The organism is Clostridioides sp. ES-S-0005-03 (genome assembly GCF_020658455.1).
In the GTDB taxonomy this organism is placed as follows: domain Bacteria; phylum Bacillota; class Clostridia; order Peptostreptococcales; family Peptostreptococcaceae; genus Clostridioides.
This window is the reverse complement of record NZ_JACVWI010000009.1, coordinates 1-57,671: the sequence shown is the minus strand read 5'-3', so window position 1 is coordinate 57,671 and position 57,671 is coordinate 1. Positions and strand designations below refer to the sequence as shown.

At 29.1% G+C, this 57,671-nt stretch carries 53 protein-coding genes, 1 rRNA gene, 1 riboswitch and 1 other annotated feature (1 of these 56 running past the window's edge); of the genes, 3 read left to right on the top strand and 51 right to left on the bottom strand.

All coding sequences use genetic code 11. The features are described 5' to 3' along the window. The 21 genes from mazG to purR all read right to left on the bottom strand — a co-directional run. Positions 1-1,254, bottom strand: partial view of a nucleoside triphosphate pyrophosphohydrolase gene (gene mazG, locus IC218_RS19410; RefSeq protein ID WP_227825280.1) — the 5' portion only. 195 nt of this gene lie to the left of the window's left edge; the window shows 1,254 of its 1,449 coding nt (coding positions 1-1,254); its start codon is at positions 1,252-1,254; its stop codon lies beyond the left edge, outside the window. 106 nt (positions 1,255-1,360) lie between these two features. Further along, positions 1,361-2,974: a polysaccharide biosynthesis protein gene (locus tag IC218_RS19405; protein WP_227825279.1), complete on the bottom strand. Its 1,614-nt coding sequence runs from the start codon at positions 2,972-2,974 to the stop codon at positions 1,361-1,363. Positions 2,975-3,093: 119 nt separating this feature from the next. Next, positions 3,094-3,633 carry a stage V sporulation T C-terminal domain-containing protein gene (locus tag IC218_RS19400; protein WP_227436300.1) on the bottom strand — a complete coding sequence of 180 codons (540 nt, stop codon included), beginning with the start codon at positions 3,631-3,633 and terminating at the stop codon, positions 3,094-3,096. Positions 3,634-3,756: 123 nt separating this feature from the next. Then, positions 3,757-4,752 (bottom strand): peptidylprolyl isomerase, encoded by a 996-nt coding sequence (locus IC218_RS19395; RefSeq protein ID WP_227436302.1) that lies wholly within the window; start codon positions 4,750-4,752, stop codon positions 3,757-3,759. 30 nt (positions 4,753-4,782) lie between these two features. Beyond that, positions 4,783-8,169, bottom strand: a complete 3,387-nt coding sequence (gene mfd / locus IC218_RS19390) for a transcription-repair coupling factor (RefSeq protein WP_227436304.1) — start codon at positions 8,167-8,169, stop codon at positions 4,783-4,785. 16 nt (positions 8,170-8,185) lie between these two features. Beyond that, positions 8,186-8,746 (bottom strand): aminoacyl-tRNA hydrolase, encoded by a 561-nt coding sequence (pth, locus tag IC218_RS19385; RefSeq protein WP_227483597.1) that lies wholly within the window; start codon positions 8,744-8,746, stop codon positions 8,186-8,188. 13 nt (positions 8,747-8,759) lie between these two features. Next, on the bottom strand, positions 8,760-9,314 hold the full coding sequence (locus IC218_RS19380) for a prepilin peptidase (protein WP_227436308.1): 555 nt from the start codon (positions 9,312-9,314) through the stop codon (positions 8,760-8,762). Positions 9,315-9,512: 198 nt separating this feature from the next. Beyond that, the gene (locus IC218_RS19375) at positions 9,513-10,295 is read right to left on the bottom strand and encodes a prepilin peptidase (RefSeq protein WP_227825278.1); all 783 of its coding nucleotides are present in this window, start codon (positions 10,293-10,295) and stop codon (positions 9,513-9,515) included. Further along, the gene (locus IC218_RS19370) at positions 10,276-11,358 is read right to left on the bottom strand and encodes a type IV pilus twitching motility protein PilT (RefSeq protein WP_227436312.1); all 1,083 of its coding nucleotides are present in this window, start codon (positions 11,356-11,358) and stop codon (positions 10,276-10,278) included. Before IC218_RS19370 ends, IC218_RS19375 begins: the two co-directional genes overlap by 20 nt. Positions 11,359-11,463: 105 nt before the next feature. Then, on the bottom strand, positions 11,464-13,002 hold the full coding sequence (locus IC218_RS19365; protein ID WP_227825277.1) for a hypothetical protein: 1,539 nt from the start codon (positions 13,000-13,002) through the stop codon (positions 11,464-11,466). A gap of 20 nt (positions 13,003-13,022) precedes the next feature. After that, entirely contained in the window at positions 13,023-13,550 is a 528-nt protein-coding gene (locus tag IC218_RS19360) for a prepilin-type N-terminal cleavage/methylation domain-containing protein (protein ID WP_227436318.1), read from the bottom strand. A gap of 38 nt (positions 13,551-13,588) precedes the next feature. Continuing rightward, on the bottom strand, positions 13,589-14,155 hold the full coding sequence (locus tag IC218_RS19355) for a prepilin-type N-terminal cleavage/methylation domain-containing protein (RefSeq protein WP_227825276.1): 567 nt from the start codon (positions 14,153-14,155) through the stop codon (positions 13,589-13,591). 26 nt (positions 14,156-14,181) lie between these two features. Further along, entirely contained in the window at positions 14,182-15,090 is a 909-nt protein-coding gene (pilO, locus tag IC218_RS19350) for a type 4a pilus biogenesis protein PilO (protein ID WP_227825275.1), read from the bottom strand. Continuing rightward, complete coding sequence (locus tag IC218_RS19345; RefSeq protein WP_227825274.1) at positions 15,083-16,795, bottom strand: PilN domain-containing protein; 1,713 nt, start codon at positions 16,793-16,795, stop codon at positions 15,083-15,085. Before IC218_RS19345 ends, pilO begins: the two co-directional genes overlap by 8 nt. 15 nt (positions 16,796-16,810) lie before the next feature. Beyond that, positions 16,811-18,019 (bottom strand): type II secretion system F family protein, encoded by a 1,209-nt coding sequence (locus IC218_RS19340; protein WP_227436325.1) that lies wholly within the window; start codon positions 18,017-18,019, stop codon positions 16,811-16,813. 11 nt (positions 18,020-18,030) lie between these two features. Then, a complete protein-coding gene (locus IC218_RS19335) occupies positions 18,031-19,707 on the bottom strand; it encodes a GspE/PulE family protein (protein ID WP_227825273.1) in 1,677 nt (558 codons plus the stop codon). A 143-nt stretch (positions 19,708-19,850) separates the two neighbouring features. Next, positions 19,851-20,336, bottom strand: coding sequence for a type II secretion system protein (locus tag IC218_RS19330; protein WP_227825272.1), 486 nt, complete (start codon positions 20,334-20,336; stop codon positions 19,851-19,853). A gap of 157 nt (positions 20,337-20,493) precedes the next feature. Then, positions 20,494-20,579: riboswitch (cyclic di-GMP riboswitch) on the bottom strand. Positions 20,580-21,421: 842 nt separating this feature from the next. Beyond that, the gene (locus tag IC218_RS19325; RefSeq protein ID WP_054271950.1) at positions 21,422-22,372 is read right to left on the bottom strand and encodes a ribose-phosphate diphosphokinase; all 951 of its coding nucleotides are present in this window, start codon (positions 22,370-22,372) and stop codon (positions 21,422-21,424) included. Between the two features lie 94 nt (positions 22,373-22,466). Further along, positions 22,467-23,846 carry a bifunctional UDP-N-acetylglucosamine diphosphorylase/glucosamine-1-phosphate N-acetyltransferase GlmU gene (gene glmU / locus IC218_RS19320; RefSeq protein ID WP_227436330.1) on the bottom strand — a complete coding sequence of 460 codons (1,380 nt, stop codon included), beginning with the start codon at positions 23,844-23,846 and terminating at the stop codon, positions 22,467-22,469. 210 nt (positions 23,847-24,056) lie between these two features. Then, on the bottom strand, positions 24,057-24,335 hold the full coding sequence (spoVG, locus tag IC218_RS19315; RefSeq protein ID WP_003421453.1) for a septation regulator SpoVG: 279 nt from the start codon (positions 24,333-24,335) through the stop codon (positions 24,057-24,059). A gap of 155 nt (positions 24,336-24,490) precedes the next feature. Further along, the gene (gene purR, locus IC218_RS19310) at positions 24,491-25,369 is read right to left on the bottom strand and encodes a pur operon repressor (protein ID WP_227436331.1); all 879 of its coding nucleotides are present in this window, start codon (positions 25,367-25,369) and stop codon (positions 24,491-24,493) included. Between the two features lie 218 nt (positions 25,370-25,587). On the opposite strand from purR, the gene murC reads away from it, so the two are divergent. After that, positions 25,588-26,940 carry a UDP-N-acetylmuramate--L-alanine ligase gene (gene murC / locus IC218_RS19305; protein ID WP_227436333.1) on the top strand — a complete coding sequence of 451 codons (1,353 nt, stop codon included), beginning with the start codon at positions 25,588-25,590 and terminating at the stop codon, positions 26,938-26,940. 77 nt (positions 26,941-27,017) lie between these two features. Here murC and IC218_RS19300 read toward each other — a convergent pair whose 3' ends face one another. The 21 genes from IC218_RS19300 to IC218_RS19200 form a co-directional block, all read right to left on the bottom strand. After that, entirely contained in the window at positions 27,018-27,812 is a 795-nt protein-coding gene (locus IC218_RS19300; RefSeq protein WP_227436335.1) for a hypothetical protein, read from the bottom strand. Between the two features lie 69 nt (positions 27,813-27,881). After that, positions 27,882-28,778, bottom strand: coding sequence for a cation diffusion facilitator family transporter (locus tag IC218_RS19295; RefSeq protein ID WP_227436337.1), 897 nt, complete (start codon positions 28,776-28,778; stop codon positions 27,882-27,884). Positions 28,779-28,963: 185 nt separating this feature from the next. Further along, positions 28,964-30,079 (bottom strand): M20/M25/M40 family metallo-hydrolase, encoded by a 1,116-nt coding sequence (locus IC218_RS19290; RefSeq protein WP_227436340.1) that lies wholly within the window; start codon positions 30,077-30,079, stop codon positions 28,964-28,966. Positions 30,080-30,228: 149 nt separating this feature from the next. Beyond that, complete coding sequence (locus IC218_RS19285; RefSeq protein ID WP_227436342.1) at positions 30,229-31,515, bottom strand: hypothetical protein; 1,287 nt, start codon at positions 31,513-31,515, stop codon at positions 30,229-30,231. A 65-nt stretch (positions 31,516-31,580) separates the two neighbouring features. After that, a complete protein-coding gene (gene rsmA, locus IC218_RS19280) occupies positions 31,581-32,450 on the bottom strand; it encodes a 16S rRNA (adenine(1518)-N(6)/adenine(1519)-N(6))-dimethyltransferase RsmA (RefSeq protein WP_227825271.1) in 870 nt (289 codons plus the stop codon). A 161-nt stretch (positions 32,451-32,611) separates the two neighbouring features. Then, a complete protein-coding gene (rnmV, locus tag IC218_RS19275) occupies positions 32,612-33,142 on the bottom strand; it encodes a ribonuclease M5 (protein ID WP_227436345.1) in 531 nt (176 codons plus the stop codon). Positions 33,143-33,499: 357 nt separating this feature from the next. After that, entirely contained in the window at positions 33,500-34,567 is a 1,068-nt protein-coding gene (locus tag IC218_RS19270; protein ID WP_227436348.1) for a putative 2-aminoethylphosphonate ABC transporter substrate-binding protein, read from the bottom strand. 11 nt (positions 34,568-34,578) lie between these two features. After that, entirely contained in the window at positions 34,579-36,267 is a 1,689-nt protein-coding gene (locus tag IC218_RS19265; protein WP_227825270.1) for a putative 2-aminoethylphosphonate ABC transporter permease subunit, read from the bottom strand. Positions 36,268-36,284: 17 nt separating this feature from the next. Beyond that, complete coding sequence (locus IC218_RS19260) at positions 36,285-37,280, bottom strand: ABC transporter ATP-binding protein (RefSeq protein ID WP_227436351.1); 996 nt, start codon at positions 37,278-37,280, stop codon at positions 36,285-36,287. Further along, on the bottom strand, positions 37,281-38,117 hold the full coding sequence (locus IC218_RS19255) for a PHP domain-containing protein (protein ID WP_227436354.1): 837 nt from the start codon (positions 38,115-38,117) through the stop codon (positions 37,281-37,283). 3 nt (positions 38,118-38,120) lie between these two features. Further along, the gene (locus tag IC218_RS19250; protein WP_227436356.1) at positions 38,121-39,290 is read right to left on the bottom strand and encodes an alpha-D-ribose 1-methylphosphonate 5-triphosphate diphosphatase; all 1,170 of its coding nucleotides are present in this window, start codon (positions 39,288-39,290) and stop codon (positions 38,121-38,123) included. Beyond that, on the bottom strand, positions 39,291-40,004 hold the full coding sequence (locus IC218_RS19245; protein ID WP_227436358.1) for a phosphonate C-P lyase system protein PhnL: 714 nt from the start codon (positions 40,002-40,004) through the stop codon (positions 39,291-39,293). It abuts the gene before it with no gap. A gap of 40 nt (positions 40,005-40,044) precedes the next feature. Continuing rightward, entirely contained in the window at positions 40,045-40,917 is an 873-nt protein-coding gene (locus tag IC218_RS19240; RefSeq protein WP_227483610.1) for an ATP-binding cassette domain-containing protein, read from the bottom strand. Then, positions 40,910-41,779: an alpha-D-ribose 1-methylphosphonate 5-phosphate C-P-lyase PhnJ gene (locus IC218_RS19235; protein WP_227825269.1), complete on the bottom strand. Its 870-nt coding sequence runs from the start codon at positions 41,777-41,779 to the stop codon at positions 40,910-40,912. Before IC218_RS19235 ends, IC218_RS19240 begins: the two co-directional genes overlap by 8 nt. An 18-nt stretch (positions 41,780-41,797) precedes the next feature. After that, entirely contained in the window at positions 41,798-42,883 is a 1,086-nt protein-coding gene (locus IC218_RS19230; protein WP_227436363.1) for a carbon-phosphorus lyase complex subunit PhnI, read from the bottom strand. Between the two features lie 2 nt (positions 42,884-42,885). Then, positions 42,886-43,461 (bottom strand): phosphonate C-P lyase system protein PhnH, encoded by a 576-nt coding sequence (phnH, locus tag IC218_RS19225; RefSeq protein ID WP_227483612.1) that lies wholly within the window; start codon positions 43,459-43,461, stop codon positions 42,886-42,888. Between the two features lie 14 nt (positions 43,462-43,475). Then, positions 43,476-43,907 carry a phosphonate C-P lyase system protein PhnG gene (phnG, locus tag IC218_RS19220; RefSeq protein WP_227436367.1) on the bottom strand — a complete coding sequence of 144 codons (432 nt, stop codon included), beginning with the start codon at positions 43,905-43,907 and terminating at the stop codon, positions 43,476-43,478. Positions 43,908-44,172: 265 nt separating this feature from the next. After that, entirely contained in the window at positions 44,173-44,943 is a 771-nt protein-coding gene (locus IC218_RS19215; RefSeq protein WP_227436369.1) for a TatD family hydrolase, read from the bottom strand. A gap of 29 nt (positions 44,944-44,972) precedes the next feature. Beyond that, complete coding sequence (gene metG, locus IC218_RS19210; RefSeq protein WP_227825268.1) at positions 44,973-46,910, bottom strand: methionine--tRNA ligase; 1,938 nt, start codon at positions 46,908-46,910, stop codon at positions 44,973-44,975. Positions 46,911-46,992: 82 nt separating this feature from the next. Then, positions 46,993-47,241, bottom strand: a binding site (T-box leader). Between the two features lie 65 nt (positions 47,242-47,306). Next, on the bottom strand, positions 47,307-47,828 hold the full coding sequence (locus tag IC218_RS19205) for a spore maturation protein (protein ID WP_227436373.1): 522 nt from the start codon (positions 47,826-47,828) through the stop codon (positions 47,307-47,309). Positions 47,829-47,843: 15 nt separating this feature from the next. Next, positions 47,844-48,428, bottom strand: coding sequence for a nucleoside recognition domain-containing protein (locus tag IC218_RS19200; protein WP_227436375.1), 585 nt, complete (start codon positions 48,426-48,428; stop codon positions 47,844-47,846). Between the two features lie 131 nt (positions 48,429-48,559). On the opposite strand from IC218_RS19200, the gene IC218_RS19195 reads away from it, so the two are divergent. Further along, positions 48,560-49,990: a nicotinate phosphoribosyltransferase gene (locus IC218_RS19195; protein ID WP_227825267.1), complete on the top strand. Its 1,431-nt coding sequence runs from the start codon at positions 48,560-48,562 to the stop codon at positions 49,988-49,990. A 37-nt stretch (positions 49,991-50,027) separates the two neighbouring features. Beyond that, the gene (locus IC218_RS19190; protein ID WP_021386461.1) at positions 50,028-50,456 is read left to right on the top strand and encodes an Lrp/AsnC family transcriptional regulator; all 429 of its coding nucleotides are present in this window, start codon (positions 50,028-50,030) and stop codon (positions 50,454-50,456) included. A gap of 211 nt (positions 50,457-50,667) precedes the next feature. On the opposite strand, the gene IC218_RS19185 is transcribed toward IC218_RS19190, so the two are convergent. From IC218_RS19185 to rrf, 9 genes are all read right to left on the bottom strand, one after another. Further along, positions 50,668-51,372, bottom strand: a complete 705-nt coding sequence (locus tag IC218_RS19185; RefSeq protein ID WP_227436379.1) for an HDIG domain-containing metalloprotein — start codon at positions 51,370-51,372, stop codon at positions 50,668-50,670. Between the two features lie 22 nt (positions 51,373-51,394). Next, positions 51,395-52,228 (bottom strand): 16S rRNA (cytidine(1402)-2'-O)-methyltransferase, encoded by an 834-nt coding sequence (gene rsmI / locus IC218_RS19180; RefSeq protein WP_227436381.1) that lies wholly within the window; start codon positions 52,226-52,228, stop codon positions 51,395-51,397. Next, positions 52,229-52,981 (bottom strand): tRNA1(Val) (adenine(37)-N6)-methyltransferase, encoded by a 753-nt coding sequence (locus tag IC218_RS19175; protein WP_227436384.1) that lies wholly within the window; start codon positions 52,979-52,981, stop codon positions 52,229-52,231. It abuts the gene before it with no gap. Positions 52,982-53,057: 76 nt separating this feature from the next. Then, positions 53,058-53,951: a stage 0 sporulation family protein gene (locus IC218_RS19170; RefSeq protein WP_227436386.1), complete on the bottom strand. Its 894-nt coding sequence runs from the start codon at positions 53,949-53,951 to the stop codon at positions 53,058-53,060. Beyond that, positions 53,948-54,883, bottom strand: a complete 936-nt coding sequence (locus IC218_RS19165) for an ATP-binding protein (RefSeq protein ID WP_227436388.1) — start codon at positions 54,881-54,883, stop codon at positions 53,948-53,950. The genes IC218_RS19170 and IC218_RS19165 overlap by 4 nt, the downstream gene beginning before the upstream one ends. Positions 54,884-54,885: 2 nt before the next feature. Next, positions 54,886-55,575, bottom strand: a complete 690-nt coding sequence (locus tag IC218_RS19160) for a dTMP kinase (protein WP_227436391.1) — start codon at positions 55,573-55,575, stop codon at positions 54,886-54,888. A gap of 97 nt (positions 55,576-55,672) precedes the next feature. Then, complete coding sequence (locus tag IC218_RS19155) at positions 55,673-57,082, bottom strand: aminotransferase class I/II-fold pyridoxal phosphate-dependent enzyme (RefSeq protein ID WP_227436393.1); 1,410 nt, start codon at positions 57,080-57,082, stop codon at positions 55,673-55,675. 159 nt (positions 57,083-57,241) lie between these two features. Further along, positions 57,242-57,433, bottom strand: a complete 192-nt coding sequence (locus IC218_RS19150) for a DUF378 domain-containing protein (protein ID WP_227436395.1) — start codon at positions 57,431-57,433, stop codon at positions 57,242-57,244. A gap of 121 nt (positions 57,434-57,554) precedes the next feature. Continuing rightward, positions 57,555-57,671 (bottom strand): 5S ribosomal RNA (rrf, locus tag IC218_RS19145).

The following is a 57,671-nucleotide window of genomic DNA, read 5'->3' as shown; positions in this document are numbered from 1 at the left end:
GCCTAGTTCTTCCTTTATGTATTTTATATTCCCGACCCTGTGTTCGTCAAGTAATTCCTGATATTCTTCTTCAATTTTTTTAAATACATCTTCTACATTGTCCCAATCAAAGCCAACAAGAGCTGCTTTATGTTGAACTTTACTAGCCTTCATAAGAGCTGGTAAATGTTTTGGTATTCTTCTAAGGCCATCTGTTACAGTGCTTTCGCCTTTTTCTTCTTTCTTTAACTCTTCCCAAGTTTTTTCAAACTTAGACATATCTAATTTTACACCATTAAATATATGAGGATGTCTATGAATTAATTTTTTGCATATACCATTTACCACTTCTTTTAAATCGAAGTAGCCCTCCTCATTACCTATCTGACAATGGAATATAACTTGTAAAAGAACATCTCCTAGCTCTTCTACCATTTCATCTATATCATTATTATCAATTGCATTACAAAGTTCATATGCTTCCTCTATAACAGAATTTTTTAATGATTGATGTGTTTGTTTTTTATCCCATTCACATCCAGATGGGCTTCTTAATGTATTAACTATTATTTCTAAGTCATGTACTGTATTATACATCTTTTTAGAACTTTTGGGTATATATAAGCTAGTTAAATAGTCAAAAAAGTTTTCATTTCTGTCTAATTCACATAATTTTATAAACTTTTTACTTTCTAAATCTTTGACACCTGCTCCATTTACTATACATATTTCTTGATTATAATCATAATATTCCATAAGTTTTAACTTTACATTTGATGCTATAAATTTATCATACACTTGAGTTATTATCATACTTGTATCTAAATCTATATATGAGTTTTCTATCTCAAAAGCATCTATCAATTTAAATCCATCAGATGGGTCTATAGCTAAATAGTTAAACATAGCGTCTACAAAGCTCATAGAAGGTACTATCTCCACTTTTATGTGCTTTTCATTGGCAAGTCTCTCTATTATACTTACAGTCTTTTCTGCGACCCTTGGATGACCAGGAACCGCATATACTAAGTCACCTTTTGTAGATTCTTCTATAATAAATTCAGATATTTTTAAGTAAACACTCTCAAAGTTTTCCTCATTTTCATAAAAGTAATCTAAAGAAGTGTATTGTATAGTTTCTTTAAGCTTATCAATTATCGGATGTTTCTCTGTTCTAAAAAAGACTCTAGAGCTATTTTTTAAAGATTCCAGTACACCTTGACTTATAAGAGAATAGTCTCCTGGTCCAAGCCCTACAATACTTATCTTACCCATAACATCACTCCCATTAGCAAATTTCACTTTATTTTTGTATTGTTATACAAATAAGGAGCTTTACTATTTGTATAGTATTTCCTTTATTTGCATATATATTCCTATATTATCTTATAAGTTTAACTTTTTTTAACAATTTATATAATTTATCACCTTTTGGCATAGTTAGTATCTCTTCTTTTTTAATTCCGCCTATTCCAAGTATAACTACTACATATACAATACCACCAACACCTATTGCGATTATTGTAGATATACTATTACCCAATAATCCAACTAAAGCACCATAACTCAATTTAACCATTATAAACATTGTCATAACTGTTATAAATGGTTTTATTATAAATTCCTTCTTAGGAAATTTTACATTCATATATTTCTTAACATATAATAAGTTAATCATAGCTGCCACAAAGTATGCTGTAACTGTTCCAAAAGCTGAACCTAATACATTAATATCTGGAATACCTGTCAATGTATAACTTATAACAATCTTACATAACATACCCACACATAAAGCAATTACGGGAACTATTGGTTTTCCCATTCCTTGAATTATACCAGTCAATGTTTGTATTAATCCTAAGAACAGTACACATGGAGTAAGAGTAAACAAGATAGTTCCTACAGATGATGGCTCATGTGGAAATAAAAGACCCATTATTGGTATCGCTAATGATGCCATACCAAACGCACAAGGTAATACTATAAGTAAAGTCACCTTAACAGCACTTTTAGTATCTTTTCTAGCCTTTGATTTATTACCTAATGCATATGCTTTAGAAATAGCTGGAACTAAGCTCATACTCATTGCAGTTGTTATAACGGCTGGTAAATTTATTGTTGCCATTGCCATACCTGTCAATTGACCAAACATTGAATTTGCTACTTTATATGTAAAGCCTGCTTCCATAAGTCTTCTTATTACAATAACATTATCTATCATATTTACAAGTGGCATTACTGATGCACCTATTGTTATCGGAATAGCAACTGTTAAAAGCTTTTTAAAGATATAAGAAACTTGTTCATCCTTAAACCTTTGACTCGCATCTATCTCAGCTCTACGTTCTCTTCTTCCTAACATATAAGCAAACATCAGATAAACCATAGATGCTACTGAACCTATTGTAGCTCCTGATATAGCACCCGCTGCTCCTAAAGTTTGCCCAAAGCTTTTCATAAGTAGGTAAGCCAAAGTAAAACCTAATACAACTCTAAAAAATTGCTCTGCAACTTGAGACACAGCAATCTTAGTCATGTCTTGTCTACCTTGGAAATATCCTCTATATGCTGACATTGCTGGAACAAATAATAAAGCTGGAGCAATAGCTTTCATAGAGTACAATGCACCAGGATTTTTCATTATGTTTGTTACTATGTAGTCGGCTCCAAAAAACAATATACAAAATGATATTATACCAGTTATAAATAAAACTGTATGTGATACTTTAAATATCTTATTTGCACCTTTATAATTTCCAAGGGCAACTTTTTCCGAAACCAACTTTGCCACAGCTGTTGGGAATCCAGCAGTAGCTAATGTTAAAAATAGAGTGTACACAGGATAAGCAGCCTGATAGTATCCCATTCCTTCTGAACCAATCATGTTTCCAAGGGGAATTCTAAAAAATCCACCCATTATTTTTACAATTACACCTGCTAGCCCAAGTATAAGGGCTCCTTTTAAAAAGGAGTCTTTGTTTTTGTTATTGTTCATAACATAACCTCCATACTGTTTATATAACAAACTTTAATATACCATATTTTTAATGCTATATTCAATATTTTAAACAAAAACTTCAAAAGACCTTCACGTAAAAGGTCTTTATGATAAAATTATTGAACTTGTTTTCCTAAAAAGTTAGCAGCTATTTTTAAAGATTTTTCTTCACTTTCTGCAATTGTATCTTTATCTTTTGAAACAACTACAATCGAACCTATACAGTCACCAGATGCACTAATTATAGGCATAATAACTTGACTAATATATTCCTTTTGGTCTTCTTTAAATAAAGGTAAAATATTTTTATCTTTTGAGTATTTTACTGTTCTTTCACTTATTATTGCTTCTAACTCATCACTTATACTTTTTTCTTTATAATCTTTTTTAGGAAGTTTAGATACAGCTATTATAGAATCTAAATCTGTTATTAATACACCATATCCTAGTACTTCTGCTAATGTTTCAGCATATTCCTGAGAGAATTCATTTAATTCTCCTATTGGAGAGTATTTTTTAAGTATGACTTCTCCATCTTTTGCTGTGAATATCTCTAAAGGATCTCCTTCTCTAATTCTTAATGTCTTTCTTATCTCCTTTGGGATAACTACCCTTCCAAGATCATCTATTCTTCTAACTATACCTGTTGCTTTCATATTTTTTAATCCCTCCATAAATTACTTTAAGTTTATTTTTACCATTGTTAAGAAAAATATACAAAAAAAGCTATATCTTCTCCAGATATAGCTTTTTTAAGCATATTACTATTTTTTTAGTTTTTATATTGTGATTGTATTTATTACTTTTTCATCTTTTTCTACTTTAGCTTCTTTAGTTAATTTTTCTATTTTCTCTTGATATTTATTTTTTAATAATTGTTCTTTTATAGTTTCTTTAGAATCTTCAAATGGTGTTTGTTCATTTACTTTGTCTGTTACTTTAATTATATGGTATCCATATTGAGTTTCAACTAAGTTAGATATTTCACCCTTTTTCATAGAAAACGCTGCTTCTTCAAATTCAGCTACCATTTGACCTCTTGAGAAGAATCCTAATTTACCACCATCACTTGCTGAAGCATCTTGTGAATATTTCTTTGCAACCTTTGCAAAATCTTCACCTGATTTAACTTCTTTAAGGGCTTCTTCAGCTTTTTTCTTGGCTTCTGCCTTCTTCGCTTCTGAAAGTGGCTTATTGTTATCATCTACTGTTTTTAATAAAATATGAGAAGCTTCTACTTCATCTTTTTTGAATTCATCTTTATGTGTATCATAGTATTTTTTCATTTCTTCATCTGATATTTTAGTTTCTTTAGTAAAATTAGCTTGATAGTTTTGCATAGCTAAATCTTTTTCTTGTTGGTCTTTTAAAAATGTATCATCTATACCTAATTTTTCAAGTTGTTTTTTATAATTTTCATCTTTACTCATAGCGTCTTTTAAATCTTTAAAACTTTTTTCAACATCTTCTTTTTTAGGAAGTAAGTTATCTTTTTTAGCTTGTGAATATATGACTTCTGTAGTTATAAGTTGTTCAAGAATTAAGTCTTTAAACTTGTCCTTATACTTTACTCCTTTTTCAACTTCTTTGTCCCAAATGTCTTTTCCATAAGTTTGTTCCATAGAATCTTTATAAAGAGCTATAGTTTTTTTAAATTCATCTGATGATATTTTTGTACCATTTACTGTTGCTACAGTTCCATCTGTGCTTGCGCTACAAGCTGTTATTGATACTACAACTATCATAGCTATTACTAACGTTATTACTTTTTTCAAATTTAAAACATCCCTTCTTAAATTTACAAGTTATTTGACCTTGCACATTTTTTCTAACAGTTCTTCTAATTCTGTAACTATATTATAACCTATTTTTTGTTTAGTTCTATACTTTGTTATTGGAACTAATAATATTTCATCTTTCACTTGTCTAATTTTTTCTATTTTTAATATCTTACACAATGATTTTATATAAGCTATTGTAAGTAGTGTTTGTACTGGTTTAGGTATATCAGAGAATCTATCTTCAAGTTCTTCTTGTATATCCAACATATCTTCCCTATTTTCAATAGAAGCAATCTTCTTATACATTTCAATCTTAATCAATTCATCCTTAATATAATTGTCTGGAATATATGCATTTACACTTAAATCTATTTCAACATCAATTTCCTCAACAATAGGCTCACCTTTAACCTTTTTAATTGCATCATTAAGCATTTTGACATATAAATCATAACCTATGACTGCCATATGACCATGTTGTTGAGAACCTAAAATATTTCCAGCCCCTCTGATTTCAAGGTCTCTCATAGCTATTTTAAAGCCTGATCCAAATTCTGTAAATTCCCTAATAGCCTTTAATCTTTTTTCTGCTATTTCACTTAAAGTCTTATCTTTTTCATACATGAGATATGCATATCCTTGTCTGGAACTTCTTCCAACCCTACCTCTTAACTGATATAACTGAGCTAATCCCATTTTATCTGCATCGTATATAATCATGGTATTTGCATTGGATATATCCATGCCTGTTTCTATTATTGTAGTACATACTAGCACATCATAGTCTTTATTTAAAAATCCTAAGATTATATTTTCTAGTGATTTAGAAGTCATTCTTCCATGTGCAACAGCTACTCTAGCATCTGGCACAAGCTTTTGAATCATACTTGCCATTTCTTCAATATGTTCAACTCGATTGTATACGAAGAATACCTGTCCACCTCTGCTTAATTCTCTTTCTATTTCATCTTGAATTACGCTTTCCTTACTCTCAGTAACATACGTTATTACAGGATGTCTTTCTTGCGGGGGTTCTTCTATAACACTCATATCTCTTATCCCACTTAAAGACATATGTAGAGTTCTTGGTATAGGAGTTGCTGAAAGTGTAAGAACATCTACTGTAGATTTAATTTTCTTTAAAGCTTCTTTGTGTTTTACACCAAATCTTTGTTCCTCATCAATAACTACAAGACCCAAGTTTGGTAAATTTATATCTTTAGATATTATTCTATGAGTACCAATTAAAATATCTACTAACCCTTTTTTAGCATCTTCAATAATCTGCTTTTGTTGCTTTGGAGTCTTGAATCTACTCAAAACTTCCACTCTCAAAGGATAATTTTCAAACCTTTCTTTAAATGTATTGTAATGCTGTTGAGCCAGTATCGTTGTTGGTACTAATACTGCAACCTGCTTTTGGTCCATACATGCCTTAAAAATACTTCTAATTGCTACTTCTGTTTTTCCATAGCCAACATCTCCACAAACAAGTCTATCCATTACTTTACTTGATTCCATATCATGTTTAGTTTCCTCTATTGCTTTTAATTGGTCTTCTGTTTCTTGATATGGAAACAAGGATTCAAACTCTGCCTGCCAAGGTGTATCTTTTGAAAACTTATACCCTTGTATCTTTTCACGTTTTGCATAGAGTTCAATTAAGTCTTTTGTCATATCTTCAATTTCTTTTTTGACTTTTGCCTTTGCCTTTGTCCACTCATTTGTTCCAAGCTTATTTAACTTAACTTTTTCTACCTCTGCACCAATATATTTTTGTACTTTATCCATCTGATCTATTGGTACATATAAATTATCTCCACCTTGGTAAACTATTTTCATGTAATCTTTTTTGATGGCGTTAACTGTAATCTGTTCAATTCCTGTGTATCTACCTACACCACTATTTTCATGTACTACATAATCTCCAACGCTTAAATCTAAAAATGACTCTATCTTCTTTCCTTTTTTGGCTTTTTTATTACTAGTCTTAGAGGCTCTCTTATAGACCCCTATCATTTCATTATCTGTTATAACAACAAATTTTATGGATTTATACTGAAAACCACTATTTATATGTGCAGGTACAATTACAATTTGAGAAGATTTAATTTCAATATCTCTATCTTTAGAAACAGTTGTTTCTAAGCCTTTATCCAACAAATCTTTTCCTAATTTATTTGCTCTTTCCAATGTATTTGTAGCCAAAATTATTTTATAGCCATTGTATTTCAGCCGATTTAATTCTTCTACAAGTAAGTCTACTTTTCCATTAAATGTAGGTACTTCTCTACTCTCAAAATTTATTATGGATTTTACAGAAAAGTTATTTATAGACTTTGGTAATAGTGAATTTAAGACTACAGACTTGTCTTTTACTAGGTACTCTAAGTCTGTATAGTGGTATAATAGTTTTCCTTGATTTTTAATAGCTAAACCTCTTTCAAGGTTTAATTTGTAATTTTCTCTAAACTCATTTAAGTAATTTTCACATCTTTCCTTAAGTCTTGTTATATCATTGATAAATACTATTGCATCATCTGCTAGATAAGTAAATATACTTTTGTTTTCTTCTGGATAGATATAATCTATATAGTTTTCTACACCTTCAAAATAGGTCTTACTTGATATATATTCTATATTTTGAAAGGTTCCTTCATCAGTATTTTTAGTTGTTTCTTTTTTTAATCTAACTAATGCATCTGTAGTTTTTTCTGGATAAATAAATTCTCTTGAAGGGGTTATAGAGAATTGTTGTAATTTATCAATTGATTTTTGAGAAAATACGTCAAAAGTTCGTATGGAATCTATCTCATCATCAAATAATTCCATACGAATCGGATTTGTATACTCAAGCGAGAATACATCAATAATTCCACCTCTTATACTAAATTGACCAAACCCCTCTATTTTTGAAACTCTTTCATATCCTAAGGAAACTAACTTCTCAGTTAATTTTTCTAAATCTAAACTATCCCCCACTTTGTAATGAGACACACTATCAAGTAAAACTTGTTTTGGTATATATTTTCTTAGAACGGCTTCAATAGAAGTCACTAAAATTATTTTTTCTTTCTTTGCTAGTTTTAACAACACCTTTAATTTTTTTGCTTCTTCGTTTCTGTCCTTTGCATCTAAATGATAAAAGTAAATATCTTGAAACCCTAAATATTCGACCTTATCTCCAACATAAAAATTTAAATCTTCATATACTTTTTTTGCTTCTAAATCACTACTTGTGATAAAAATCATTTGTCGTGACAAATCATTAAACATAGAATATGATATATGAGGTTTTTGTACTGGTAAAAGTCCATTAACCAATAATGAGCCTTTTGTATTTTTTATGCAGTTTATTATATCTTTATACTCTTTTGAGTTCTGCAAAGGATATAAAAAAACATCATTCATTTAAATCTCCCTCTCACTATCCATTGTATTTGTTCATAGACATGTCTATATTTTCTCTTATTATTGAGTCAACAGCACACGCCGCTTTTTCTAGTGCTTCATTTATATTATCAGATTCTTCTTTTCTAAATCTAGAAAGTACAAAATCTGCTAAGTCTTGGCCAACTTCTGGCTTAGATACACCTACTCTTACTCTTGGGAAATCATTTGAACCTAAGCACTTCGTTATAGATTTCATTCCATTATGAGTACCACCACTTCCTTTTTTTCTTATGCGTATCTTTCCAACATCTAAATCTATATCATCATACACTACTACTATATTATTTAAATCTACCTTATAATATTTATATATATCTATTAATGTTTCTCCACTTAAATTCATATAAGTTTGTGGTTTTACTAGTAATACTTTTTCAGCACCTACTCTACCTTCGCCAATTAAAGCTTTGTGTTTTATTTTAGTAACACTAATGTTGTATTCTTTTGCAAGAATATCTATGACATCAAATCCAACGTTATGTCTAGTCTTTTCGTATTTTTTTCCTGGATTTCCTAACCCTACTACTACGTACATTTTTTACCTCCTGTTATAGAAATTTATATAACAAACTATAATAAAAATCAAATATATTATACTCTGTAAATATTATTATAATTGTCGCTAGAGAAATAAATGGTGTAAAAGGAATTTGTTTTTTGATATTTATATTTTTAAAAATTTTAATTACATATAAAATAACAAAAAATAAAAATGCTAAAATAAATGATAAAATTATCACATAAAATCCATAGTTATTTCCCAATGCAAAGCAACATAAGCTATAGAGACCTACATCTCCATAGCCTAATCCTTTTGTAAATTTAGCAATAATATAAGGTATAATAAAACCTATTGCCAGTCCAAATATATGACTTATATAGTCAATTTGCACTATATTGCAAAAGATTAAAAAAATTACACCTTGAACTATTATACCACTAACTATTGTTATATCATATACATATATTGTGTAGTAGTCTATAATAGATATAATTATTAAAAATGGAATCAATACTATATATTGTACACATTCTGTACTAATCCCAAATTTTAGATATATTAATACAGATAAAACTACAGTTACTATGTAAATAAAAAGCATATTATACGAACTTTTCTTTAATCCATCACAAAAAATATATAAGGATTTATTTATCAAATATGCAAAAAATAAGGAAATTATTATTATATACTCCATAGTCTACAGTACTATGTAGTAGGGTTAATAATAATATTGTCCTTATTGATTACTTTAATTCACTTTTATAAAAATTAAAATTACATTAAACTTAACTATCCTCTACATAAGTATAGAAAAGTAAAATTCAAGTAATTGTCTTCCAAATAAAATTGTTATTAATGCTCCAATTGATATAAATGGCCCATAAGGTATAACAGAATTGTATTTCTTTCCCTTTATCTTGCTCAAAACTATCACACAAATTCCATATACTGCTCCTACATAAACACTCAGTAAAGCTGTTAAAAGACCATTTTTAGCACCCATATATAAGCCTAACATTGCGAATAGTTTAATATCTCCTCCACCCATGCATTCTTTTTTTATTATGAATTCAATTAGAACTACTATAAGCCAAACGCTTCCTCCACATACAAAAGCACCTATAATAGAATCTTTAATTGAAACTTCTTTTAGTAGAAGATTAAAAATTATAGCAAATATAGCCCCAAAAACTAGTATCCTATCTGGTATTATAAAGTGGTCAATATCTATAAATGTTATTACAATTAATAAAGATACAAGAACCAAATAATAAATAGTTGATATGGATATTCCATAAACCATAAATACTGTTAAAAATAAAATTCCTGTAATTAACTCTACTATAGCATATCTACTAGAAATTTTCTCACCACAATATCTGCATTTTCTCCCACTCATTAAATAGCTAAAAACTGGTATTAAGTCCATAGGCTTTAATCTAGTATTGCAACTCATACAATGAGATGGTGGACTAGAGATAGATATACCTTCTGGAATCCTAAAAATACAAACATTAAAGAAACTTCCAAATACTAGCCCAACTACAAATACATATAAATTAACGACTATAATTTCCATTATAACTTACTCCACCTATCATTCTAGTCATAAATTCTTGGTCAGTACATCTACTAAGTGCCATATCTTTTGTAATCTTTCCATTTTTATAAAGTTCCATTAAATCTTGATCCATAGTTTTCATACCTGCTTTAACTCCAGTTTGTATCATATTTGGAATTTGATATGTTTTTCCTTCTCTTATTAGGTTTTTTATTGCTGGTGTTGCAAACATCAATTCAATTGCAGCTATCCTACCCTTCCCATCTGATGTAGGAAGTAATTGTTGTGATACTACCCCTTCACACACTGTAGACAATTGAGTTTTTATTTGTTGTTGTTGGGCTGGCTGGAACATGTCCACTATTCTGTCTATTGTCTTAGCAGCACCAACTGTATGTAGTGTTGAAAATACTAGATGTCCTGTTTCTGCGGCTGTTAACGCTATTGACACAGTCTCAGGGTCTCTCATTTCCCCTATTAGTATTACATCTGGGTCTTGACGTAAAATAGCTCTAAGAGCTGAGTGAAAACTTTCTGTATCAGTTCCTACTTCTCTTTGGTTTACTAAACTTTGTTTGTGGTGATGGACATACTCTATTGGGTCTTCTAGTGTAATTATATGTTTTTGTTGCGTTTCATTTATTATATTTATCATACTTGCAAGTGTTGTACTTTTACCACTTCCTGTAGGTCCTGTAACTAAAACCAATCCTTTATGTCTTTCAGTAAAAGATTTTATGTTTTCTGGAAGTCCTAGTTTCTCAAAAGTTGGTATTTCTGCTGTTATAGTTCTTATTGCTATTGCATAATTTCCTTTTTGTCTATAGGAGTTTACCCTAAATCTTTCTCCAGTTTTTAGAGAAGCTGAAAAATCAGCTTCTCCATGTTCTTCTATTACTTTAAACATAGATTCCCCTGCTATGTCTTTTGCCATTTGCATCGTTATCTCTGGTGTCAAGATTTGTTCACTTAGCTTTACAAATCCACCTTTTACTCTAGCTACAGGATTTGTACCAACTGTTATGTGTATATCTGATGCATTTAAACTTATTGCTTGCTCTAATAAATCATAAATATACATAATATTTATTCTCCATATCTTTTATTAATTTACTTACTTTTTTAGTAATAAACATACAAAGTCATTTTATTACTTATTAGTTTATACTAAGTTATAGTTTTGTGTTTAGTTTACTTTTTTGTACGAACTTATGTCATGACTAATTGAAATTTTATCTTTTATGTCATAATTATCTAATATATTTGAATCTACATTTATATTAAATTTAACTTTAGCTTCAACTTCATATTTTGAATTTGAGTTTTCTTCAACACCTAATCCAAGAATATTTTTTTGTCCATCTTTAACTTCTACCTCTTTTATTCCATCTTTATCACCAGTTACTACTAAACTTAACTCTGCCCCTGAGCCATTTTCTTTTAATTCTGGCCAGCTTTCTTTCGTCATGTCGTAGTCAGCTTTATAAAAAGGTATTTTTATAGTAGCATCTTCTGTTTTATCAACTTCTTGAGGTTTTAATTCCTTCAGTCTACATTTTATCTCCGCTAAAAGCTCATTTTGTATATAATCAAAAGTTGTTATCAAAGTCATATTATCATATTTAACAGGTATTTTCTCATAAGACATACTTTTTAACTGATTACATTGGTCTGATATCTCATATAGTAACTCTTTATATTCCAAAAAATCTTCTGCTGTATTTTTATTTCCACTATATATATTCTCACTTAATTTTTCAAATTTCCTTACATTATTTCTCAAGTGAACCCTCAAAGCATTAAATCCTTCAGTTTGATTTGGTAAGAGTTTTAACAAGTTTTCTAATGTATCCCAGTTACTATTCCAACCATATCTCTTCCCATTTATTATAGGATTTTGTATTAAGTCATAATATTGTTGAGAATCTGGAATTCCATCATATATTTCTACTTTTGGTTCATCAATATGAAATGTATGTCTGTATTCAATCATATTTTGCATTGCCAAAGAAATACTATCTAAAGCTTTATAAGTGTATGAAAATGTCCCATTTAAATGTTCATTTTCAACTTTATTTCCTTCTAAAAACATTTTTAAAAGAATATCATTATTTACTAACTTTGCCTGAAGTAATGTAGTTGAATCTATATCTCCAACCAAAATACTTTCATTTATTTTACTGATATCTCCAGAAGTATAAGTCTTACAAATTCTTAATGTAGAATCTCTATGTGAAAGAATAGTTTCAGCTATATCTTCAATATCCCTATCCTCAAATATATTTAAACCCTGTAATTTTTTTAACTCTATACTAGCTTTTTCTAAATCTGGAGCAGCTTTATTTAAATAGAACTTTATATTATTCATATACCCAAGTCTCTCCACTGGAAGATTTTCCTCATCTTGATTATTAAGTTCCAAACTTGATATATTTCTTAATGCTGACCTTGATATTGATTTTTCTTGATTTTCACTTTTAAGTTCATTATCTATTTTTTCAAGTTCATCATACAATTTTTCATATGCTTTATCAACACTATTTTCCACACATGTATCTGCTAGATACTTGGCCTGTATACCCTCATTAGTAGTCTTTGTAGATTTTATTCTATTAGCTATCTGATTTGAAAATGTCAATCCAACAATAGAAAGCAATGCTACTACAACCAAAACTAAAACTAATGCCGCCCCTCTTTCGTTTTTTATCTTATTATACTTCCTCAAAATCTCACCCCCAAGTAAAATTATTTATCTTTAAATATTTCAGTTACAATTTTAACTTCTTTTTTACTTGAATAGTCATTCATGCTTTTTCCCGTTGCAGTTATTTTGTATATTTGACCACTTTTATCATCTACAATAACCTTTACTTTGTTTGTAATACTTTCCTTGTCAATTATATTTCCGTCTTTATCTTCTACTGTTGTAATCTCTTTATATGGAGTATCATATAAACTCACATCATCCTTGTTAAGTACTTTATCATATACGACTTTGTTTGATTTATCTATTAATTTTTCATATTCCACTGTTCCATCTTCTCGCTTATCCAGACTGTCAAAATCAAATGTTCCACTTTTTATTTTCTCTCTTAAGTTCTCTATTTCACTTTGAACATAATTTAAGGAACTTATATCTGCTTCATTTTTAGTGTTGGCCTTTTCATTAGTATTGATAATATTAAAAAATGCAAATAATATAATTCCCATAATCGCCATAGCTACTAATACTTCAATTAAAGAAAATCCTTTTTCATTACTCTTTTTACTCATATTTTATCAACCTACTTATTTTTTAAATAAATTCCCATTTACCCAATTCTTGACATAACATCAAATGTATAAGTCTTGTTATTTAAATCACTGCTTTTCTGGCCTTCTTGAACTGATTCATTATAATATACACTTACTGTATAAATAGATTTATCAGCTTGTTTTTCTATTTTAAATGGCGTTTCCTTCATTTCTTTATTGTTTTGAACTAATGGTTGATTAGAAATTATTTCTTCTCTAAGTGCATCTTCAGTATTAGTGGTATTTTCTTGAATTCTTGTTACAGAGTATACTCCTGTATTGTTTTTGGTATCTATAGATACTTCATACTTTACTGTATTCTCTGGAGTTTCTATATTGTATTCATAGCCACTACCTGAACTGTTCTTTGTTACATCCTTACAGTTTTCTAAGTCTCTATTTAAATATTTATTAATTAAATTAATATTTACTTGAGCATCTGTAATGATTTGTTGTTTTTTTACTGCTGATGTTATACCATTAAATACTTTATAAGAAATACTTAAAACTATAGTCAATATAAATACAGCTACTATTATTTCTAATAAAGTAAGACCTCTTTCATTGTTTTTGTACAAGCTCATCACCTATCTTTAAAACCTATTTGGTTTTATTTTGCACTAGCTTTAAATGGATTATATTTTCCTGGTCTCCATGAAGATGGATTATCTGTATCAAGTATCATTGTAGTATTTTCTTTAGTATACATTATAAATTTAAATGTAGCCTCTACTACACCTTCTGCTTGTGGAGTTACTACTTCTTTTTTTGTTTCTTTTTCTGTTGCAGCTCTAAGTACACAAGTGTTACATAGATAACTTGTTGACCTATCTAAAAGTTTGTCATTCTTAAGAATTTCTCCTTCTTTTATCAATGGACAGTCATTATATAAATGCCATTTATCTTCGCCTTCTACCCAATATATTTTTGTATCTTTATTTATGTTCACATTTTTAATTAAGTCTTTATTACTTGTTGTCTCTTGTTCTTCTTTTTCTGGCTCTATATATGAAGTCATAGTATAGTCTAATATCTGAGTAACATTTTTTTGCTCTTCTAAATAAGCCATCAATTTTTTAACATTTCTATAATCCCCTCTAACACTTATTGTTGTTGATATTCCATAAAAATGTTCATATTCTCTAATATTTCCAACATCATAGCTAGTTAAGTCAATATTATATGTTTTCATTTTCTTGTCTAAACCAATTAGAAACAGACCATCTTGCATATCATATAATAGGTTTTTACTTTTTTCATTTAATTCAGTTTCAATATTTTTAAGTTGTTTTTCATATTTTGGCATAAGAGCTGTTTTCTCTTTATATGTATTTAATTTTTGTGTAGCTTGTTTTACAGAATTTTTTGTAGAAACATATTTCTCATATTGTGGATAAAGTCCAAAATATCCATAGGATAAAATAGCAAGTAAAATTACGACTTTTATAATGATTCCCTTTAGACTAACTTCCATTTTAAATATATCTTTTATATCTTTTTTAAATATGTCCTTATTCATTAGTTAATACACCTTCTTTCAGGTATAATGTCATATTAAATGTATAGTTGGAATTCTCTTCATTGCCTTTTATGCTATGCAGTTTAACATCTTCAAAATAATACAAGCCCTTTAATTTATATAAAAACTGACCTACATAAGAAGAATCTTTAGCATTTCCTTCTATGTTTATAACATTTGGTATCTTATCATATAATGGTGTTTTATCATCTTTATCTGTATCAGCACTATCAGTTCCACTATCTCCAGTTAATGCTTCTGACACATTTGTAGTCCTATCTTCATTTAAATCACTGCTGGCTTTATCTCCATCACTACTACTTTTTGTATTTGATTTTGTTTCATTACTACTTGATTTATTTGTGGTAGTTTTATTGTTATTTGAGTTCTCAGTTTTATTAGTAGTTCCAAGATTTTGATAAGTCGTTGATAAACTCATTAGTTCAACTCTACTTGGAGTATTTTTATCTATATCATCCAATAGATTTTCCCATTTTACCTTTTTCCCAATTAACATATCATATACCTTTATTTCTTCTGTTTTACTTTGTATCATTTTTTCTATATTTCCAATTTGATAGTAAGCAGACTCAATATTTCTTATTTCATCATTTACATTTTCAAGTTCTTTATTAGCTAAACTGTTTGAAAAAATTAAACATAAATATGGAATAGAAATCACTAAAATAACCACAGGTGCCATTTTCATTACACTTTTTATTTGTTTAGCTTTCATTTGTTTTCTAAGTATATCTATTGGTAGAAAATTTATATTTTCAAAATCTTTTTTGTCTTTAGGCTCTATCATACAACCTAAAAGTTCTACAATTGAATTTATATCATCTTCATCTATATCACCAGATACCATATCAGCTATATCCATTATCTCTGTAAGACCTTGAGAAACATAGTTTGAAAATGCAGAACTAAAAGCCTCATAAATTAATTTATTAGAGTACCTTTTCCCCAATATCAATATAGTATCTGTTACCTTACCAAAGTTTCTTGACGAATAGTAATTCATAAGTCCTTTTGACTCTTCGACCACATTTAATAATTGCATTTCCATATCTTTAGCAGTTATTCTTATTGGTATATTATCACTAATAAATAAAGTATCTTTTTTATATATGTTTATAATTGTGCTATTATCGCTTATATTTGTCACCATTATATCATTGTAATCTAAATTCTTGAGAATTCTTAAATAAGCTGTTGATAATGTATCTATTCTATCCAATACCAAATCAAATTCATGTATTATATCTACAATTGCATTTACTTCTTCTTTCTTTATAGCCCCAATAATCAGATTTAAACTAGCCTCTTCACCTTCTGACCTATCAGATATCTCACTAGATACTTCATATGAAAATACATACTCATCTGATTCCAGGGCCATCATTTCATCCATTTCTAGCTTCATAAATCCATCTAAATCTTTTTTATCCATCTTAGGCAACTTTTGAGGTTTTAGAATTACATCTCTCGTATTCAAACAAAACACTATGTGTTTTGATTTTAACTTTACATTTTCTAATGCATATCTCAATAGAGCATACTTTTCTTTAGAAAAATCTTGAGCAATATCCTCTATTGAAAATACATTAAAGTTTTTTATATAAAATTTATCTTTATCATGTTTGTATCTGCCTTCAACTATGGATATAGAATCACCATAATATGATACATAAACCTTATTCATTTGTTGTTTTCCCTCCTACATAGCATCATATATACTAAGCATTGGCATGAATATTGATACAACCAGTACCGCAACTATAATACCAACTGCAATTATTAAAACAGGTTCTATCATTGATGCCATTCTATTTAGATAAATTTCGGATTCATATTCATAGAATTCAGCCATCTGTCTACTTATGTTCTCTAATTCCCCTGTCTGTTCCCCTATAGCTATCATCTGCACTAAAACTGAATCAAAATACGTATATCTTTCTAAGTTTTCTGCTAGACTTTCACCTCTTGTTATTCCATCTTTTGCTGATGTTAAAATCTTTTCTGCCATAGTATTATTTACACTATCTATAATATAATCGAGCCCTTGAACTAATGGATACCCAGTTGATACAAATAGATACAATGCTCTTGAAAATCGTGTAGCCACCATACAGTTTATACCTTTTCCCAATACAGGAATTTTATTTATAACTCTATCCTTTTGAGCTCTACCCACTGGTGTTTTTAGATACTTCTTAAATTGGTAAATAGACAGTATAATAACTAAAAGTACTATTGGCCAAAATGTCTTCATAAATGTACCAAATCCCATAACAATCCTTGTTACAAGTGGAAGAGTGGCACCTACTGTTGTGATTGAATTAATCATCTTAGGTACCATAAATGCTGTAAATATAAAAATCATTATAAATGAAGAAATCAAAACTATTAATGGGTATGTAGCTGCATTTCTAAGCTTTTGCTTAACTCTATGCTCACTGGAATAAAATGAAGCCATACTTTTTAATACTTCATCTAGTTTACCTGTAGCCTCACCTGTAGCCACCATAGCACCAAGTAACTTTGGAAACTTAGACTTTGGTGCAAGCATTGAGTCAGCAATAGTAGAACCTATTTTTATCTCTGCTACTATACGATTTATTTCTTCTCTTAATGTAACATTAGTTGACCTTCCTGCTAATGTTTCTAATCCAGAAATACTATTTATACCAGAAGATACTATAATAGCAAACTGTCTGCAAAAATGGCTTATTTGGTCAGCTCCTAAGTCTTTTTTTCTCTTTCTAGAAGATATATTTATATTTTTACTTTTACTTTCTTTGATTTCAAGAACTCTAAGATTTCTTTTTCTAAGAAGACTTTTAGCTTCATTAAAATCATTAGCTTCAATCACATCAGTTTGCTTTTTCCCATCCTCTTTTATTATTGTATACTTAAAACTTTTCATAATATCATCCTTTAATCAGTCATCAAAATTATTCTAATCATTTCTTCTACTGTTGTCTTTCCACCTAAAACCTTTTTAACTATATCCTCTTTTAGACTAACCATACCTTGTTTTTTAGCTAACTTTAAAATTTCTCTTTGATTTGCAGATGAATCTATTAGCTCTTTTATTTCTGGTGTAATTTCAAGCATTTCAAATATACCTAGACGTCCCTTATATCCAGTATTATTACATCTTTCACATCCCTGTCCTTTATAGATAGTCACTGATTCGTTTACATCAATTCCAAGAGCCTTTTTTTCTCCAGTGTCTGCCTCATATGAAATTCTGCAATGTTCACATATTTTTCGTGTCAGCCTTTGAGATATTACCCCTAAAAGAGATGAAGTTATCAAAAAACTTTCCACATCCATATCTAAAAGACGTGAAATCGCTCCGACTGCTGTATTTGCATGTAATGTACTTAAAACTAAATGTCCTGTAAGAGAAGCTCTAATTGCTATTTCAGCAGTTTCTGTATCTCTTATCTCTCCAACCATTATTATATCTGGGTCTTGACGCATAAAGGCTCTAAGCCCACTGGCAAAAGTAAGTCCTGCCTTCTCATTTATTTGAGATTGATTTACACCAGGTAGTTCATACTCTATAGGGTCTTCTATCGTTAATAAATTTCTATTTTCCGTATTCAATTGATTTAGCATTGAATATAATGTAGTAGTTTTTCCACTTCCAGTAGGTCCAACTACCAATATAAGCCCATAAGGAGTATTTATTAACTCATCATATATTTTAGAGCCATGTTCATCTATTCCTAGTACTTCTTTACTTACCATAAAATTACTCTTATCAAGTACTCTCATTGCTATTTTTTCATCCCTATTAGTAGGCATTGTAGAAACCCTAAAATCTATAGGTTTATTATCTACTTTTAAATATATTCTACCATCTTGTGGAATCCGCTTTTCAGATATATTTATATCTGACATTATTTTTATACGACTTATTACCGCTTTGTATGGAGCAGAGTTCATTCTCATATATTCTCTTAACATTCCATCTATTCTAAATCTAACACGCATGTAATTTTCGCTTTGTTCTATATGTATATCACTGGCCTCCATTCTAACAGCATTTTCTAGTATATTATTTACTAGTCTTACTATTGGAGCAGCATTTACATCCTCTTCAAGGATTACTGTTTCTCTAATTCCACCAGTCTTGTTTTTGTTGTATTCAGTCATTGCTTTATTTATTTCTGAATGTGCATAAGCATGACCGATTGCTTTGTTTATATCTTCTGCACTTGATATAAATATTTCGACATCTTTACCTGACATACGTCTTACATCTTGAACTGCTTCTCTGTCTTGTGGGTCTGACATGGCTAGACATATTTTATTCCCATCGATTTTGAATGGAAATACAGCATATCTTTTGCATATATTTTCTGGAACCATCTTTGTAGCTAATGTATCTATTTCTGTTCCTTCTAAAAATACACTTTCTATATCTAAAAGTTCTTTTAATACACTTATTAATAAGTTACTATCTATAAGACCTTCTTGTACTAGAAATTCTCCTAGTCTTTTTCCACTGTTTTTTTGCTCTGATAATGCCCATTTAAGCTGGTCTTCTGTTATGTATCCTTTTTCGACCAGTTTGTCTCCTATTCTAACTTTTTTAGCCACAGATTTCACTCCTTTACTATCTCAATTATATCATCATTTATGATTGGATATTAAAGAAAATAGTATAAAAGACAGGAAGATTTTCTTCCTGTCTTTTTTATTATTTTATAATTAAACTTAAATACAATCAAACAATAAAAATACTATTTAGTATTAGCTTCTAAATGGTCTATAAGAACCATATATACATTGCCACCATCTACTGCACCACTTAATTCTGTAGTAAGCTCAGCATTTGTATAAACCTTATTAGCACCTATATCAGATACTAATTTGCTTGCTTGCTCCTTTGTTAAAGTTGCACCTGTTATTAATAGAGCCAATTTTTTAGTATCATCTTTAGCTTTAACTAAAGTATATGTGCCACCAACATCAGAATTTGTTATATTAGATTCCATGTATGTTTTCAAATCATCAGTAATATCTTCAGGAAATTCATTCTTATCAGCATAATAAGACAATGCTGCACTCTTAACTGAGCTATAATCAGACTCAACACTTGCTACCTTAGCTTTGTTTATATTACTAAATAAAGCTGGAACTGCCACTACTGCTAATATACCTATAATTGCAATTACTACCAATAATTCCACTAAAGTGAAACCTTTTTTATTCTTTCTTAACTTCATTTTTATTCCCCCTCAATTTTTTTAATTAATACTTAATTATAATATATCTGGTTAAAAATCTAAGTAAAATTATTTACACGTACTAACCAGATTTATTTCTAGCATATAACCATTTTTTTGAACAAAAAAAACTATGAAAATAAAAGTATCATAAATACAATTTCATAGCCGGTTGCACCACTAACTCAATATGTTCCAAGGTGCCCACATCACAGAACATACATCAACGTTTCTATTTTATTAAATTTAGAATGATATATAACTCATAATAGAGATACATATCCACTTATATTATATAATAGTTACCACATTTTAGCAATACACTTTATATTATTTATATATACCAAACTTTAACATATTCAAACATAATTTCCGAAAGTAATTATACTATACAAAAAAGAAACATCTCCCTACAATTACCATATATCGTAAGGAGATATTTATAAATTATCATTTAGTTTTATCATTGTCATTTCCATCCTTTGCTAGTATTCATTTGAAAGCTAAAAGCTATTACAATATAGTATTTTATTAAAAACATCTATATATAAACATTCTATATTATTGCAGTTATGATTCAGCCACAATCACTATATAAATGAAACTCTTCATCTATATATATGCTTATCGTAAAAAATTACTTTCTTTACAGTAACTTTATATAATCCAGAACCCTCTCACAAACACTAAAGATATAGAATAGATACTATTTTCAATTCTTATAAATAAACTTTCAATAGATTTTTATATTTACTTTAGATTGTGGCTGAATCAATTAATTATTAGGGGTTCATCTTCAATCCTTCCCATTGGAAACACCTCTTTCTTTAATTTATATTTACATAATACTACATAATTCAAACTTTTTCAATTCTTTTTCCAAATATTTTTTATATTCGTAATATTCATAATTTTATATTTTTTATTAAATTTAGTTTTTAATTACTTATCCACATGTTTTACAAGAAACATTTACTTTTATATACACACATACAACTCCAATAAATTATACTAATACATAAATTAGATATTAAAAAAGAGTTGCTTAAAAACTTACTTTAAGCAACTCTTATAAATCTAATTAATTAAAATAATTTACTTACTGATTCATTAGAGAATATCATTCTTATAGCATCTCCAAATAAAGGAGCTACTGTTTTTATTTTTATCTTATCTATTCTTTTTTCTTCAGGAAGTTGTATAGTATCAAGAACTATTAACTCACTTATTTCTGAATTAGAAATTCTTTCAATAGCTGGTCCTGATAATACACCATGAGTACAACAAGCATAAACATCTTTTGCTCCAAACTCTTTAAGCGCATTTGCAGCATTAACGATTGTTCCAGCTGTATCTATCATATCATCTAATAGTATAACATTTTTACCTTTAACATCACCTATTAAGTTCATAACTTCACATACATTAGCTTTTGGTCTTCTCTTATCTATTATCGCTATTGGAACTTCTCCATTTAAAGTATTAGCAAACTTTCTTGATCTAGTAACACTTCCTAAATCTGGAGATACTACTACTAAATCTTCTATTTTCTTTTCATTGAAGTAATCTGCTAATATTGTTCCACCTAATAAGTGGTCTAGTGGTATATCAAAGTATCCTTGTATTTGAGCTGCATGTAAATCCATTGTTAATACTCTGTCTGCCCCAGCAGCAGTTATTAAGTTTGCAACTAATTTAGCAGTGATTGGATCTCTTGCCTTAGCTTTTCTATCTTGTCTTGCATATCCATAGTAAGGAATAACTGCTGTTATTCTTCCTGCTGATGCTCTCTTTAATGCATCAATTAAGATTAATAACTCCATTAAGTTATCATTTACTGGACTATTAGTAGATTGTACTACAAACACATCACAACCTCTTACTGTCTCATTCATGTTTACACATATTTCACCATCACTAAATGTACCTACTTCACAGTCTAGCACTGATACACCTATATAGTCAGCTATTTTTTGTGCTAACTCTTTCGATGAATTACCTGCAATAATTTTAATCTCGCTTCCGCTAGTATTCATTTATGTAACCCTCCTGAAAATTTTAAAATCCTAATGAATATAATTTATAATAATTTCGAGCTAATTTTATTAGCCAAAATAATAAACTAAATAACTACTTACCTTGATTATCTTTTTGATTCTTCTTTTCTACCCATCCTTCTTTAACAACTTGTCTTTGTCTTGCTATTGCTAAAGCTCCATCTGGGACATCATGTGTTATTGTTGAACCTGTTGCTATATATCCTTTTTCTTCTACAACTACTGGTGCAACTAAATTAGAATTTGAACCTATAAACGCATCATCTTTAACTATTGACTTAAATTTATTTTTACCATCATAGTTTACAAATACTACTCCACATCCAATATTTACATTTTTTCCAACATGCGCATCTCCTATATAAGAAAGATGAGATGCTTTTGAACCATCTTCTATAACAGCATTTTTTACCTCTACAAAATCACCTATTTTTACATTGTTTCCTAAGTTAGTTTTCGGTCTTAAATATGCATATGGTCCAACAGTAGTATTATCTCCAACTTTACTATCAAGTATCGTTGAATTTTTTATTTCTGTCCCATTTCCTATTTCTGAGTTTGTTATAGATGAGTTCATTCCAATTATACAATCTGAACCTATCTTTGTTTTTCCTTGTAACATAACCCCTGGATATATTATAGTATCATTACCTATCTCAACATCAGATTCTATGTAGGTAGAGTTAGTGTTTATTATAGTCACTCCATTTACCATATGAGATTCATTTATTCTTCTTCTCATAATTTCTTCTGCCTTTGATAATTCCACTCTTGAGTTAACACCCATAAGTTCTTCAATAGTTGAACCTGCAAATGCACCAACTTTTAAGCCCTTGTCTCTCATTATTTTAGCAGTATCAGTTAAATAATATTCACCTTGTGCATTGTTATTATTTAACAAATCTAATGCTTCTCTAAGACTCTTTCCATTAAAACAGTATATCCCAGAATTTATCTCACTTATCATTTTTTCTTCTGAATTTGCATCTTTTTGTTCCACTATTTTAAGAAGGTCACCCTTCTTATCTCTTATTATTCTACCATAACCTGTTGGATTTCCAACTTTTGTTGTAAGAACTGTGGCATGATATTTATTTTCTATATGGAAATCAAATAATTTCTTTAATGTTTCTTCCTTTATAAGTGGAGTATCTCCACAAAGTACAACTATTATATCGTCATCATTTATATATTCTTTAGCCATTTTTACAGCATGTCCTGTTCCAAGCTGTTCTGTTTGCATAGCTATCATAGTTTCTTCTGCAAGTTTTTCTTTTACTACATCCGCTTCATGCCCCAAAATTACAACAGTATCCTTTACACCTGATTTTTTTGAAACATCTATAATATGGTTGACCATTTCTTTTCCGCATACTTTATGTATAACTTTTGGGTATTTAGACTTCATTCTTGTTCCTTTGCCAGCGGCAAGGATTATAGCTTTAAAGTTCATTGATACACTCCATTCAATCTAATTTAATTTTATTCGTATTATTATCTCAATCAATATACATTATAATACATTTATTTAACAATTTGTATACAACATATACATTATCACTAATAATATAGCACTTTTTTACTAAAAAGTACATATTTTAATGCAAATTCTACATTTAAAAAGAGCCTAAATGTTCGGGCTCTCTCCATTTTATATTTATTGTTATTCAGCAGCTACTTCCCATTGAACTAATGCTTCATGATACGCTTGTAAAACTGCATCTTCTAAAACTTGTCTCATTTCTGCATTTATTGGATGAGCTATGTCTCTGAAATTTCCTTCGCCTACTTTTCTGCTAGGCATTGCTATAAATAACCCATTGTGGCCTTCTATAACTTTTATATCATGCACTACAAACAAATTATCAAAAGTTATTGAAACTATACATTTCATCTTGCCTTCTTCTGTTAATTTTCTTACTCTTACGTCAGTTATCTTCATACCAATATATCCCCCTTTGATTTTGACAGAAATTAATTTATATTAAAATTATTATTGTTGGAATAAATTAATATAAACTGTTTTTTAAGTAATTCTATGGACAACTAGGGATATCCTCTTTTTATTTTTACATATTTTTCTAAATATTTTTTTTATTAATCTTCATCTATTTCAAATTCAAATTCTGAATCATTTTCTTCATCTAATTCTTCATTTCTATATTCATCTTTAAAAGTTTTTAAATTTGGTTCAACTACTATTTTATCTCCAGTAACATCTAACTGAATTAGTGATATATAATCTTTTACCATTTTTTCTGAAGGATTTGTTGTAGATATAAATACTCCAGTACCTATAACCTCTGCTCCAAATTCATTCATAAGGTCTACCATTCCTTTTATAGTACCTCCACCCCTCATGAAATCATCTATAATTATAACTTTACTATCTGGTTTAAGAGCCCTTCTTGGTAAACTCATACTCTCAACCTTCGAATTATTTCCACTTACATATGTCATACTAAGGGTAGGACCTTCTGATACTTTTATGTCTTTCCTTATTATAACTAAAGGCAAATTCATAGCCTTTGCAGTCATAAGTGCCATAGGTATACCTTTTGTTTCCATTGTTACAACATAATCTGCATCTACATATTCAATGTTTGAAGCAAATATTTTTCCTATCTTAGCAGCTATTGTAGGGTCATAAATTAAATCAATTAAGTATAAAAAACCACCAGATAGTATTCTAGATGTGTCACATATTTTCTCACATAATTCCATTAAAAACTCTGCATTTTCTGCTATAGAAGTTTTAGGTATATATTTTACTCCTCCTGCTGCACCTGAGATAGTTATAACTTTCCCTAAATGTAGTTTTTCAAATACATTTTTTACAACTAATAAATCTTCACTTATTGTGGATTTTGCTGCATTAAATTGATTTGTAAAATAACTTAATGTATATATTTTATTTGGATTATCAGATAGTATTTTAACTATTGCTCCAATTCTCTCTGTTCTTTTAAATTTCATTACTATTTCCTCCTACAAATACCTTTATATAACCTTAAACTAAATAATGCATAACAATTCGTATTGTGGTATAATATTACTTATGTTTTATTATATTCAAAAATAAAATACATATAATATTATATGCATATTAATTATAAAATATTGAACATTATATTATTATACCACAAAAATAGTTCATATTGTAGGACTTAATTAAAAAGAAAGGTGGTTTTATTATGAATATACACTTTATAGGAATTGGCGGTATCAGCATGAGTGCATTAGCCGAAATATGTATCAATAAGGGTTATCAGGTTTCAGGTTCGGATTCAAACGAATCATATCTATTAGACAAACTTAGGGATCAAGGGGCAAACATCTATATCGGTCAAAAAAAAGAAAATATATCAGATGATGTAAATATGGTTGTTTATACTGCAGCAGTTCACCCAGATAATGAAGAACTTATAGCTGCTCGAGAAAAGAATAAATTAATAATGAACAGAGCTACTTTTTTAGGCCAGATTATGAGAGAATATAAAAACTCTATAGCAGTTTCTGGTACACATGGAAAGACTTCTACAACATCTATGTTGTCTACAATTTTTGAATATGCAGACTTAGACCCAACTATACTAGTTGGTGGTAACTTAAGCATGATAGGTGGTAATGTTAAGATAGGTAATTCTAACCATTTTATAACTGAGGCATGTGAATATGTAGATAGTTTCCTTAATTTTAATCCTAAGATATCTATAGTTTTAAATGTTGAGGAAGACCATCTTGATTATTTCTCAGGTATAGACGAAATCAAAGCTTCTTTTAATAAATTTGGTAAACTTTTACCTCCAGATGGATATTTCATAATAAATGGTGATGATGAAAATGTAGATGACATATTATATGATGTCAAAGCTACTATTATAAAATATGGTAGAGATTCTGACAATGATGCTGTAATAAAAGACATACATTTTGATAATAGTGGTCATGGGATATTTAAAATAGAGTATCAAGGAAAAGATTTGGGAGAATTCGAGCTTTCTGTATATGGTCTTCATAATATATACAATGCTTCTTCTGCTATAATGGCAGCTCTTGTTTCTGGTATTGATTTAGAGACTATAAGAAAAAATTTAAAAATATATAAAGGTGTAGGAAGACGATTTGAATCTAAAGGATACTACAAAAATGCCTTAGTAATAGATGATTATGCACATCATCCAACTGAATTAAAGGCTACTTTAGCTGCTGCTAAAAAGTTAAAAAAATCAACTTTATGGTGCATCTTCCAGCCACATACTTACACTAGAACAAAATCTCTTTTAGGAGAATTTTCAGAAGCTTTCTATGCTGCTGATAAAGTTATCATAACAGACATATATGCTGCAAGAGAAGATGATCCAGGAGATATACACTCTAAAGATTTAGTTGAAAAATTATATCAAAACAACGTAGATGCTATCTACATAAAAGAATTTGAAGATATAGTAAAATATTTACGTGAAAATGTTAATGATAATGATTTAGTAATAACTGCTGGTGCTGGTCCAATATATAAGGTTGCAGACTTACTAGTTGAAAAATAGTATGTAACTAAAAATAACATATAAAAATTAATGTAGGCTATCAAATGATATAATCGCTTGATAGCCTTCTTAATATTTTATTTCTTTCCAATCTCAAATATTTCATTTTTAAGATAATCAAATAAACTTGTATGAACCTCGTAGTAAGAGACAGTTTTTTTAGAAGTAACTTTTACATAATCCTTGCCCATTGTATCTACTTTCACAGCAAAATTTTCACCTTTTATATTTATACTGAAATTATAATCACTTCTTTCCTTGCTTTTTTCTGGCTGAACCTTTCCTACAACTCTTTTTGAAATCATCTTATGTGCTAAATCATCAAACTTCCATTTATGAACCTTCTTAGTTTCTTTTCCATAAGTTATAGTGACCTCTTTCCAGTCTTTATAGTGACTCAAAAGGTCAAATGAAGTATATATACTCTCATCTAAAAGCTTCTTAAAAGAATTTTTGGAATCAATTGGAACTTTATAATATTCCTCTTTATTTACAGTATAGACTCTAAAAAAATTAAGGTCTGTAGAAAATTTAATTCCATCATCAGAATACCCTTCATAAATTGCTTCATAAGAAGTAGTATTTCTCACCTTCTTAAATTCTGAGAAAAAGAACTTTATCTCGTTCCACATATCTTCTTCGATTTTTATGTTTTCTACATTTTTATCTGATACATAAATTTTCTTTTTCTCTTTTATTTGAGTCATTAAAGACCTATTATCTTCTGTCTCTGTTTCTACTTTCTTTGGAACCTCACTCTTATCCTTTTCCATGTTTAGACCTATTTTAAAGGATATAAAGTATATTATAAAGAAAACAACTACTCCTATTAATATTGCAGCTTTTTTCTTTAGTTTTCTTTTCTTACTCATTTAACCACCCCTAGAGTTTATAGTCATAAAACAATTATATAACTTTTTACACTTTTTTTTAAGCTATAATTATTTTATACACTTATTTCCTTGGCAATTAGTGCATGGTTCAACATGAACTGTTATCCCTTTTACAAATTCCATATGTTTTATTATATGTTTTTCCAACTTAGTAGCAATATCGTGCCCCTGTTTTACTGTGAGATTTTCATCAACACATATAGTCAAGTCCACATATGCCATAGCTCCATGCTTTCTAGTCTTTATATCTCCTAGATTTTTAACACCTTCTGTATCTGCTACAATAAACTTTAATTCTCTTCTTTCTTCTTCATCAACTGAAACATCCATCAATTCATTTACAGAACTTCTAAGTATATCGATTCCTACCTTAGCCACAAATACTGCTACTACAACTGATGCAATTGGGTCTAATGGTTTAAATCCTAAAATAGAACCTCCTATACCTATAAATGCAGCCACTGAAGATAGAGCATCTGACCTGTGATGCCAAGCATCTGCTTTTAAAGCTGGTGAATTTATCTTTTTAGCAACTTTAATTGTTATTCTATATTGATACTCTTTTATCAAAATTGAGATGACTGACACTATTAACGGAAGTATTGATGGAACACTCAATGCATCTAAGTTAAATAATGATTTAATAGCCCCTATACCTATTGTTATAGAAACAAATATAAGTAATATTGATAATACGAATGATACCAATGTCTCTGCCTTTTCGTGACCATAATTATGTTCCTTATCTCCTGGTCTAGAAGATACATAATTACCTATCAGTACACCTATAGAACTTATAATATCTGAGGCTGAATGTAATCCATCTGCAATCATAGCACTCGAATTACCAATAATACCAGCTATCACCTTAATTATTGTTAAGACTATATTCCAAATTATTGATTGTATTGTTATTTTATTTGCTTCCTCATACCTTGTTTCCATTGTTATTCCTCCTAACAAACCAAATCTAAATATTATTAAAAACATATACTTAAACATAAATTAAATTTATTATTATATTCAAATGTATATCTTTTACTTTCAATAGAGATTATCAATCTTCTATAAAATGAAAAATCACCTAGCTTGAGCTAGGCGATATATATATTATACACTATTATTTAAATTTATGCTTCTTTTATTATCTCTATTACCATTTTGGCAGAATCATATAAATCCTTTATAGCTATATGTTCATCTAATGTATGCGCATTTTTCATACCTATTCCTAGAGTTATAGCTTCAATACCATTTTTACTTAATATATTAGTATCGCTACCTCCTCCTGTAGATTCAGTATGACCTTCTATTCCTAAATTTGAAAATGCTTTTTTTGCAAGTTGTATTATTTCTGAATCTTCATTAACATCTATTGGAGTATATGCTCTATTTACATCTATTTCAATTTTAGCTCCAAAATCCTTAGCAGCTTTTTCAAAAGTTTCTACCATATGTTTAGTTTGAACATCTAATTTATCTTCTTTTAGACTTCTAGCTTCTGCAACTATGTTAACTTCTCCTGTTACTATATTTGTAGCTGTTCCACCATTTATAATTCCTATGTTAGCAGTTGTTTCTTCATCTATTCTAAGTAAATTCATATTATCTATTGCTCTAGCAGCTACCATTATAGCACTTATACCAGCTTCAGGCTCAAGACCTGCATGAGCTGTCTTTCCTAATATCTTAACATTTATTACATCTTGTGCAGGAGCTTTTACTATTATCTCTCCTGGAGAACCACCACTATCTAATACAAAGGCATATTTAGAATCTATTTTTGCATAGTCTAAATTTTTAGCTCCAACTAATCCACATTCTTCACATATAGAGAATACAACTTGAATATCAGTATGTTCTATATTATTTTCTTTTACTTGTCTTAATCCCTCTAATATAGCTGCTATACCTGCTTTATCATCAGATCCTAATATTGTAGTCCCATCACTTTTTATTATTCCATTTACTTCATCCACTATAGGTTTTACCCCTATTCCTGGAGTTACTGTATCCATATGTGAACTAAATAATATTTTCTTTCCTTCTTTATTTCCTTTTAAAGTAGCTATTATATTGCCTGTTTCTCCATTTGCTTTTTCACCAGCATTATCTACTACAACTGAACAACCTATTTCTTCTAACTTTTCAACTAATACTTTGGCTACGTTCCCCTCTTTTAAAGATAAACTGTCTATCTGTATTAATTCAAGGAACTCATTTAAAATTCTTTGCTCGTTTATCATAATCTTCCTCCATAATATAATAGGTATTTCAACATATATTGTAGTGTAATATTTAAATATTATCAATAGTTTTTAAACTTTTATATCATTTTAGTTAAGTTTCTTTACTAAAATGAAAGTTAAAGTTAAATTCTTTCATTCTTATTGTTTTATCTAACTATACTTCTCTGTCTAGAATCTATAAAGCATAACCAGTAGCCTAAACTATTGGTTCTGTGGTCACAAGCTTGATATCTCAAAAATCCTGTACTTCCATTATCTGGTTGTTCATTTCTATTACCTGGAATAGCATAAATATAATGCTTTCTCTTATTATATTCATCATATTGTACTCCGAATAAGTAATGTCTATATTTATATGAATGTAAAACTGCATCACTATACATTGTATAATTCAATACATTTAAATATCCTAAATAAGGCATTGAATATCCACACAATGTTGTAGGGTTTACCTCTATTTTCCACCATCTTGTATTGTCTATATAATCTGCTGTAAAAGGCTTAACTTCTCTAAATAGCTTTAACCCTTTCTTTATTTGTCTAGGCATAAGTAATGTTCCAGCTTGCTTATTCCCACTATCTATTTGATTTATTCCATTGGCTCTTTTTACTTTTTCAACATTATTTTGTTCTTTTTGAGTTTTCTTTGACTTAGTAGTTTTTTGAGAAGCAACTACCTTTTCTTCATGTCTTATTTCAAAATCTTCTTCATCCTCATCATATTCATCTTCATATTCTATATCGTCATAGAATTCATTTTCTTTAGCCTTGTTATAATTTTCTATTTCCTTATAGTTATTAAATTCTTCAATTTCATCATCACTAGAATCTTCTACATCTGCTCTTATCTTTAATTCTCCCTCTTCGGTTTCATCATCTTCCCAATAATCTTCATATTCATCTTCATCATATTCTTCTATAATATATTCTTCGTCACTATCACTGTTTTCTTCATTATCAGCATCTTCTTCTAAGTACTCTTCTTCTCTTTCAACCTCTATATCTTCTTCTAAATACTCTTCTTCACTTTCAGCTAACTCTTCATCTTCTACATCTTGGAATAATATGTCCTCATAATTTTCAATCTTATTTCCCTTAAACCCAACTAGAGGAATATTTCTTTCATACAATAAGGCAATTCCTTTTATTTCTTCATCATAATCCTCTAAATCTAAAACAAATTCACCTCTTCCTTGTTCATTTAAAATTATATTTCCTAAGTCTATTAATCCATGGTCACCTTTTATTGCTACTGCTTTATACCCATCTTTAACATATTTTAGATTTTCTACATATAATGCAATGATTGATTTTTCATCATTTACTTCGACTTTTGCAAAAGCTTTTGGCAGTACTCGTTCTTTGTATCTAAAGTTTATGTCTTTAGCTTCTAGTATTATATAGTCTCTTTTAAACTTTCTTTTAGAACCCACTGCAATCCCCCCTTAACACAGTTTCTCTAAACAATATATGTTAATAAAATAAAAAAAAGTACCTCCTATTTAGAAGATACTTTTGTATTTACTATATTTGAAAGAACTGCAAACTCTTCTATACTAAGAGTTTCACCACGTCTTTTTTCATCTATATTAGCTTCTTTTAATATTTCTCTTATTTCGTCCTTATTAAGAAAACCAAGGCCTCCCAATGAATTAAGTAAAGTCTTCCTTCTTTGTCCAAAAGATGCTTTTACTGTCTTGAAAAATAGTTCTTCATTATGAACATCATATTTCTTTTCAGCTCTGACATGTAAACCTATAACCGTTGAATCTACATTGGGTTGTGGTATAAACATATGTCTTGGAGCCTTTGCTACAATTTCTGTTTCACAATAGTACTGAACAGCTATGGACAATGCTCCATAATCCTTTGTACTTGGAACAGCATTCATTCTATCTGCAACTTCTTTTTGAACCATAACTACTATATCCGTTACAGGTATATCCTCTTCTAAAAATTTCATAACTATTGGTGTAGTTATATAATATGGAAGATTTGCTACAAGCTTAACTGGTCCACCATTTAATTTATCTTTTACTAGTTCTTGTATATCTACTTTTAATATATCTTGGTTTATAACTTCTATATTCTCTAAATCTGATAAGGTATCTTTCAATATAGGAATTAAGTTTCTATCAATTTCTATAGCTACCACTTTCTCTGCTACCTTACCCATTTCACGAGTAAGTGTACCTATCCCAGGACCTACTTCTATTATGTTATCTCCTTCTGTAACTCTAGCTCCATCCAATATTTTATCTATTATATTACTATCTATTAAAAAATTCTGACCTAAAGACTTTGAAAATTTAAAATTATGTTTTTGTACTACTTCTTTCGTTGCACTGTGTGAAGATAGTCTATCCATCGTTTACTCCTTTTTAACTTATTTTAAGATTTTATCCTATTAATTATACTTATTTACATGTGTTTAAAGCAAAATATTTATTAAAGATAATTTATTTTAAATTACTCCATAATTTTATATTTATTTTTTATATATTTTTTTCATATCATACATGCTTACATTTAAATTTGTTTTAATGCACTTATAAATTCTTCTCTTTCAACACCATAATTATTTAATCTATTTAAAAATTGCTTTGCATTTCCATAACCAATCCCAAGTATTTTACCAAGTGCATCTCTCCTAGATGATGCATCTTCATTTCCTATAAGACCATTTCTAATCAAATCAACTTGTTTAAATTCATCTCTTTTCTCTGTACTTTCAGTTCTAACTTTATTTAAAGCTGCTATTATACTTTTAGGAGTAGCATTTTCTATACCTATATCTCCATCCTTTTTAGCTTCTTCTCTTGGTAAAAACGCATGTTTACATCCTGGAACTTCTGATGCTATTTTTTTTCTTATTTTTTCACCTGCAAAATCTGGGTCGGTAAATATTATAACTCCTCGTCTTTCATTAGCTGATTTTATACGCTCCATTACTCCTTTTGGAAATCCAAATCCACCTGTGGTTATAAGTTCTGCATCTATTGCTCTCTTAACAGCTGTAACATCATCTCTTCCCTCTACTACTATTATCTCTTTTATCATATAAATTCACCTTTTATTTGTTTTTAGTTTTTGTTTACATCTCTTTATTTTAAGGTTTTTATTTAATTTAATCAAGGCACTAACCTATTTATTTTTATTTAGAAATCTATAGTTTAAGAAAAATTTATTCCTACTAGATAAATATATTCACTATTATATTCTATTGAATCACCTATAAGCAACAATAAGTCCCATGTAGCATTACCTGTATTAATATTATATCATCCATACAATTTTCTTTTTTAATATTAATGATTTATAGAAAAAGATGTAGAACTCAGGACAAATATACATTAAAAGAGCCTAGATATAAATTTTATATTCTAGGCTCTTTTTTATTGTATTTTATTAATGAATTTAACTTTCCTTTTCTGTCTTTCCATCATATTTTGATATCCATTTATTTAATATAGTTTCTCTATTTTTTGCTGCTGATTTTAAATCATTATCTATCATTTGTTCTAATGGCTTTTTAGGGAATCCTTCTGGGATTGGATTTCCTGTATCAACTGTAGTAACTGCATAGTTCTTAGAATACTCATTCATTGCATCTTTACTTATTGCCCAATCTAAAAATACCTTAGAAGCTTCTTTTATATTATCTTTTTTTACAAGAGCATTTGCTTCTATATCCCATCCAGAACCTTCTTTTGGAAACACTACTTCTACTGGATAACCTTCTTCTTTTAATTTTATGCCTCTGTATCCAAAAGATATCCCTATAGGATACTCTCCTGAAGCTGCTGATGTAGCTGGAGCTGAACCTGATTGAGTATATACACCAATATTTTCATGTAACTTATCCATATATTGCCATGCTTTTTCTTCTCCCATAATTTGTATAAGCGCTGATACCGTTAAATATCCTGTACCAGAAGAAGATGGATTAGGCATAGATATAAGACCTTTATATTCTGGCTTTATCAAATCTTCATAAGAACTAGGAACTGGTATATTTTTATCTTTTAATTCTTTAGTATTTACTGTTATACCTGTCATCCAAGCATCTATTCCAACCCATGAAGGTACTTCTTTATCATCTTTAAATGCAGGGTCTATCTTATCAGACCCTTCTGGAGCGTATGGTTCTAACATTCCTTGGTCATCTGCAACTAGCAAGCTTGTGGCAGCAATCCCCCATACAATATCTGCTTGAGGGTTATCTTTTTCTGCTAATAGTCTTGCTGTTATATCTCCTGTTGATGCTCTAACAACATTTAATTTAATATCTGGGTATTTTTCTTTAAATGTAGCTAAATATGGGTCTATACTGTCTTCTTCGATTGCTGTGTAAACTGTTAAATCACCTTTTGTTTTACTATCAGACTTTGAGTCTCCACCTGATGAGGCAGTGCTACATCCTGTTATTACACTCAATAAAAGTGTTGATAATACTCCTAAAGAAACTAGCTTCTTAAATTTCATCTTTACCTCCCCTATGCAACATCTTTTTGTTGCCATTTTTGTGTATTATTTTTTAATTTTTTTGTTACGAATTCATAGCAAAGTCTTACTATTATATTTGTTAAAAGCACTAATACTGCCATAGCTGCTGATGGTCCTATATATCCTATCTCATCTAACTTCAATATGGATATTGATGCAGTCTGAGTCTGAGGAGTATATAAAAATATTAATGCTGAAACAGTAACCATTGAATTTACAAAATAATATACTACTATCTCAAGTATTGATGTTATAGACATTGGTACTGTGATGTTGAAAAACACTTTATAAAAGGGAATATTTATAGATTTTGCAACTAACTCATACTCTCTATCCAACATTTTTAGTGACGAATTTGAAGTTATAAAGCAAACAGAGTAAAAATGTACTATATTTACTATGACAAGTATAGCTGTACCACCATATAGGAAATTTAGTGGATTACTTACTGAGTTAAAAAAAGTTATATATGATATTCCTAGCACTAGACCTGGTAATGCCATTGGTATCATAGATAAAAAGTAAGCTGTTTGTCTTAATCGTGGAAACTTATCTACTTTTTCTATCATGTATGCACTAAAAAACACAAATATAGTTCCAAATATAGCTGTTAATGTTGATATTTTTAAACTGCTTAAATAGGTTTTTAATCCGCTTCCTAAAATACCTTTAAATGTATAATGTTCCATTGTAAAACTTAGGTTATATGGCCATAATTTTATGACTGAACCTATAACTGAAACAAATATCAAAATGAAGATTAATAAAGTTATAAAACTACATGCTATTAAAAATACTCTATCTCTAAATTTGTTTTCTTTAATTTTATAAGGCATAGATTTTGCTGTTATAGTCATTCCTTGTTTTTTACTTGCCACCTTGTCTAATGTAAAAGCTATTAGTACAGGAATCAACATTACCATAGAAACAGTTGCTCCCATTGGTATGTTAAACTGCCCCACTACTTGCTTATATATCTCTGTAGCTAACACATTATAGTTTCCTCCGACTACTTTTGCTGCTCCAAAGTCTGTAAATGCAAGTATAAAGGATACAAAGAAGGAGCTTACTAGTGAGTACTTTATGCCTGGAATTGTAATTTTAAAAAACTTTTTAAAATCACTAGCCCCTAAGCTATCTGCTGCTTCATAAAGTCTATAATCTGCCATTGAAAGAGCAACGGATAGTATTAAAAAAGCTTGTGGAAATGTAAACAGTATTTGAGAGACAATTATTCCTAATGGTCCATATAATGGTATCTCAAATCCCATTGTTGTAAATATTCCTTTATTTCCAAACAGGTATATAAGTGAAATACCATATAACATAGTTGGTGCAAAAAGGGGAAACATTCCCATAGTTTTAAAAAAATTCTTAAATTTTATATTTGTTCTTGTTATTGCATATGAATAGATAAATGCTAAACATAGTGATATTAAAGATGAAACTGTAGATACAAAAATTGAATTTTTAAATGATGCTATAAGACTTGGATTTTCAGCATATTTACTAAAATTTGAAATACCTATGAAGTTTCCACTTGTATCTAAAAATGCATTTTTTAATAATGATACTAAAGGAAACAATATAAATACTATTAGTATAATTAGCGAAAAAATTAAAAAACATTTTTGTATTGTACTATCACTTATCCTTCTTTTGTTTTTTGTTGTTATCATTTATTCACCCCTAGCTATTAAGCACATCCCTCTGATTTATATTCTACAATTCCTTCTTTGGGAATTTTAAAATTTATTTTAGACCCTATACACAGTTTCATTTGTTCTGCAACTTTTGAAACTATATCTAATTTTATTTTCTTAGAACAATACTCAACTGTAATTCTATAGTTAAATCCTCTAAATTCAATATCTAAAATCTCTCCAACTTTGATATCATTGTCTTTAGAATCTCTATTAAATTCTACTTTTATATCTTCTGGTCTGATAGCTATCTTATTAATACCATCATCTATAAAGTTTATTGTTCCTATAAAATCAGCTACAAAAGGGGTCTCTGGATTTTTATATACTTCTTTTGGAGTCCCAACCTGTATTATTTCTCCACTATTCATAACAACCATTTTATCCGCCAAGCAAAGTGCCTCTTCTTGGTCGTGAGTTACCATTATAGTAGTAATACCCAGTTTTCTATGTAAGCTTCTAATCTGTTCCCTAAGTTTCAATCTTACTTTTGCATCCAATGCAGATAATGGTTCATCAAGAAGTAAAAAATCTGGCTCTAGAGCAATTGCACGAGCTAGTGCGACTCTCTGTTGTTGCCCTCCTGATAATTGAGAGGGATACTTTTTCTCATATCCACTTAATTCTACTACCTCTAAAACTTCATTAACTTTCTTATCAATATTAGATTTATTTATATTTTTATTTTCTAAGCCAAAAGCTATGTTTTTGTAAACAGTCATATTTGGAAATAGTGCATATGACTGAAAAACTATACCAAAATTTCTACTTTCAGGTGGTGAGTTTGTCATATCTTTATCATTTATTATTATTTTTCCATCATGTTTGTCTTCAAGCCCTGCAATTATCCTAAGCAATGTACTTTTCCCACATCCACTTGGTCCCAATAAACAAATAAACTCTCCTTTTTCAATATCAATAGATATGTCTTTTAGCACTTTAGCTTGTCCATAACTTTTACTTACATCTTTAACTTGTAAAAAAGACATTTATAAAACCCCTCCTAAGGCTAACCTAAACTTAAATAAATCTTCTCTATTTAAGCTTTTACTTCCTAGGTCACACTCATGCTGAGAGTAAAGCCCATGATAATCTGAGCCTCCTGTAACAACTAAGTTGTATTTCTTAGCATAAGAAAGTGACTCTTTTTCTAAGTCTTTATTGTGAGATGGATGATACACTTCTATCCCATCTAATCCAACATTCACCATATCTTCAATAGCATTAAAATTGTCCATTTGCCCAGGATGAGCTAGTACGCAAATTCCACCAGAACTTTTTATAGCTCTTATTGCATCTTTATAATCTACATATTTTAAAGATACATACGCCTTACCATTTCCTCTATGAAACAACTCTTTATATAAACTTGAATATATTTTATCTGTGTATCCTTTATCTATAAGTGCTTTCATTATATGTTGTTTAAATATTCCAGTCTTTGATGAATATTTCTTTACATCTTCTAGAGATATTTTATATCCTAAATCTATAATTTTATTTACCATCTTAACAGATGCTTTATGTCTATCACAAACCATTGGATTACATAAATTTTTTATTTCTTGACTATTTAAATCTATGTTATATCCCAAGATATGAACTCTTTTTCTGTTTTTATAATCGTATGCTGATATTTCTATACCTGGTATTATAGTTATTCCATAATTTTCTCCCAATATGATAGCTTCATCTAATCCAGACAATGTATCATGATTTGTTATTGCTAAAACACTTATATTATTTTCTGATGCTCTCTTAATTATTTCTTCTGTAGTGAAGTTATTATCTGATATGCTTGTATGACAATGTAAATCTGTTAACAATCTTTATACCTCCCTTTTATAAACTGTTTTTCCATTTACAATAGTATTTACAACTCTTGGATACTCACTATCAATATCCAATAAAACTAAATCCGCTTTTTTATTTTCTTTTATGCTACCTCTTTCACCATATATACCAACTGCTTTAGCTGGATTTGAAGTAAATAGGTTAACTGCTTTATTTAGATTGTTAGTTTCTTGTGCAACTATGCACATGGACTTTATCATTGCTGATGGAAGATAGTCTGAACAAACAATATCACAACAGTCTTCCAATATAGCATCCATTGCCTTTAAGTTGTTATTATGAGATTTCCCTCTTACAATATTTGGGGCACCTAAACAAGTTAAAACACCCAGTTTCTTTGAATATTTTGCAACTTCAAGAGTTATAGGAAATTCAGATACATTAACTCCTATATTTTTTATAAAATCCATTTTTTCTAACGTATCATCATCATGTGATGCAACATTTATATTTTTAGTTTTTGCCACTCCTATAACACTGGCTATTTTATTCCAATCTAAATTATCATGTAAATCTACTAAGTCATCTAACCATGTATCTACATAATTTTCTGTTACTCCCCATACCTTAGTAGCATACTCTCTATAGAACTTTGGATTTGTATACTGACCTTGTCCTGGAGAATGGTCCATTATAGATAAATAGTCTATTTTATCTTCTTCTAACAACTCTGACACCTTCTCTAAACCTTCATGGTATAACACTTCATACCTTAAGTGAACTTTATGATTTATATTCTTACTATTTATATTTTTGTACGAATCGATATTTTCAATCATTTCCAAAGAATTATCAATACTTCTAACTCCTACTCCATCACCCAAAGATATAGAATGATAAACTGTTGTTATTCCATTTGCAGGTAGTTTTTTATCTAGTTCATAAAATGCCATATTAAATGGTAATAATGTACTTGGTCTTGGCTCTATTTCCTTTTCAATAGCATCACTATGAATATCTATGATACCAGGTATAACATATAAGTTTTTTGCATCTATTATTTCATCTATCTCGTTGAAATCTAGTAAATAATCAATCTTATCATTTGAGACTTTCTTTATTGTATCTCCTTCTATAATTAAATGGCCATTTTCTAATATTTTATCTTCCAATACAATATTTGCATTATGAATTAATTTTACCATCTAAGCTACCCCACTTTCACTTATAGTGCCTTTTGTCATAGTAAATGTTTTATCTATAACGGTCTCCATAAATTCTATATCATGAAATATCCCTATCATTGTAGTTCCTTGATTTTTAAGTTCCAACATTTTTTCTTTTACGTATATTTTAGATTGATTATCAAGTGATGCAGTTGGTTCATCAAGTAACAAAAGCCTAGGTTTTTTGACCATAGCTTGTGCTAGATTTAATCTTAATTTTTCTCCGCCAGAAAAATTATTCGGATAAGCATCCCACAAGTTTTCCTTTATTTCAAACTGAGTTAGTATATCTTTTGCCATATCATATGCACAATCTTTTTCAAATCCACTCTCAATTAAAGAATGTACTACTAGCTCAATAGCCGTTATTCGTGGAAGTGTTTTTAAAAACTGTGATACATATCCTATTTCCTTTTTTCTAAGATTTATCATTTCTCTGTCACCAATTGTAGATAAATCTATCTTTCCATATATTTCTGAGTTAAATATTATTTCTCCAGTCGTTGGGATATATGTTTTATAAATGCTTTTTAATATAGTAGACTTTCCCGCTCCAGATTTTCCTATTATTCCTAAAAATTCACCTTTGGAAATTGTAAAATTTATTTCACTACACGCTTTTATAGTTTTATTTAATGCATGTAATTCAAAATCTTTGCTAAAATTATTTACTTCAAGTATAATTTCTTCCATTTTATTTAAAACCCCCATTTTACTTATTTACAAATATTATTTATAGTAGTGAATTTATAAGTTGCTGAGTATATGGATGCTGTGGGTCTTCCATTATTTGGTCTGTTAAACCAGATTCGATTACACTTCCATTTTTCATAACAATTGTCCTATCAGCAAGCATTTTTATAACATCAAAGTCATGAGATACTACTATCATAGAGATTTTAAGCTCTCTTTGTATTTCCCTTATTAAATCTAATACCTCAGCTTGTACAGAAACATCCAGTCCTGTTGTAACTTCGTCTAATAAAAGTATTGGAGGATTATTAGAAAGTGCTTTTGCTATTTGAACTCTTTGTTGCATTCCCCCACTAAAATATTTCGGTTTGTGGTCTATTCTTTCTACAGGTATATTAGTCTTTACTAGAAGCTCTTTAGCCCTATCTCTTATTTTCTCAACATTATATATATTAGCCATTAATAATTTCTCTGCTATATTACCACCACTACTAAAATTCAAATTTAAACCAAGATGGGGATTTTGATATACAATACCCATAAAATGATTCTTTATGTACCTCTTTTTTTGGTCTGAGAGTTCTAATATATTTGTACAATTGTCATAATTTGATATGTACACTTCTCCACTATTTGCATTCTCTTGAAAAAACAAAATCTTTAACAATGTACTTTTTCCTGAACCAGATTCTCCAACAATACCAAGAACTTCTCCTTCATAAAGTTCAAGATTTACATTATTACATGCAACTATAGAACCACAATATTTACATATATTATTACTTTCATATCCTGTACTCTCAAAACACTTTTCACATCCATCTCCATAAATAAGATTAATATTTTTTCCTATTAACACTTGTTTATCTATATTTTCTATTTTTTTGTCTTCGCCTAGTTTTGCACTACTCATTCCAAGCACCTCCAATTGCCACATCTACGCCATCATTTCTTAACCTAACTTTTTCACAATAACTTGTATCAGAACAGCTATAGTACTTTTCATTAGTATCACCATCATATACTTCATCTAGAAATGTATTTGAACTTTTACATAAACTACAATGTTTTCCTTCAAACTTTTCCTCTTCAAATTTATAGTCATCAAATTCTAAAGGTTCTACCTTTGTGTATGGAGGTATAGCGTATATTCTCTTTTCTCTACCTGCACCAAATAAAAATAAGTTATCTGACATGTTTAATTTCTTTATATCAAATCTTGGTATTGGCGATGGATTCATTAAATATCTATCATTTACTTTACATGGATACTCTGCTGCTATTGATATATCATCAAATTTAACTATATCTTCATACAGATATACCCACATCCTACTGTAATCTTCTTCTGAATGCATTCTTCTTGTCTCTACTTCACTAGGCTCTACTATTCTAAGTGTCTCTGGTATTGGCACTTGAAATATCAGTATTTGATTAGACGTTAATTTTTCTTCTGGTATTCTATGTCTTGTTTGAATCAATGTAGATTTTAATGTATCTTTTGTAGTTTCTACATTACTTACACTTGAAATAAAATTTCTTATATTACAAGCATTTGTAGAATCATCACTTCCTTGGTCAATCACTTTTACTACATCACTTTCACCAAGCAATGATAGGGTTAGTTGTAGTCCTCCAGTCCCCCATCCCTTAGCAATAGGTAATTCTCTTGAACCAAAAGGTACTTGATAACCAGGTATTGAAACTGCTTTTAGTATTTTTCTTCGGATTTCTTTTTTTGTATTTTCATCTAAAAAACCATAGTTATATATCACTTAATTTCCCTCCATATCCTATTTTATTCTTTCTACATCTGCTTTAAAATCTACATAGTGAGGAAGCTTAAAGTGAGATATAAACCCTAATGAATCTATACCATCTATATGAAGTAATACAAATTCTTCATCTTGGGCTAATTTTTCACTATTTGGTTCCAAAGATTTATCTAGTATAGCCATAGATATAGCCTTATTTTCATTATTTCCCATACAAAGACCATATCCTAAAGACATTTTATTTATATCTCCCGATTTATTTTTAGAATTTTCAGACTTACTTTGTGATGCTTTTGATACTATTTCACACTCAGTAACTAACATTTCTCCGATTGTTATTTGCTCATCTTCATAAATGGGATGTTTTATTTTTATATATACATCTCCTGTCCTAAGTTCACTTATATATGGATGTTCATCACCAAAACCTCTTACAATAGAATAAGCAAACCCTGATACGGCTCCACTTTCACCTCTAGTAAGTGCCTGCAATTTAGCTGACCTAGAAACTGGAAATCTTAGGCTGTTTCTTGTAATATCATCTATTACTTCTTCTAATTTATCTTCATAAGTATCCTCTTCCAACAAATTCTCTTTTCTAAATATATTAGATACTTTTGTGAATTTAGGTATTTCATTCACTTTTTCTAAGTCATTTATATAGTTAGCTTTAAAATCTCTATTTTTTTCTTCATCTTCTTTAAGCAACTCTACATTTAGTATTCTATTTTCATAATCTCTAGTTGCTCCAAGATACTGCCCTCCTGGTATATCTTTAAATGTAGCTGATATTCTTCTACCTATTCTCATTTCTTCTGTATTTATAGGTTCTGAATAGGTTACTCTAGGCATTGTTGACCTTAATGCTCTTATATAGAAAGATGCTTCTAATATATCACCTTGAGCCTGTTTTATAGCTAATGCAGATAATTCCTTATTGTATAGACTTCCTTCAGAAATCACTTTGTCCACAGCATAAGACATTTGCTCTTTAATTTGTTTTACATCTATTGGTAGGCTTTCTCCTTTTATTCTATAAAATTCAAGTATATTTTTAGCCTGTAATATAGCTTCTTCTCCACCTTTAACTGCCACATAAGCCATTATTATAATACCTCCCAACTTAATTTTGATGACCTTGGTATAAATGCAAGTTCTCCTTTGTTATCTATTAAAATCAAATCTGCCCCTGTCGGATAGTCTTTATTTATCATAAGTAATCTTTCTAAGAATTCTTGTTTAACTCCATCTATATATAAATTCTTTTTAGATTTTATACCAGGACCACTTAAATAAAGTCTTATGAATTTATCTTTATAATCTGTTGATAGTTCATTTACTTGGTGTATTATAGTTGTACTTTCATCAGGATATTCAAAAGAACCTATTTTAATTTGTAGTATATCTAATTCTGAATTAATATCTAAAAACAGATAATCTGATTTATTGTAATTTACTTGGTTTGACATTGTCAGCGCTCTTATATTTTTTATATCTTCTTTAGTACAGTTTTCTATATAGAAGGTAACTTCTTGGTCTAATAAAGTAATTGCTATACCAATTGCTCCATTTGATAATTTTGTATTATTTTCTATATTTATATTATTGATGTTATTTAATTTCCCAGGAAATGAAGCACTATCTAGCAACTTTCTATATATTTCTTGCGTGTAACTTACCATGATTCTCCTCCTACTTAATCCATAGTATTGAATTGGACTTTTGTTTTATTAATTAAACTAAATTCATTAATAAGTTCTTGCTCATATCTTAAACTTTCTTCACAGATACTTTTATTTATGTAGTTCTTTAATTCATCAAATTTATTATTATTGCTATGTAAAACTGCATCTATAGTTGCCAAGCAAATAACTTTTTTTTCATTATTTTCTGCAACTATACCATAACCTAAGCTTTCATCTACCTTAACACTACACTCTGTAACTAGTATTTCTCCTAAATTAAATGTAGTATTTTTTACACTTTCGTTGGCTCTCACCATCACTGTAGCTAAGCTAGGGGCTTTAATTATAGAAATGCTTGATGTATTTTTTATCATTAAATATATTTGCTCTAATTTCTCATAGTTCATATTTATCAATATCTTAGTACTATCAACTGTATGCAAAATTTTGCCTCCTTAATCTTTCCTTTATTTACTTATTTCTAAGAATATAATATACAATCTAAGTTAAATGGATATTATGTTTGAGTTAATTCTAGTGAATATCTTGTAAATTCTTTTTTAACAATGTTAAGAAGTATGTTGTAAAACTAATAAAAAATTATAATATTACAAATAAAAAAAGCATACCATTCAAACTGAATGGTATGCTTTTTCTATATTTATAACTATTATTTTTGTATAATTGTAAATTTTATTTTTAATTTACTTATTTTATATTAAAGAACTTCTTCGCATTTTCTTTAGTAATTTTACACACTTCCTCATAAGATATTCCTTTTTCTTGAGCTATTTTATCTGCAACAAAAGCTACTTGAGAAGGATTATTTCTCTTTCCTCTATGTGGTTCTGGTGACATATATGGTGAATCAGTTTCTATAAACAGTCTTTCTAGAGGTATCTCTCTTACAACTTCTCTAGTTTTTTTATTATTTTTAAAAGTAACTGTTCCTGGAATTGATATATAGCATCCCATTTTAACATATTCTCTAGCTAATTCCACATTACCACTATAACAATGAAGCACACAACCTATTTCAGGACTCTTAGTGTTTTTTATTATCTCAAAAGTATCCGCATGTGCATCTCTATCATGTATTATTATTGGAAGCTTTAACTCATTAGCTAGTTCAATTTGTTTCTTAAACCACTCTTTTTGCTCTTCTCTTGGAGAATAATCATAATAATAATCTAACCCAATCTCTCCTATAGCCACAACCTTTTCATTTTCAGTTGCAAGTCTTCTTAGAGTGTCTATTGCTGTATCATCTAGTTTTGATACATCATGTGGATGTACCCCAACTGCCGAATATATAAAGTCATATTTTTTTGATAGTTCAATTGCTGTTATAGAAGTTTCTATATCTGCTCCTGGATTTACAACCAAATCTACACCTTTTTCTTTTAATGAACCAATAAGTTCATCTCTATCTTCATCAAAACTTTCATCATTTAAATGTGCATGTGAGTCAAATAACATTTTTTATCTCCTTACTGTTTAATTGCCTATTAGCGAACCTCGCATCCATCCTTGGCACCTTGTGTAAATGGTAGAACATAAGGGTCACCATCATCTCCTGCTGCTAATATCATCCCTTGAGATTCTACACCTCTTAACTTAACTGGTTTTAAGTTACATACCACTGTAACCTCTTTACCAACTAAATCTTCTGGTTTATAGTATTCAGCTATTCCAGACACTATTTGTCTTGTTTCTGGTCCAATCTTAACTTGTGATACTAATAATTTATTTGCTTTTGGATGCTTTTCACAACTTATTATTTTTCCTACTCTAAGCTCTATTTTATCCAAATCATCAATAGTAATTTCTTCTTTATGCTCTAAAGGTTTTTCTTCTACTGGAGGTTTCCCAGAAAACATTTTAGTTAATTCTTCTATTTCTTTTTCTACATCTAGTCTTGGGAATAAAGGTTCGCCTTTAAACACTTTTACATTTTCTCCAATAAGACCAAATGTCTTTGTGCTTTCCCATGTAGTTATATCATCTTTACCTTTTATTCCTATATGTGCATATATCTTATTAGCAGTTTCATTCATTATAGGATTTATTAGTGTTGCAATTATTCTTATAGATTCACATAAATTATATAAAACTGTATCTAATTCATCTTTTTTACTTTCATCTTTAGCAAGTACCCAAGGCATAGTCTCATCTATATATTTATTAGTTCTTCTAACTAGTTTCCATACACTCTCTAATGCTTCATGGAATTGCATTTTATCCATTTCAGCCTCAAAATTTTCTCTAGTTGATACAGCTTGCTCTTTTAAATCAGCATCAAAATCAGTTGAAGTTTTTACTGTTGGTATTATACCACCGTTGTATTTTTCAACCATTGCTACAGTTCTACTTACTAAGTTTCCTAAATCATTTGCTAGGTCATAATTTATTCTTGTTACAAAATTTCTATGAGTATAACTTCCATCTTGACCAAATGCAAACTCTCTTAATAAGAAATATTTAAGAGTATCTATTCCATATCTTTCTATTATTGGCTCTGGATAAACAACATTACCCTTTGATTTACTCATTTTATCATCAGCAAACAATATCCATCCATGACCAAATACTTGTTTTGGAACTTCTAAACCTAAAGCCATTAAAAGTGCTGGCCATATTATTGTATGGAATCTCACTATCTCTTTACCTACTATTTGAACATTTGCAGGCCAATATTTTTTAAATTCTTCATCATTATCTGTCATATATCCTAATGCTGTTATATAGTTACATAAAGCATCTACCCATACATAAATTACATGCTTTTCATCAAAAGGAACTTTTATTCCCCAGTCAAAAGTTGTTCTTGTTACACTTAAATCTTCTAGCCCTTTATCTAAGAAATTTGCCACCATTTCATTTTTTCTAGCAGCTGGGAAACAGAAACTATCGTCTTTAAATAACTCTTTTAATCTATCTTCATATTTAGATAGTCTAAAGAAATAAGATTCTTCTTTTACTAAGTATGTTTCTCTTCCACAATCAGGACATTTGTTTCCTTCTAATAACTGTGATTCTGTCCAGAAACTCTCACAAGGAGTACAATATCTACCTTCATACTCTCCTTTGTATATATCACCTTGTTCATATAACTTAGTAAATATTTTTTGTATTATATCTGTATGTCTTTTTTCTGTTGTTCTTATAAAATCGTCATAAGATATATCCATAGTATTCCATAATGCTTTTATATCTTTTATCATTCCATCAAGGTATTCTATTTCTGACATTCCTTGTTCTATTGCTTTCTTTTGTATTTTTTCACCATGTTCATCTGTTCCTGTCAAAAACTTTACATCATATCCACAGAAACGTTTAAATCTAGCTATTGTATCTGCAGCTACTGTTGAGTAAGTATGACCTATGTGTAATCCTCCACTTGGATAGTATATTGGTGTTGTTACATAAAAACTCGGTTTGCTCATATTACTTACCTCCTAATTTTTTATCGTTCATAATTATATATATTTCATTTAAAATAATAAAAAATCGCCTCCTATGATTTAACATAGGGGCGAGATTATTCACGGTACCACCCTAATTCATCTATAACGATTATGTTTCACATGAAATGTAGAAATTAACTTTATAGATACCTTAGTAGACTATAACGTGCCCAACCGTTTTACCCTAGCATATATGCTCAGATAAAAAGCTCCAAGACCATCTTCAATAAATCTTTTTACACTAGCTTTCACCTAACCTAGCTCTCTGATAGAAAAAATCCTTATCTACTCTTCTTTTCATAGCTTATAATTCATATTACAATTTATTTCTATATAATCACTATATTATAAAATTTTTCCCACATTGTCAACAAATTATACAAATATTACATAGCAAATAAAAACTGCTGCTATAACTCCTGCAACATGACTAATCATAGCGCATGACAATGTATGTCTAGTATTTTTTATCTTTAAACTCCCATAATAGATTGCCATTGTATAAAAAATAGTCTCAGAAGAGCCTACAATTGTAGCACCCATTTTTTCTACTAAACTGCCTATTCCAACTCTATGTGCAAGTTCGCTATACATTCCCAAGGCACCACTTCCAGATAAAGGTTTTACACTTATTAAACCTATTAATTCTTTTGGTATACTCATCATATTTGCTATTGGTGTAAATAACCATTCTAACATATCAAGACCTTTACCAGTTTTAAATATTCCTATTGCTAAAAATATACCTATTATATAAGGTAAAATATCCCATGCAGCCTTTAAACCATCAATTGCCCCTTTTACAAAACTATCATATACATCTATTTTTTTATATTTACCATAAACTACTATGTACAAAATTATTACTGGTATAAGTAAGTTTGAAAATACTTCCATATATCTACATCCCCTTTATCTATATCTTCTTTGAAAAAATTTACATGTTATTATTGCTATTGCTGTAGATATTATGGTTGCAAATAAAGTTGTAAAAATTATTTCACTTGGGTTTTGAGCTCCCATATCCATTCTTAATTTAATTATAGTAAATGGAATTATCTGTATAGATGATATGTTTATTACCATAAACATAATCATATCATTGGTAGCTGTATCTTTTTTGTTATTTAAAGTCTGAAGCTCACTCATTGCTTTTAAGCCAAATGCTGTTGCACCATTCCCAGCACCCAACATGTTCAAGGCAATATTCATAACTATATAAGACATTGCTTTGTGACCTTTTGGAATAGAAGGAAACAATCTTCTCATTATAGGATTTAATTTCTGACCTATTTTTTCAATCAAGCCTGACTCTTTTGCAATATTCATTATACCCATCCAGAGTGCCATAATACCAGCTAGACTTATTGCAAATTCTATACCTTTTGATGTTTCACTCAATATAACTTTATTTAATTCTCCCATATTTTTAGAAATCAAACTTCCTATTATTCCTATTGATACCATGTAAAACCATATTTTTCCTATTATAATCAACCTCCTCTTTAAATAATTTTATGATAGTTAGGTAATACTTTATACTTGAAAGTTGTACTATATTATGTTTTAGTATAAGTGTGGGAGTTTTTATAATTTTTAATATTTAATAATAATTAAGGAGAGAAATAATGAGAAATCTAACACTTCTTACTGATTTATATCAGCTTACTATGTTAAATGGCTATTTTGAAAAAAATATTCACGAAGACATTGTTGTATTCGATATGTTTTTTAGAAAAAACGCTTGTGATGGAGGGTATACTATAGTTTGTGGTATTGATCAGGTTGTTGAATACATAGATAACCTTCATTTTTCAGATGAAGATTTGGAGTACTTAAAAAGCTTAAATTTATTTTCTGACAAGTTTTTAAAATTTTTGAAAGAGTTTAAGTTTACAGGAGATATTTATGCTGTTGAAGAAGGGACTATAATGTTCCCTAATGAGCCATTGATTACTGTTAAAGCACCCTTGTATCAAGCTCAACTTATTGAAACAGCATTGTTGACAATAGTCAATTTTCAATCTCTTATTGCTACGAAAGCATCTAGAGTTTGCTTTGCAGCTCAAGGAGATACTGTACTTGAATTTGGATTACGTCGTGCACAAGGTCCAGATGCAGGTATATATGGAGCTAGAGCTGCTGTAATTGGTGGCTGTTCTGGAACTGCAAACGTATTAGCTGGAAAGATGTTTGATGTTCCTATAATTGGTACACATGCTCATAGTTGGGTACAAAAATTTGATACTGAGCTTGAAGCATTCCAAGCATATGCTGATGTTTATCCAGATAAATGCCTACTACTTGTGGATACTTATGATGTATTAAATAGTGGTGTACCTAACGCAATAAAAGTCTTCAAAAATATTTCTGAAAAAGGATACAAACCTATGGGTATAAGACTAGACTCTGGAGATTTAGCTTATCTATCTAAAGAAGCAAAGAAACAACTCGATAGTGCTGGTTTTTCAGATATTAGTATAACTGCATCTAATGACCTTGATGAATACACTATAACATCACTTAAGGCAGAAGGAGCTACTATAAATTCATGGGGAGTAGGTACGAAACTCATTACATCTTTCGATTCACCTTCTCTTGGAGGAGTTTACAAATTAGCTGCATCTTGTGAAAAAGGAACTCTTGAACCTAAGATAAAGATTTCTGAAAATCCAGAAAAAATAAATAATCCTGGTTACAAGAAAGTTATAAGAATATATAACGAGGACAATAAAGCAGAGGCAGATTTAATTATGTTACATGATGAAGTTATAGATGAATCTAAACCTTTAGAAATCTTCCATCCTACATATACATGGAAAACGAAGACGTTTACAAATTATAAAGTTAAAGAGCTTCTTAATCCATTGTATATAAAAGGAATATGCAAATATAATAAAAAACCTGTTCTTGAAATAAGAAATCATGTACAATATGAATTAAGTACTATCTGGGAACAATACAAAAGACTTTCGAATCCACACATTTACAAGGTTGATTTATCTAGAGATCTTTGGTATTTAAAAACAAAAATGATAGATTCTAAAAAAGTTTTATAGGCATTAATTATTTTTATTTAAGGGGGACTGTTTATTTATGGATGTTACAGATTACAGAATCATAGAAATTTTACAGGATGATGGGAGAATTTCTATGAAGGACTTAGGAAAAATAGTTGGTTTAACTTCTCCTGCAGTTTCAGAAAGAGTCAAGAGATTAGAAGAATCTGGTGTTATAGAAGGATATAAAGCAATTGTTAATCCAGATTCATTAGGTAGAGTTATAAAAGCGTTTATTCACATATCTCTTCCAAGTAATGGATATACAGAATTCATTGAGTCTGCTGGAAAGGACCCTAGAATTGTAGAATGTCACCACATAACAGGTGATGATTGCTTACTTTTAAAAGTTATTGTAAAAGATATGTATGAATTAGAAAACGTGATTGATACTATAAAGAAAATAGGTTCTACCAAGACATCTGTTATATTATCAACACCGATACAAGCAAAATCAATATTGTAAGATAAATTGAACATTAATGGTTTATTCGCTAATACACCATTGAATATTTTTAATAAAATTTTAAGTTTTGATGTAAAAAAAGTTGTCTTTTTTAATTCTATTAAAGACAACTTCTTTTAGGTTTTTAAAGTTTGTATATTTTAAATTTAAATCAATTGTATAAGTCTTAAATTATATTAACTAAATAAGTCTTAAATTATATTAACTAACTTTATACATTTGTATAATTACTCTTATATAAGTAATTTGTTAGAATATATTCCATATAGGTCTTTAATACTCCTACTTCTTCATCCTTGCCTAATAATTTTATAGTAGATACTATATCTGCATATCCAAGTAATATTATACCTATAGTATCTTCATCTACTAAATTAAATACATTAGCTAACTCTTTTTTACTCAAATCATTTTTCTTATATAAAGATAAAAGTGTCATATGATATCTTACATATTTACTTATAAGTTTATATGTCTGTATTGATAACTCTAAATTTGTACCCATATTATTTACTATTTGTGCACCTATTTTTTCATGATTTGTAAAATGAACTCTACCTGTTTCATCTAAAGTTACACTATCTGGCTTTCCTATATCATGTAAAAAGATTCCTAACTTTAATGCTTGTGACTTATTTATTTCATCATCAATATATAAATTCAAATAATTTGACACATGTTCTCTCAAATGATTTGGAAAAAATTCTTTGTCATTTAGCACTACTTCTAATTCTTTTAATGCATTTATAGAATGTTCAAAACAGTTAACAACATGATATTTACATTCTCCTACAGATTTCATTGCTTTTACTTTAGGGATTGCTTTTTCTAGTTCATTCTTTTTATCCAACTCTATAAACGTTTTATGTGTATCTTTCCTTTTTAAACTCTCTATTATAATTTTTCCTATTTCCATAAAATCACCTCAGATTCAGGTTTTATAAATCCAGAACTTGTTTATAAACAATATCCTTTTTTAATTTTCTATCTTTACAAACTACTTTTATTGCATCTTTTTTGTTCATACCACTTTCAATTAACTTTAAAACATATTCTCTATCTGTAAGAGCATCATAATCTCTTTTTTCTGATTTTTCACCATAGAAACCTTCTACTATTAATACAAACTCTCCTCTTACTTCGTTTTCTTCAAATATTTTTATAACAGTTTCTATATCTTCTCTTATTATCTCTTGATATTTTTTTGTGAGCTCTCTATTTACAGAAATTTTTCTATTTCCAAGAATTTTAAGCATATCTTTTAGTGTATCCTTCAATCTATGTGGTGATTCATAAAAAATTATAGTTCTGCTTTCCTCTTTTATTTCTTCTAGCTGTTGTCTTCTAACTTTTTTATCTCTATCCAAAAAACCTTCAAAAACAAATTTATGTGTATCCATACCAGAGCCAACCAACGCTGTTACAAATGCTGTTGCTCCTGGTAATACTTCTATCTCTATATTATTTTGTATGGACTGTCTTATTATCTCTTCTCCTGGGTCAGATATACCAGGCATACCTGCGTCACTTATTAAAGCTATGTTTTCTCCATCAATTAATTTATTGATTAAATAATCGCCTTTTGAATCTTTATTGTGCTCATGATAGCTAGTCAAAGGTTTTGAGATTTCAAAATGATTTAAAAGCTTTATACTGTGTCTTGTATCTTCTGCCGCAATTAAATCTACTTCTTTTAAGATTCTTAAAGTCCTATACGTTATATCCTCTAAATTTCCAATTGGTGTTGGACATATGTACAATTTTCCACTCATCTATAACTCTCCTATATCTTCATTATTATATATTGATTTTAATTCTTCTGTATAATTACCATCTTCTCCATAGACATATAGTGGGTCTAATATCTTAAGCTCTGGTCTGCCATCTTTTACAAATTGAACCAAAACCAAATTAGGTGCTTTTTTAGGTCTTGGATGAACAAACTGAATAACTTTTGGCTCTAATCTGTATTTTCTCCCTAAAGTTATTATATCAACCAATCTTGTTGGTCTATGTATCATGAAAAATTTACCTCTAGGCATAACTAATCTAGATGCGGTCTTTATTACATCCTCTAGATTACATTTTACTTCATGCCTTGATATTGCTTTTTTATCATTTGGATTTTTTATACCATCAATATGCATATATGGAGGATTTGATGTAACTACATGATATCCATTAACTTCCAAAACTTTGTCTATTGATTTTATATCTCCATTTATAATCTCAACTCTTTCTTCCAAATTATTTAGTTTTATAGAACGAGTTGCCATTTCATATACATCATCTTGTATTTCTACACCAATAATTTTCTTAGCTTCACTTTTACCTGCAATTAGAACTGGTATAATTCCTGTACCAGTGCCTAAATCAACAACTTTAGCATCTTTTTTTACTTTTGCAAAATTAGCTAATAAAACAGCGTCTATACCAAAACAAAACCCATTAGTATCTTGTATAATTTTAAGACCTTTTAATTGTAAATCGTCGATTCTCTCTGAATCTTTTAATTGTATGCCCATATATAACTCTCCTCAAATATTAGTAGCTCTAAGCATTAATTGCTTTAAAAAAGGTAGGAGAAGCCCTACCTTAAATTTAATCTTCTAATTTCTTTAACTCCTTTAGTGTAGCTTCATCTAATCCATCATTGCCCTTGCATTTACCACCACAGCCCTCACACTTTTTAGGCTCTTTAAGTATTTTTATATCTTCTCTTGTATATATTTTTACTGTTTTGTCTTGGAATTCCACTTTGATTTGTTCTAGCAAAGGATTTACCTCTACAACTTTTCCTTTTCCATCATCTGATTGCACCAATGCACCCACAACAGGCATTTTTTCTATTGCTTCACTATATACATCATGTTCATATTTTAAGCAACAGAATAATCTTCCACATATACCAGATATCTTTGTTGGATTTAAAGATAAGCTTTGGTCTTTTGCCATTTTTATTGAAACTGGTTGAAAATCACCTAACCAAGAAGAACAGCAAAGCTTTCTACCACAAGGTCCTAGACCTCCTATAGACTTTGCCTCATCTCTAACACCGATTTGTCTAAGTTCTATTCTAGTCTTAAATATGGCAGCTAAATCTTTTACTAATTCTCTAAAATCTATTCTACCTTCTGCTGTAAAGTAAAAAATCAATTTATTTCTATCAAATGTATATTCGCAATCTATTAAAAACATTGTTAACTCATGTTCTTTTATCTTTTGTTGACATAATTCAAAAGTCTCTTTTGCTTTTTCCTTATTTTCTAAATATATTTTCTTATCTTCTTCTGTAGCTATTCTTATAATTGGCTTTAAAGGAGAAACTAATTCGCTCTCGTCCATTTCTTTTGGCCCAACCACTACTTTACCATACTCTAAACCTCTTGCAGTTTCTACAACTACATCCATATCTTGCTCTATATTAAAATCAACAGGGTCAAAATAATATATTTTCCCCGCACTTTTAAACCTAATTCCTACTATTTTTATCATTTAATCACCTCGTATATATTTAAAGACATAACTTGTATGCTTATATTGAAATTACAATTACTTTTAATTTTAGTCTTTGTACCTTCTATTATATCAATAATTTTAGATAATTGAGAATAACTAATTTTTCCACTCATGTTTTGGATAAAAACTAGCTTATCTATATTTATTAACATATCTCTATTTACATTTTCTTTTAATAAAATAATGTCTCTAAAATAGTTTATCATAATATCCAATAAACTTATAATCTGATTTCTATATTTCTCCATGTTATTTGGTATATTTAGAATCTCTACTATATTTTTATCTAGCATTATTTGGATATATTGTTGTATATCGTCCCTCATTACTGAAAACTCAGCCGACTGAGATAAGTCTAAAGCATTTTCAATACTACCTCTTGAAAAAGTGGCCAATATTTGGGCTCTTTCTTCTTCTATGCCCTTATTTATTAAATAAGTTTTTAAATCTGCTATTGGTATAGGCGAAAACTTTATTATGTCACATCTAGATTTTATCGTTTCTAATAATGATTCTTTATTATTTGTGACTAAAATTATTATAGCGTAACTTGGAGGCTCCTCTAATGTCTTTAAAAGGGCATTTTGAGCTTCTACCGTCATCTTTTCAGCATTATTTATTATATATATTTTATAGTCTTTATGAGGTCGTACTACTATATCTGATTGTAAGTTTCTAATCTGAGCTATTTTTATACTATTTCCATCTGGATTTATAAGTACATAGTCTGGACTATTTTCTAGATTTACATAGTCAAGTAACAATTTTGATAGCTCATCAGCAAATTTCTTTTTTCCTATTCCATCTATTCCTTCAAACATATACGCATTATTAAGTTTATTTTTATTTATAGAATTTATTAAATATTTTTTTGCAAAATCTTGTCCTATAATATTTTCAAAATACATATTTATCTCTCCATAGATTTTATTGAATCAAGAACTATTTCATAAACTTCATTATGTATACTTTCAATACTTCTTAATTTATTATTTGAAACACAATTTATTTTTTTCCAATCATATTTATCTGCTATATATAGAGCATTATTATAAGATTTCTTTAAATACTCTATATCACTTTCATGAATATCTTTCTCTTTTTCTCCTGTAATTTTGTTTTTTCTATTCTCCATAAGTTTTTCACTAAACTCAATAGGAACATCTAAAAATACAACACAATCAGGTTGAGGTATTTTAAATAAATTAAATTCATAATCAGCCAGCCAGTTAAGATATTCCTCTCTATCAGCAATGTCCATTTTAGAAGCTTGGTGCACCATATTAGAGGTTGTATATCTATCAGCGATAATTATTCCACCTTTATTATAAAATTCCTCCCAATCGGTTTTAAATGATGCATATCTATCCGCTGTAAAAAAAGTTGATGCTATATATGGGTCTACATCTGAGGCATTTTTACCAAAATCCCCTCTCAAATACATTTTTACCAAAGCAGATGATTGAGACTCATAGTTTGGATATTCTACCTTCTTAATCATATAGCCTTCTTTTTTTAGTCTTTCATATAATTTTTTTGTTTGAGTTGCCTTTCCACTCGCATCTGAACCACTCTCTATAATTATTAACTTACCTCTCATTTTAATATCCTCCATCTAAACATTTTGCCTATTTTAGTATATTATTCAAATAAATTTATATATAAATATTCTATAGATTCTTCATAGTAATCCTACTTTATATATGTTCTAAATCTATTATTTCTATAAAATTTAAAGTCATATCTTTAAGTCCACTTATAACCATACCTTTAGAACTACAAAACTTTAAATAATCTATTATTTCTTTACTTATTATTTCGCCAGGGGATATTATATTTATCCCTGGTGGATATGGTACTATAGATTCTCCACATACTTTACCTATGCTGTCATATATTTTAACACTTTTTTTAGTTTTATAAAATGCTTCTCTAGGTGTTAATATTTTCTGTGGAATATCAACAGGATATTTTATGTTATCTAGTTTTGTAGATTTAAATTCTTTTATTACAATATCATCTAATGCCGTTTCTAAACTAATGAAATCTTGAGTACTATTTCCTATTGTACAGATTAATAGAACGCCATAATAATTAGACAACTCTACCTGTATATTATATTTTTTTCTTAAGATATTTTCTAATTCATATCCTGTTAATCCTATATTTTTAGCAGATATGAACACTTTTGTTTTATCATTTGTACTATATATTTCAAGATTTTTATTAACATTATTTTTGAAATTTTGGATATTATCTAAAAGTTCTTCCATTAATTCCTTGCCTTTATTTTCATATATATCTACAGCTAATTCTAGTGAAGATAATAATAAGTAAGAAGGACTTGAAGATTCAGTAATTCTTAACATGTTTGAAATTTTATCTAAGTCAACTCTATCTTCCTGTACATGTATCATTGATGATTGAGTAAAAGATGGAAGTGTTTTATGAGTACTTTGTATAACCACGTCTGCACCTTGCTCAAGAGCTGTTTTAGGAAGTTTCTCACTAAGTCCTAAATGTGCACCATGTGCTTCATCTACTATTACTACCATATTTTTGCTATGTGCGTAATTACAGATATATTCCAAATCATATGTCATTCCATAGTATGTAGGATATGTAAGCAATATTGCTTTTGCATCTAAGTTTTTATCTATTATATCAATTACATTTATTACATTCACACCTTTTAAAATATTAGTATTTTTGCATATTTCGCAAGGAATATATTCTATATCTACATCACCCAAAATACATCCGTTTATAACAGATTGGTGGCAGTCTCTATTCACAATTATTTTACTTTTAGGATTACACACTGACATTATTGCAGATTGGATGCCACAACTGCTTCCATTTATTAAATAATATGTATAATCACTTTTAAATACCATTGCAGTATTTTCCTGAGAGACTTTTATAATTCCTTCTGGGGAATGTAAATTATCTGTCCCTATTATCTCAGTTGTATCCATTTTATACAAATTTTCTAATACATTTATATATCCTAATTTTTCATATATTTTTCCCTTTTTATGTCCAGGCATATGAAAAGATATTACTTCTTTATTTACAATTTCACTCAATTCATTAATTATAAACATATATTACTCCTTTTTCCCTACTGTTACCACTTATTTGAAAACTTCGATTCCTATCTATTTTACCATTAAAAAAGATACAAATTAATATTTTTATAAAATAAAATACCTCATTCTAAATATTTAGAATGAGGTATTTAATATAAAAAAGTAAAAATTGAATTATTCTCTGTCATCAGACATTAAACTTGGTATTAAATACAATCCAGCTAGACCCACAACAAAGTATATTATTCTACTTATCATTTCATATGTTCCACCGAAAATGCTACCTATTAAATCTGTTCCTAGAATACCAATTGCTCCCCAGTTAAGTGCACCAATTATAGCTAAAACTAAAGCAACTTTTTTCATTCATATCACTCCTTAAGAATTAAATTTTTATGATAATCCATAATTCCTGTGTTTAGTTTTCCCAAAATGAAAAAAGAAATACATAATTTTTTTGTTTTTTTTGACAAAAATAAAAAAAATTACGTGGCTACGTCCTACTCTCCCAGGCAGTTTCCCACCAAGTACCATCAGCGCTAGAGAGCTTAACTTCTGTGTTCGGAATGGGAACAGGTGTATCCTCTCTGCTATTGTAACCACA

What these genes read in the sequence shown, in the direction of transcription:
- IC218_RS19405 (WP_227825279.1), bottom strand. Translation starts at nt 2,974, where the DNA reads ATGAACAATAACAAAAACAAAGACTCCTTTTTAAAAGGAGCCCTTATA.
- IC218_RS19400 (WP_227436300.1), bottom strand. Translation starts at nt 3,633, where the DNA reads ATGAAAGCAACAGGTATAGTTAGAAGAATAGATGATCTTGGAAGGGTA.
- mfd (WP_227436304.1), bottom strand. Translation starts at nt 8,169, where the DNA reads ATGAATGATGTTTTTTTATATCCTTTGCAGAACTCAAAAGAGTATAAA.
- pth (WP_227483597.1), bottom strand. Translation starts at nt 8,746, where the DNA reads ATGTACGTAGTAGTAGGGTTAGGAAATCCAGGAAAAAAATACGAAAAG.
- IC218_RS19380 (WP_227436308.1), bottom strand. Translation starts at nt 9,314, where the DNA reads ATGCTTTTTATTTACATAGTAACTGTAGTTTTATCTGTATTAATATAT.
- IC218_RS19375 (WP_227825278.1), bottom strand. Translation starts at nt 10,295, where the DNA reads ATGGAAATTATAGTCGTTAATTTATATGTATTTGTAGTTGGGCTAGTA.
- IC218_RS19370 (WP_227436312.1), bottom strand. Translation starts at nt 11,358, where the DNA reads ATGTATATTTATGATTTATTAGAGCAAGCAATAAGTTTAAATGCATCA.
- IC218_RS19360 (WP_227436318.1), bottom strand. Translation starts at nt 13,550, where the DNA reads ATGAGTAAAAAGAGTAATGAAAAAGGATTTTCTTTAATTGAAGTATTA.
- IC218_RS19355 (WP_227825276.1), bottom strand. Translation starts at nt 14,155, where the DNA reads ATGAGCTTGTACAAAAACAATGAAAGAGGTCTTACTTTATTAGAAATA.
- pilO (WP_227825275.1), bottom strand. Translation starts at nt 15,090, where the DNA reads ATGAATAAGGACATATTTAAAAAAGATATAAAAGATATATTTAAAATG.
- IC218_RS19345 (WP_227825274.1), bottom strand. Translation starts at nt 16,795, where the DNA reads ATGAATAAGGTTTATGTATCATATTATGGTGATTCTATATCCATAGTT.
- IC218_RS19340 (WP_227436325.1), bottom strand. Translation starts at nt 18,019, where the DNA reads ATGAAAAGTTTTAAGTATACAATAATAAAAGAGGATGGGAAAAAGCAA.
- IC218_RS19330 (WP_227825272.1), bottom strand. Translation starts at nt 20,336, where the DNA reads ATGAAGTTAAGAAAGAATAAAAAAGGTTTCACTTTAGTGGAATTATTG.
- IC218_RS19325 (WP_054271950.1), bottom strand. Translation starts at nt 22,372, where the DNA reads ATGAATACTAGCGGAAGCGAGATTAAAATTATTGCAGGTAATTCATCG.
- glmU (WP_227436330.1), bottom strand. Translation starts at nt 23,846, where the DNA reads ATGAACTTTAAAGCTATAATCCTTGCCGCTGGCAAAGGAACAAGAATG.
- spoVG (WP_003421453.1), bottom strand. Translation starts at nt 24,335, where the DNA reads ATGAAGATAACTGACGTAAGAGTAAGAAAATTAACAGAAGAAGGCAAG.
- purR (WP_227436331.1), bottom strand. Translation starts at nt 25,369, where the DNA reads ATGAAATTTAAAAGAACAGAGAGAATTGGAGCAATAGTTAAAATACTA.
- murC (WP_227436333.1), top strand. Translation starts at nt 25,588, where the DNA reads ATGAATATACACTTTATAGGAATTGGCGGTATCAGCATGAGTGCATTA.
- IC218_RS19300 (WP_227436335.1), bottom strand. Translation starts at nt 27,812, where the DNA reads ATGAGTAAGAAAAGAAAACTAAAGAAAAAAGCTGCAATATTAATAGGA.
- IC218_RS19295 (WP_227436337.1), bottom strand. Translation starts at nt 28,778, where the DNA reads ATGGAAACAAGGTATGAGGAAGCAAATAAAATAACAATACAATCAATA.
- IC218_RS19290 (WP_227436340.1), bottom strand. Translation starts at nt 30,079, where the DNA reads ATGATAAACGAGCAAAGAATTTTAAATGAGTTCCTTGAATTAATACAG.
- rsmA (WP_227825271.1), bottom strand. Translation starts at nt 32,450, where the DNA reads ATGGATAGACTATCTTCACACAGTGCAACGAAAGAAGTAGTACAAAAA.
- rnmV (WP_227436345.1), bottom strand. Translation starts at nt 33,142, where the DNA reads ATGATAAAAGAGATAATAGTAGTAGAGGGAAGAGATGATGTTACAGCT.
- IC218_RS19270 (WP_227436348.1), bottom strand. Translation starts at nt 34,567, where the DNA reads ATGAAATTTAAGAAGCTAGTTTCTTTAGGAGTATTATCAACACTTTTA.
- IC218_RS19265 (WP_227825270.1), bottom strand. Translation starts at nt 36,267, where the DNA reads ATGATAACAACAAAAAACAAAAGAAGGATAAGTGATAGTACAATACAA.
- IC218_RS19260 (WP_227436351.1), bottom strand. Translation starts at nt 37,280, where the DNA reads ATGTCTTTTTTACAAGTTAAAGATGTAAGTAAAAGTTATGGACAAGCT.
- IC218_RS19250 (WP_227436356.1), bottom strand. Translation starts at nt 39,290, where the DNA reads ATGGTAAAATTAATTCATAATGCAAATATTGTATTGGAAGATAAAATA.
- IC218_RS19245 (WP_227436358.1), bottom strand. Translation starts at nt 40,004, where the DNA reads ATGGAAGAAATTATACTTGAAGTAAATAATTTTAGCAAAGATTTTGAA.
- IC218_RS19240 (WP_227483610.1), bottom strand. Translation starts at nt 40,917, where the DNA reads ATGAGTAGTGCAAAACTAGGCGAAGACAAAAAAATAGAAAATATAGAT.
- IC218_RS19230 (WP_227436363.1), bottom strand. Translation starts at nt 42,883, where the DNA reads ATGGCTTATGTGGCAGTTAAAGGTGGAGAAGAAGCTATATTACAGGCT.
- phnH (WP_227483612.1), bottom strand. Translation starts at nt 43,461, where the DNA reads ATGGTAAGTTACACGCAAGAAATATATAGAAAGTTGCTAGATAGTGCT.
- IC218_RS19215 (WP_227436369.1), bottom strand. Translation starts at nt 44,943, where the DNA reads ATGTTATTTGACTCACATGCACATTTAAATGATGAAAGTTTTGATGAA.
- metG (WP_227825268.1), bottom strand. Translation starts at nt 46,910, where the DNA reads ATGAGCAAACCGAGTTTTTATGTAACAACACCAATATACTATCCAAGT.
- IC218_RS19205 (WP_227436373.1), bottom strand. Translation starts at nt 47,828, where the DNA reads ATGGAAGTATTTTCAAACTTACTTATACCAGTAATAATTTTGTACATA.
- IC218_RS19195 (WP_227825267.1), top strand. Translation starts at nt 48,560, where the DNA reads ATGAGAAATCTAACACTTCTTACTGATTTATATCAGCTTACTATGTTA.
- IC218_RS19190 (WP_021386461.1), top strand. Translation starts at nt 50,028, where the DNA reads ATGGATGTTACAGATTACAGAATCATAGAAATTTTACAGGATGATGGG.
- IC218_RS19185 (WP_227436379.1), bottom strand. Translation starts at nt 51,372, where the DNA reads ATGGAAATAGGAAAAATTATAATAGAGAGTTTAAAAAGGAAAGATACA.
- rsmI (WP_227436381.1), bottom strand. Translation starts at nt 52,228, where the DNA reads ATGAGTGGAAAATTGTACATATGTCCAACACCAATTGGAAATTTAGAG.
- IC218_RS19175 (WP_227436384.1), bottom strand. Translation starts at nt 52,981, where the DNA reads ATGGGCATACAATTAAAAGATTCAGAGAGAATCGACGATTTACAATTA.
- IC218_RS19170 (WP_227436386.1), bottom strand. Translation starts at nt 53,951, where the DNA reads ATGATAAAAATAGTAGGAATTAGGTTTAAAAGTGCGGGGAAAATATAT.
- IC218_RS19165 (WP_227436388.1), bottom strand. Translation starts at nt 54,883, where the DNA reads ATGTATTTTGAAAATATTATAGGACAAGATTTTGCAAAAAAATATTTA.
- IC218_RS19160 (WP_227436391.1), bottom strand. Translation starts at nt 55,575, where the DNA reads ATGAGAGGTAAGTTAATAATTATAGAGAGTGGTTCAGATGCGAGTGGA.
- IC218_RS19155 (WP_227436393.1), bottom strand. Translation starts at nt 57,082, where the DNA reads ATGTTTATAATTAATGAATTGAGTGAAATTGTAAATAAAGAAGTAATA.
- IC218_RS19150 (WP_227436395.1), bottom strand. Translation starts at nt 57,433, where the DNA reads ATGAAAAAAGTTGCTTTAGTTTTAGCTATAATTGGTGCACTTAACTGG.